This window comes from Streptomyces sp. NPDC050564 (genome assembly GCF_044457265.1).
Taxonomy (GTDB): Bacteria; Actinomycetota; Actinomycetes; order Streptomycetales; family Streptomycetaceae; genus Streptomyces.
Window position 1 is genome coordinate 154905 of the sequence record NZ_JBITGS010000021.1, and the last position, 43967, is coordinate 198871.

The window sequence follows — 43967 nt, forward strand, 5'->3', positions numbered from 1 at the left end:
CCCTCGGACACCGAGTGCCTGAGTTGCGGACGCCGACGCGGATACGTCTACGCCGGTCCCGTGTACGCGGTGGCGGACATCGGCCACGAACTCTGCCCGTGGTGCATCGCTGACGGCAGCGCCGCCGAGCGGTACGAAGCCTTCTTCACGGAGGTGGACGGCCAGGTGCCGTTGGACGTCGTGCGCGTGGTGGCACAGCGCACGCCCGGCTTCTCCGCCTGGCAGCAGGAACGCTGGCTGACCCACTGCGGTGACGCCGCGCTGTTCCTCGGCCGCGCGGGCGTCCCCGAACTGGAGCCCTACCCGGACGCGATGGAGACCCTGCGAGAGGACCTCGGGTCACTCGGCGACACGGAGGCCTTCCTCGCCGCCCTGGACGCCGAGGGCCAGCCGACGGCCTATCTCTTCCGCTGCCGCCACTGTGAACGACACCTCGCCTACGCGGACTTCACCTGACGGAACCGACGCCCCTCGACGTCGGGACCGGCACCCGTGACGTCGCCGCCGTGGCCCGCCGGCGCCTTGCCGGGCGTGGTCACCGGCCGCCCAGCGCGCGCCGCAGGTCCTCCGGTTCGCGGAAGTGGACCGCTTGCATGCCGAGTGCGGCCGCCGCCTCCACGTTCTCCAGGGTGTCGTCCACGAACAGGCACCGTTCGGCGGGGACACCGGCCCGTTCGACGGCGATCTCGAAGATGCGCGGGTCGGGCTTGGCGATGTTGACCCGCGCGCTGCTGACGACATCGTCGGCGAGGTCCGTCAGCCCCAACACCTCCAGGTCCGCCTCCAGTTGGACGGACGCGTTGGAGACGAGGATCAGGCGGACGTGCTGCGCGCGGGCCCCGCGCAGCAGGGCCACGACCGTTTCGTCGGCGTGAAAGGGGGAGTCGACAAGGGCGTTGGCCAGCTCGAAGGCCGTGACCTCGGGGACGAGCCCGGTCAGTTCGCGTGCGACCGACCACGCCCATTCGGTCGGCGTGATCCGGCCGACCAGCAGCGGCAGCACCGTGTCCGGCGCGAAGGCCACTTTCATGACGGTGCCCTCGGCCAGTCCGGCGGCGCGTTCCAGCGCGGTCACGGGGGCCGGGTCGTAGATCCGGATCACGTTGTCGATGTCGCAGAGCACCGCGTCGAAGGTCGGTCTGCCGGATGCCGGGTGCGGGGAGGGCGTCATGGGGAACACCCTGACACCCGCCCGCACTCGGTCTCCGGCCGGGGCTCACCGATCGGGGATCACCGATCGGAGTATCGGCGACGGACCCCCCGGAGGGATTTCGGATCCTTTTGTCGCCTTGGAGGTGTGGCATATGAAGCGGATTGTTCGCGTCCGCTCGATGGCGCGGCGCCGCCGAGGGGCGTACCACGGAAGGACACGTACGCGGGGCCCGGCCCGGGCCCCACCACCCCCAGGAGGAGCCATGACCCAGCCCGGAACCATGACCGCGATGACCAAGGAGATGCAGGACTGCGTCGAGGCGTGCATGTCGTGCCACAGCACGTGCGAGGAGACCATGAGCTCCTGCATGCAGATGGGCGGCCAGGCTCAGATGCAGATCATGCGCGCGCTCATGGACTGCTCCGAGATGACCCGCATGTGCGCGGACATGATGATGCGCAGGTCACCCATGTCGCCCGAGATGTGCGCGCTGTGCGCCAAGGCGTGCGAGATGTGCGCCGAGGCGTGTATGTCCATGCCGGACGATCCCCAGATGATGCGCTGCGCCGAGGCCTGTCGCCGCTGCGTGGAGACCTGTCGCACGATGGCGGGCGCACGGATGTGACGCTGGCCGACCCGGCTCGCCCTGTCGAGCAGTGGGCACGACACAGCCCCCGGAAGAGTTCCGGGGGCTGTGTCGTGTTCCAGGAGGCGGCAGGGGCGTCAGTTGCCTGACACCGTCACCTTCTCGTCGTTCTTCAACTCGCTCACCAGCGTCTTCACCTTGGCCTTGTCCCAGACGAGGTTGCCGCCCGTGGAGCCGGAGATCGGCATGTTCATGGACTTGCCGTCGCCGCTGGTGACGCCCTTCATCGCCCAGAACATCTCGGCCAGGTCCCACAGGCTCATGTCCTTGTCGACGGTGAGACTGTCGAGGCCCGCGCCCATGGTCGGGTAGAGCTTGAAGGGGTTCAGGACGGTCGAGGGCGTCGCGACCTGGTGCGCCAGGGCGGACAGGAACTTCTGCTGGTTCTTCGTGCGCTGGAGGTCCGAGGCCGCGAAGGCGTGCCGGGTGCGGACGAACGCGAGGGCCTGCTCGCCGTTGAGGGTCTGCTTGCCCTTCTTGAAGTCCGCGCCGGAGTACTTGTCCTTGAAGCCCTGGTCGAGGTTCATCTCGACGCCGCCGACCGAGTCGACGATCTTCGCGAAGCCGGCGAAGCCGATCTCCACGTAGTGGTCGATGTGCAGACCGGTGTTGTACTCGATGGTGCGCACGAGAAGCGTCGGGCCGTCCTCCGCGTACGCCGCGTTGAGCTTCACCTGACGGCCCGTGCCCTGGAAGGTCTTGCCGGACGTGGATCCCTGGTACGTGGGGATCGTCACGTTCGAGTCACGCGGCAGTGATATCAGGGTGTCGCCGTTGCCGCCGACGTGCAGGATCATCATCGAGTCCGTGCGCTTGCCCTCGGCGGACCCGGTGTGCAGCTTCTTCTTCTCCTCGGCGGACATGCCGGCGCGGCTGTCGGAACCGACGATCAGGTAGTTCGTGCCTTCGCCCGTCTCGGGGCGGTCGATGACCTTGGAGAGATCCACGTCACGGTGGAGCTTGGAGTCGGCCCAGAAGTAGGTGCCGACGGAGACCACGACCAGCAGTGTGACCAGGGTTATCGCGGTCCACTTGATCCGGCGGCGCCAGTTCGGGCGCGGGCGGTAGTTCTGGTAGTCCGGGTCCGGGTCGTTGTCGTTCGGTACGAAGCCGCCCCGGCCGCCGCCGTAGACCTGGCCGGTGTTGTACCCGCTGTCGTAGCCCTGGCCCTGGCCCTGGCCGTATCCGTCGTCGTACCCCTGCCCGTCGTCGTACGTCGGCTGTTGGGGCACCCCGCGGTACGGCGGCGCGCCCTGGCCCGGACCGGGCGTGGACGGCCCGCGCCGCACCTGCCGCATCACGCGGGCGCTCTCAGGCTGTGCGCCTGCGCTGCCGCGTCCGTAGCGGTTGCCGCCGTTGTTGCGGTTGTCGTCGGACCACGCGTCGGGCCAATCGTTCATGCGGACCAGTGTGCAGGGCCCCACTGTGTGTCTTACAAGAGAGTCAGGAGATCTGGGTCACGCCTGTTGCAGAGCTGATGCAAAGCAGGCCTTGCACGGCCCGGCATATGGTGGACGCCATGACAGACCAGGCCCCCAACCCGGAATCCGATATTCCGGGCAAGCCGACCTCCGCGTCCCGGACCACCCTCAGCCACATCATGACCCACAACGACACCAACCTTCTGGGAACGGTGCACGGTGGAGTGATCATGAAGCTCGTCGACGACGCGGCGGGCGCGGTGGCCGGGCGCCACTCCGGCGGGCCCGCCGTCACCGCCTCCATGGACGAGATGGTCTTCCTGGAACCCGTCCGCGTAGGCGACCTCGTCCATGTGAAGTCTCAGGTCAACTGGACCGGACGTACCTCCATGGAAGTCGGCGTCCGCGTCCTCGCCGAGCGCTGGAACGAGTCCACGCCACCCCAGCAGGTCGGCTCGGCCTATCTCGTCTTCGCCGCCGTCGACGCCGACGGCAAGCCCCGTCGCGTCCCGCCGGTCCTCCCGGAGACCGAGCGCGACAAGCGCCGCTACCAGGAGGCGCAGATCCGCCGCACCCACCGGCTGGCCCGTCGCCGAGCGATCATGGACCTGCGCGAGAAGCGTGCGGCGGAAGGTCTCGACGACTGACCATGCGGAGCGCTCGGGGCCAAGGCTCGGTGCCTTACGGACACATCACCTGATCCCCCGTCGCCGCCCCGAACTCCCCCTGATACGGATCCTCCGCCCGCACCCGCCTGACCTGCTTGAAGTCCGCCCCGGCGGTCACCTTCAGCAGCTGGCCCTGCCCCTTGACCGCGCGCAGCTCCGCGCCGGGCAGCGCGGCCGCGAGGGACTTCGCCGAGCGGTCCCACCGGGGGTCGTAGGAGATGACGGTGCGCGGGACGGTCGCGGCCGACGCGCTGCTGGGCCGGCCCGTCGTACGGAATCCGAGGGCGGACAGTGCGCCGTCGACGCGCTTGCCGAGGCCCGTCGTGGCCGTCCCGTTCTCGACCTGGACCTTGATCTGCTGCGGGGCCACGTCGACGCGCACGGACTTGGGCCGCGCCTTGTGCACCGCGATCGGCTTGTCGTCGCGCAGCGACTGGAACAGCTTCGCCGACTTGGCGGGGTCCCACTTCAGCGTCGAACCGATGCCCTTGACGACGTATGCCATCTGCCCGATCGGCACGGTCGCGAACTCCGACGAGGAGGGCGAGAACTTCCGCATGGCCCGCCCCAGGTCCAGCAGCTCGTCAGTGCCGAACCCCTTGTCCGCGCGGACCGAGCCCAGCACGGCCCGGGTCACGTCGCGGAACTTCATCGGGTTCATCAGCACCCCGGAGGAGGTGGCCCGCCCGACCAGCGCCGCCAGGAAGCGCTGCTGGCGCTGCATCCGGCCGAGGTCGGAGGCCCCGTCGACATGCCGGGCACGTACGTACTGGAGCGCCTGCCCGCCGCCCAGCAGATGCGAGCCCGCCGCCAGATCGAGACCGGTGTACGAGTCCTTCAGGGGCTTTGCGGTGCAGATCTCCACGCCGCCGAGCACGTCCACCGTCTTCATGAAGCTGGTGAAGTCGACCTCCAGATAGTGATCGATCTTGACATGGGTCATGTTCTCGACGGTGCGCACGGTCAGGTTCGGGCCGCCCTCCGCGTACGCCGCGTTGAGCTTGATCGGGTGGGAGCCGTGCTGCGTGCCGGTGGTCTCGTCGGTGTGCGCGGGCGTCTGCGCGTACGAGTCGCGCGGCAGGCTGACGATGCTGGCCCGCTCCCGGTCCTCCGAGATGTGCACGATCATGATCGTGTCGGTGCAGTGGCAGGGCGCTCCGCCCAGCCGGAACTTCCGCCGCTCCGCCTCCGTGATCTTGTCCCGGCCGTCGGTGCCGACCAGCAGCACGTTCATACCGTGGCCGGCCTCGGGGCGGTTCTTCATGTCCTTGAAGGGGTCGACCCGGGCGATGTCCGCGTCCAGGCTGGTGACCACCGCGTGCCCGATGCCCGCCGAGGCGAGGACCACCACGGAGATGGTCGTCACCATCCGCATGGCCCAGCGCGGCTTCTTGCGCCGTACGGGCGGCCGTACGGGGGCCCGCCGCGGGCGGGACGGCTGCTGGTGGCGCTGAGGGCGCGCCGGGGAGCGGGGCGGGCTGGGCAAGGGGACACCTCCGCGTAGGCCGGGCGTGGGGATCCGTGAGCACCGTAGGCCGATACGATCTGCGGCCCGGGCCGTAGGCCGGGCGGCGCGCGCCGGTGTCCCCCGTTCGCGGTAACGTGACGTCCGATGAGCGAGAAGTCTGACGTGCGGCCCCCCGCCGTTTCTGTGATCATGCCCGTCCTCAACGAGGAGCGGCATCTGCGCGGGGCCGTCCAAGCGATCCTGGCGCAGCAGTACGACGGCGAGATGGAGGTGGTGATCGCCGTCGGTCCCTCCACGGACCGTACGGAGGAGATCGCCGCCGAACTCGTACGGGAAGATCCGCGCGTGCACACCGTGCCGAACCCGACCGGGCGCACCCCCGCCGCGCTGAACGCCGCGATCAAGGCGTCCCGGCACCCCGTCGTCGTACGCGTCGACGGGCACGGCATGCTGTCGCCCAACTACATCGCGACCGCCGTACGCCTCCTGGAGGAGACCGGCGCGCAGAACGTCGGCGGCATCATGCACGCCGAAGGCGAGAACGACTGGGAGCACGCGGTCGCGGCCGCCATGACCTCGAAGATCGGGGTCGGCAACGCCGCGTTCCACACGGGCGGCGAGGCCGCGCCCGCCGAGACCGTCTACCTCGGTGTCTTCCGGCGCGAAGCCCTGGAGCAGCAGGGCGGCTACAACGAGGAGTTCATCCGCGCCCAGGACTGGGAGCTGAACTTCCGGATCCGGGAGGCGGGCGGACTCATCTGGTTCTCGCCCGAGCTGCGGGTGTCGTACCGGCCGCGGCCCTCCGTCAAGGCTCTCGCCAAGCAGTACAAGGACTACGGGCGCTGGCGGCACGTCGTCGCCCGCTACCACGAGGGCTCCATCAACCTGCGCTACCTCGCACCCCCGACCGCGGTCTGCGCGATCGCGGCGGGTGTGGTCGTCGGCGCGGCGCTGACGCCCTGGGGATTCCTGATCCCCGGCGGCTACCTCGCGGCCATCGCGCTCGGCTCACTGCCCGCCGGCAAGGGGCTGCCGCTGAAGGCACGCCTCCAGATCCCCATCGCCCTCGCCACTATGCACATGTCGTGGGGCCTCGGCTTCCTCACCAGCCCGAAGGCGCTGGCCAGGAAGGTCATCGCGTCCCGGCGTCCGGCGGTACTCAGCGCCAACTGAACCTCCACGCATAAGAGTGGGGCCCCTCTCGGAGTCGAGAGGGGCCCCACTCTTATGCCAGGGACTCGTCTGTACGGACTACCAGGTGCAGTCCGGCATACGGACTACCAGGTGTAGTCCGGGTCCACGTGCATGCACGCCGACTTGTCCGAGCCGTTGAGGACGTCCGCCGACTTCGGCGTCTTGTCGTCGTCCTCGGGCGCCTTGTACGTGGTGCCGTCCCGCCAGTCGGCGCCGACGACCAGCGTGACCCCGGAGACAGCCGTCGACCTCTTCACCGCGCTCGTCGGAATCCCGAGGGCCTTGGCGACCCGCAGGGCGTCGCCCTCCAGGTCGGCGCTGGGATAGCGGATGACCGTCGTGTCCTCGGCGGTCGCCGTCATCGTGTCGGCCCTCGCCTGTGTGAAGCCCTTGCCGACGACCCACTGGGTCACGGTGCTCGCGCGTCCGCCGACCGGGGCCAGGGTGGACGTGCGAGTGCCGTTCTGCACGGTCACGCCGATCTTGTCGTCCGCGGCGGCCGGGTCGGACGACGTCCTCTCCTTGGCGGCCTTCTTCTTGTCCTTGCCGTCCAACGCGATGTCCTCGCGGACCAGCCGGAAGAGCTTCGCCGCGTCACCCGGCTTGGGCACCACCCGGCCGCTGCTGGTCGACGAGTATTGCCACGGCATCGTCGTCATGGTGATCCGCTTGCTCGGGACCTTCTTCAGCTCCTTGCTCAGGTCGTACAGCTTCGTCACGGACCCGAGGCCCTCGTCGACGGTCAGCGCGCTGGTGGCCGTCTCGGCGAGCTTGCGCAGCTTGTTGGGGCTGCTGAGTGTGGCGTTGTCGCGCAGCTGGCGGACCATCGAGTTCATGTACTGGTGCTGGGCCTTGGTCCGGGCGATGTCGGTGTCGTCCTCGAAGCCGTACCGCGTCCGCAGCCACTGCAGGGCCTGCTTGCCCTTGATGGACGTCGTGCCCTCCTCGAGCTTCAGCCCGGAGCCGTGGCCGGAGGAGGTGTGCGAGTAGATGTTGGCGTCCACGCAGACCGGGACGCCGCCGATGGCGTCGGCCATGGACACCACGCCCGCGAAGTCGACCATGATGAAGTGGTCGATGTGGATGTCGGTGAGCTTCTCCCAGGTGGCGACCGTGCAGCCGGGGCCGCCGCGGCCCAGCGAGTCGTTGGTGATCGTGGGCAAGGTGCTCGCCGCGTAGGTCTTCCCGGTGTCCGGGTCGGTGCACTTGGGTATCTGCAGCAGCGTGTCGCGCGGCATGCTGACCACCGACATGTTGCTGCGGTCCGCCGAGACGTGCAGCAGCATCTGGACGTCCGCGCGCGGCGCGGTGTTGAAGGTGTCCTTGGCTCCGCCGAGCTTCTGGTTCTCCGCGGAGTCGCGGGCGTCCGAACCGATCAGCAGGATGTTCAGCGGCGTCTGACCCGCCGCGTTCGGCTTGGACTCGGCGGCGCGGTCCTTCTCGTCGCCGATGTTCAGGTCCTTCTTTTTGATGTTGGCGTTCAGGTGCTGGTAGTAGAGATAACCGGCACCGGCGGTGCCGAGTATCAGGACCGCCAGGACCGTCGCCGACCAGCGCAGGATGCGGCGTCTGCGACGCGGGCGCCCCCCGCCCCCGTGCCGGCGCCCACCGCCGCCGCCGTGCCGGCCGTGCCCCTGCGGCTTGAGCGGCATCGTGTCGTCGGCCGTACGACGGCCATCGCCGTCGGCCGTCCGAACGGAAGCATCGTCGGTCCGGTGAACCGGATCGCCGTTCTCGTCGTACAGACTGTCGTCCCAGCCCGGTTCACCGGCCCCACCGGCTCGCCGGACGCGTGGTCGTGCTCCCTCCCCACGCACACTGCTTTGCGCCATCTCCCTGCCCCTCCCCACCCTGCGCCTGACAAACGGGTCCGTCGCGCGTCCGAACCGGACGCTTCGCGCGCCCGAACCGGACGCACCTCACGCCCTGTTAGACGTCTGACGGACCCGTTAGGTCATCAGCTGGCGCACACCGTCTTGTCCGCCGTGGACTTGTCGACGTCCGGCGCCTTCGTCGCAGTGCTCATCGACACCCCGGCGCCCTTGAAGTCCTTGCCCAGGGTCAGCACGATCGCGGGCAGACCCTGTGCGTTCTTCTCGCTCTTGCCAGGCTTCATCGCGGAAGCGGACAGCCCCATGAGGTCCGCCAGTTTGCGTGCCTGATCTGCCTGGTCGGGAGAGTACTCCAGGGTCGTCTTGCTGAGTGTTGCGTCAGCGTTTCCGAGCTGGCTGGACTTGGTCACGCCCTCACTATTCTGCAGCCAGTTAAGAGTTTCCTGTGCGGAGCCGGACTCGGCGCCGCCGTTGTAGATGTCGACGCGGATCTCGGAGGCGGCGGAACGGGAGCCCTTGAGCCGGGCGGCCACCGCCGCCTTCTCCTTCTTCTCCTTCTGCTTCACCGCGGTGAAGGAGACGTCGTTCTTGATCGCGTCGAAGACCTCGGGCCCCGTCGTCGGGTTGACGATGACCGTCTTGTGGACCACGCCGTCCGCCGGGTTGTCGAGGACCGGCACGGTGGTGAAGGTGATGTTCTTCGTCGGCACCTTCTTCAGCTCCAGGGCCATGTCCTTGAGGGTGCTGACCTTTCCTATCCCGGTGTCCACCGTCAGCGCCTTGGTGGCGGCCTCGGCCAGCTTGAACAGCTTGGTGGGGCTGGTGAGGGTGTTGCTGGAGCTCATCTTGCGCATCAGGGAGCCCAGGAACTGCTGCTGCACCTTGATGCGGTCGAGGTCGCCCTGGTTGCCGAAACTGTGCCGGGTGCGCACGAAGGCCAGGGCCTGCTCGCCCTCGATGGTGTGCTTGCCCCTCGAGAGCTTGAGGTGCGAGTCGGGGTCGTTGACGTCCTTGGCAAGACAGACGTCGACGCCGCCCACCGCGCTGGTCAGCGTCTTCACCGCGTTGAAGTCGGCCATCATGAAGTGGTCGACCGTGATGCCGGTGACCGCCTTGACGGTGTCCATCGTGCAGCCCGGGTTGCGCCCGGCCTGGCCGAGGCTGGTGTTGAAGCGGACGTTCTCCGTGCCCTTGATGGTGTCGTAGGTGCCGTCGGACCGCTTCGTCCCTTTGCAGTTCGGGACGTTCACGATCAGGTCGCGCGGAATGCTCATCGCGGTCGCGTTCGTCCGGTCCTTGGAGACGTGCAGCAGGATGTTGGTGTCGGCGTGCCCGACGCTGCCCTTGTCGCCGTAGCCCTCGTTGCCCTTGCCGGTGCGCTTGTCCGTACCGATGATCAGGATGTTGAAGGCATCGTCCTTGCTGAAGCCGTTCTTGCCCGAGTTGCCGATGTCCGTCGTGTTGACGTTGCCCTCGAGGTGCTTGAGGTAGGCGTACCCGGCGGCCGAGACGGCGATCAGCACGAAGGCCATGCTGCCGCCGGTCCACAGCAGGATCTTCTTCGCCTTCGACTTCTTCGGCTTCGTACGCCCCCGCCGCCGCCCGGGGACGGGCTCCGGCGGTTCCGTACGGCGGCGACGCGGTCCCGGCACGCCGGTGGTGCCGGGAGCCGGACGGTCCCGGCCCGGCGCCGTGCGGGCACGCGCTCCCGCGGGAGCACCGGAACCCCTTCGCGGCCTGGGCACCCCCGACTGCGGTGCGGAAGGGGTCAGTCGCAGTTCGTATTCACCGGTGTTCGGGTTGAGTACCCACTGGTCTGCGGGGTCGATGTTGTCCGCCCGCCCACGGCCTTGCGCGTCCACGGTTGTCTGAATCCTCCGTCGGGGGCACGCGGCGCCTTTCCCCCCTTTGAAGGCGCTCGGGTCTCGGTCAAGCAGTGCGCGACCCCCAGGACTGACCTCGTGGCCGGGTGCACCGGATCGCTCACACTATCCGCCCAGTTCAGCGTCGAGCGACGGCGGTGACAAATTCCACGTCCCTACAACTGGGCAATCCGCCCTATTTCTCAGAGACTTCTTAGCTCAGCAGTTCCCCACCTTGGTGTGCGCTTTACTCGCAGGCGTCCTCGGCCGCGGTGTTCCCGCGGAAAGTCGGCGCCGGATCAGGGGTGTCGGCGGGTGCGCCGAGCCGCTTTCCGCTCGACTTTCCGTCCTTGGCCGACTCCTCTCCGTAGTTGCGCGAGAGGGACTCAAGGGTGCTCTGGGACGGTGATTCCTTGGGCTGTGGGGTGGAATCCTCCGGAAGGTCCTTCGAGACCGCCACCGGTTCGTCCGAACGCAGCCGCGTGAAAAGGTGTGCCGCCGCGGGCTCCACGAGCTGGTCGCGATTGGGGTTGTGGACGTACGACGTCCGGGGCACCGTCAGGAACTGCACATGTTCCGTGGGGATGTCGCGCATGCCGCGCACCAGGTCGTACAGTCCGCGCAGGCTCGCCAGATCCGGGTCCGTGGTGAGCGACGAGGTGGCCGCGTCGAGCACGGGATAGAGCTTCGTCGGGTTGAGCAGGACGTCGTTGCTCTGCACCTTGTTGACGAGCGCGCCGAGGAACCGTTGCTGGCGGTCCATCCGGTCGGTGTCGCTGCCGTCGCCGATGCTCTTGCGGGCGCGGACGTAGCCGAGGGCCTGCTCACCGTTGAGCGTGACCTTGCCCGCGGGCAGCTTCAGCTTGGCGGCCTTGTCGTCGATGGGTTCCTTCAAGCACACCTCGACGCCGTCCACGGCATCGACCATGTCCTTGAAGCCATGGAAGTCGACGACCATGTGGTGGTCGACGCGGATGTTGGTGAGCTTCTCGACGGTCCGGATCGTGCAGGCCGAACCGCCCGTCTCGAAGGCGGAGTTGAACATCGCGAACGTCGGCAGGGTGCGCGTGCCGTCCGGGCGTCGGCAGCTCGGCACGTTCACCATCAGGTCGCGGGGCAGCGAGACGGCGGTCGCGCTGTGCCGGTCCGCCGCGAGGTGCAGCAGGATCGTGGTGTCGGACCGCTCGGTCCCGGAGTCCCGCCCGTACTTCCGGTTCCCGTCCCCCGAGCGCGAGTCCGATCCGATCAGCAGGATGTTCTGCGCGTCACGCACCAGCGAGGTGGGCCGCTCCTTCTCGTACCGGGCCAGCTCGGCGGCGGCGCGTTCGTCCGACGTGATGTTCCCGTTCAGCTTCTCGTACGCCGCCCAGCCCACCCCCACGACGCCGAGCACCACACCCGTCACACCAATCGCCGCGCAGCGCAGCCAGCGCCGCCGCCGACGTATGAGACCGGCCCCGGTGGGCGACGCTCCCAGCCCCGGCCCTACCGGGCCTCCGGAGGGCGTGCCTGCGGTGTCGGTCACGAGCGGATCCACCCCTCATGGCGTACGGACATGTCGCGCTGCGGTGCTCTTACGACCATGGCTCGGGGCGGGGGAGGGGGGCGGGCGGTGATGGGCCGAATGGGGGATGAGCGCCCCGCCAGGGGCGCGGTGAACGGCGCGATCAGCCACGAATGGCCCGCAGGCGTCGGGCGGCCTTGTCGGGGGTGTGGGGAGCGGGGCGATCGGCCACGAGTCGGCCCGCGGGCGTGGGGCGACCTTGTGGGGGGACGTGGAGAGTGGGGCGATCGGCCACGAGTCGGCCCGCGGGCGTGGAGCGGCCCGTGTCGGGGGTGTGGGGAGCGGACGATCGGCCACGAGTGGGCCCGCAGGCGTCGGACGGCCCTGTGCGGGCGCGCGGAACTGCGCGACCAGCCGCAGACGGCCTGAGGTCAACGGGGCGGCCTCCCCGGAGAACACCCTGGGCTCAACAGGCGGCCTCCCCGGAGAACGGCCTGTGCTCAACAGGCGGCCTCCCCGGAGAATCGTCAGCGAGCGGTAGCCGTCACCCGCTCACTCTCGATCCGCTTGGCGACCGTGTCCTCACCGAGTTGCTCCAGATGGCGGCACAGCACCACGGACCCCCCGGTGGCGAGCGGCGCGTACAACCCGGCGCTGAGCCCCTCCCACGTGTCGTAGGGAAGCGCCGACAGAATCCGCGAGCCCGGCCCGGTCAGGTCGAGCGCCGGCGCCTCCGAACGGGCCATTTCGACAACCTCCGCGCTCGTGTACTCGGCCCCGGCGACGATCAGCGCGGGCTCCTCCGGGTCCACCGGCCCGAACGGTACGAAGCGGTCGCCCTGGGACGGCACCTCGACGGCGTAGTCGGCGTACCCGGCGGGCGGAGTCGGGAAGCGACGCCCGAGCGGTGCGAGCGAGAGGGCGACGCGCTCCCCGGAGCAGGCGAGCCCGGCCTCGAACTGCCCGGGCCCGGCGACGACGTGGTCCGCCGCGCCCGGGTCGCCCCCGACATCCGCGACGACGCCGACCGAGGAACACGCGAGCAGCCACACCGCCGTCTGCCAGTGCGCGGGCAGCAGCAGCGCGACCCGTTCGCCGGGCTCGGCGGACAGTTCGCCCTGGAGCAGATTGGCGGTCTTGGCCACCCAATTGGCGAAGGTGGCCACGGACAATTCGACACGTTCGCCCGTGGCGTCGTCGTAGAAGGTCACCAGGGGGCGCGCGGGGTCCGTGGCGAGCGCGGATCGCAGCAGGTCGGCGGGGGTGCGGTCGGTGGCATTCACGCGCGCAAGCGTACGCGGGGGCGGCGCGTGGGGCGGTCTGCCCGCGCCACCGGTTCGGACGAGCGTGCCAGACGGCCCGTCAAATCCCCGATGGACAGATATATACGGCTATGTCCACGATCAGGGGCATGCATGAATTCCTTGCTTCCTCGGTCGGCGTCACCTGCGCGGCCGCACTCGCCCTTCCGCTGACCCTGCCCGCCCCGGCACAGGCCGGAACATCGGCGGTGACGTCCGAGCCGGGCATCGCCGGCAGCACTCAGTCCCTGCCGCTCGCCCCGCCCGACGACCAACGGGCCCTCGGGCCCGCCGCGCCCGAACAGGATCTCGCCCGACGTGACGTACGGCCGTTCTCGCTGGTCGGCGTCATCTGGGACAACCCGCACAGCGAGCTGCACGGCCGCGTCCAGGTCCGTACCCGCGCGGTCGGGACCGGCCACTGGTCCGACTGGCAGGACGTCGAGACACACAACCACGAGCACGCCCCCGACCCGGACACCGCCGAGGGGGCATCGGGCCGGGTGCACGGCTCCACGGCGCCGTTGTGGGTGGGGAACTCGGACGGCGTCGAGGCGCGCGTCCAGGCGGACCGGGCGAAGGAGGACGAACGGGGGACCACCCCCGGCGACTCACCGCTCCCCAGGGGTCTCCACCTCGAACTCGTCGACCCCGGCGCGGATGCCCCGCGTGAGGGCGTGCAGATGAGCGACGCACGCGAGAGCGCACCGACGGGCAGCGCACACGAGGGCGCGCCCCCGCTGGATCCCACCCCGGTCACGCCCATGGGCAAACTGACTGAGATCGCTTCCATGGCCGTGTCGTCTGCGGTCGCTGCCGCGAGCGGCCTGATCGCGGACGCTTCCGCGGGCGAGCCGGCCAAAGACGCTTCCGTGGACCAGCCGCTCGCGAACGCGCCCGTGGACGACACGGACGGCACGGGCACCCCCGCCGCCGACGGCACGCCCGCCGGCGCCATGTCCGCGAAGGACGCCGCCGCGTCCTCCGCCAACGCCGATCTCGCACCCCTCGGCGCCAGGGAGATCCCCGCGCTCTCCCGGCAGGAGACGGAGCGCGAATTCATCGCCGCGAGCGGGGGCGACGAGCGCGTGAAGCCGTACATCGGCCCACGTCCGCGCATCATCACGCGCAGCGGCTGGGGCGCGGACGAGAGCCTGCGTGAAGGCGACTTCGTCTACACGAAGAAGGTCAAGGCGGCCTTCGTGCACCACACGGTGTCGGGCAACAACTACAGCTGCTCCCAAGCCCCTTCGGTCATCCGCAGTATCTACCGCTACCACGTGGTGAGCAGCGGCTGGCGCGACATCGGCTACAACTTCCTCGTCGACAAGTGCGGAAACATCTACGAAGGTCGCGCCGGGGGCGTGACGAAGCCCGTCGTGGGCGCCCACACTCTCGGTTTCAACAGCGACAGCATGGGGATCGCCGTCCTCGGCAGCTACGCCAAGACGAAGCCGTCCAGCGACGCGGTCACCGCCATCGCACGGCTCACCGCATGGAAGCTCGGCCTCTTCGGAGCGAATCCGCGTGGCAAGACATACCTGAAGTCGGGCGGTGGCAATCTCTATGCAAAAGGAAAGAACGTACGACTGAATGTGATCTCCGGCCATCGGGACGGATTCGCCACCGAGTGCCCAGGAAAGCTCCTGTACGGCAAGCTCGGCTCGGCCCGCCAGGCGGCGGCCCGCTACCAGGGCAGGTAGGAGCGGGTGGATCCGACCGGAGGCTGCAGAGATCACCTGAGGTCGACGGAGGGCCATCGAGGGACACCGCACGGCCATCGAAGGCGCCATCGAACGGTCTGCATACACTGGCCGGCCGATACACAGTTCGGCCGGTCCCGGCAGGAAGCAGAGACGACAGGTGACAGAAGCGATCCTCCTGGTCGGCGGCAGAGGCACCCGGCTGCGCCCCCTCACGGTGCACACTCCCAAGCCCATGGTCCCGGCGGCCGGGGTCCCGTTCCTCACCCACCAGCTGGCGCGAGCGAGGGCGGCGGGCGTCGAGCACATCGTCCTGGCGACCTCCTACCTGGCCGAGGTCTTCGAGCCGTACTTCGGCGACGGCTCCTCGCTGGGCCTCCACATCGAGTACGTCACCGAGGAGGAACCCCTCGGCACCGGCGGCGCCATCCGCAATGTCGCGTCGCGACTCCACTCGGGCCCCGACGACCCGGTACTGATCTTCAACGGTGACATTCTCACCGGCCTGGACATCCGGGCGCTGGTGACGACCCACGAGACGACGGGCGCGGACGTCTCCCTCCACCTCACCCGTGTCGAGGACCCGCGCGCGTACGGCCTGGTCCCCACCGACGCGACCGGCCGCGTAACGGCCTTCCTGGAGAAGCCCCAGACCCCCGAGGAGATCGTCACCGACCAGATCAACGCGGGGGCGTACGTCTTCCGCCGCTCGGTCATCGACACGATCCCCGAGGGCCGCCCGGTCTCGGTGGAACGCGAGACCTTCCCCGAACTGCTCGCCACCGGCGCCCATCTCCAGGGCATGGTGGACTCCACCTACTGGCTGGACCTCGGCACCCCCCAGGCCTTCGTGCGCGGCTCCGCGGATCTCGTCCTCGGCCGTGCCCCCTCCCCGGCCGTCCCCGGCCGCTGCGGCGACCGCCTGATCCTGCCCACCGCCACGGTCGCCCCCGACGCCAAACTCACCGGCGGCACGGTGGTCGGCGAGGGCGCACGCATCGGCGAGGGCGCCCGCATCTCGGGCAGCACGATCCTCGAGGGCGCCGTCGTCGAACCCGGCGCCGTCATCACCGACTCCCTCATCGGCGCCCGCGCCCGCATCGGCGAGCGCTCCATCCTCACCGGCGCGGTCATCGGCGACGGCGCGACGATCGGCCCGGACAACGAACTCCGCGCCGAGGTACGAGTCTGGTGCGACGCCCGCATTCCCGGGGGCGCGATCCGCTTTTCATCGGATCAGTAGGCAGGCCGCACGGTTCGGATCAGTACGCAGGGCTGCACGAGGCTCCGGCCGGGGTTGGGAACTCAGCCCCGGCCGGGGAAGTTTCAGCCCGTCCGGCGCTTGAGGACGAGCGCTTGAGGACGAGCGCGAAGCGCGATACGGGGGTCTGGGGGCGGAGCCCCCAGGTATGGGACGGGCAGGGGCGGAGGGGGCGACAACCGCTCGGACCTCAACCCCCGCACAGGCGCGCGTTCACAGCTGCCCGATATCCCCCCGAGGCATCTTCGGCACCCGCCGCGGCGGCGTCCGCCCGGACAGCAGAATCAACCGAGCCGCGCGATGCCGCTGCCCCGCATACGGCTCCAGCAGCGAAAGCATCACCGAGTCATCCGCATCCCGGTCCCCCGCCAGGGCATACCCCACGATGCCGGGCAGATGAAGATCCCCCACGGTCACCGAATCCGCCGCCCCATGACTCCGCTGCACAACCTCCGCAGAGGTCCAGGGCCCAATCCCGGACACCACCTCGAGCCGAGCCTGAGCCCGCACGGGATCGAACCCCACCGCCTCCTCGAGCCGCGCGGCAACCCGCACGGCCCGGAGAATCGTGGAAGCCCGCTTGTTGTCCACCCCGGCCCGATGCCACTCCCAGGAGGGAATCAACGCCCACGTACGCGGCGCGGGCATGACGTACATCCGCTCCGGCGCGGGCCCGGGCGCGGGCTCCCCGAACTTCCGTACGAGCAACCGCCACGCCCGATACGCCTCATCCGTGGTGACCTTCTGCTCCAGCACCGACGGAATCAGCGACTCCATCACGAGCCCGGTCCGCGTCAGCCGCAATCCCGGCCGCCGATGCCGCGCGAGAGCGACAAGCCGGTGCCGCGGTTCGAAGACGTCGGGATCGTCGGACGCGCCGAGCAGTTCGGGAAGCTGATGGAGGAGCCACTCGGCCCCCGGTCCCCACGCCTCGCCCCGGGCCACACCGCCCCGCAGCACGACCCGGAGGGTCCCGGGTCCGGCGGGCGTACGGCTGGTCCGCCACACGGCTCCGTCCGGCATCGCCCGGAACGTCGGATCGCCGGGCCCGCGCCGCAGCGGCCCGAGCACGAGCCCGAGGTCGAGCGGCCCCGAGGGTGTCCACGTACGAGTGCGCCCGGTAACGGCCGCCTGCCGCGGCACCCCGCCACCGGGCACGACGACATGCCCGCCGCGCACGGTCGTACGCGTCGGCCGAGGAGAGAAACGTCCAGCCATGAATGAGGTCCTAGGGGCGCCAGGGATGCCTTACGAGAGTAGGCGCTCCACTCACCCGACACGCACGAGTCGCCCCACACAAGACAGCGCACCGCCAGATGCCGTACTCACCCCCGCCCGCCCGCAAGTACAAGCCGCTGCACAACGCTGGTCCTGCCCGAAGGGCCAGGCAGGCTCGTCCCGCCCGAGGCGCTCCACAGGGCGCCGTACAACGCTGGTCCTGCCCGAAGGGCCAGGCAGGCTCGTCCCGCCCGAGGCGCTCCACAGGGCGCCGTACAACGCTGATCCTGCCCGAAGGGCCAGGCAGGCTCGTCCCGCCCGAGGCGCTCCACACGGCGCCGTACAACGCTCGTCCCGCCCGAAGTGCTGCCCCAGGCCGAAGCTCCGCAAGGCGCGGTACACGCTCGTCCCGCCCGGAGCGCTCCACAGGGCGCTGCACAACGCCCCCACCTCAGCCGCCCTCCCGCACGGCGCCGCCTCAACGCACCTCGATGAACGCCGCCGCATCCCGCTCCGGCCGAGCTCTCGGCTCCTCGGCCGCGTGTCCCACGGCCACGGCCCCCATCGGATCCCACTCCTCCGGCAGCCCCAGCACCTCCCGTACGACATCGCGGCAGAACATCGTCGACGACACCCACGCGGATCCGAGCCGCTCCCCGGCCAGCGCGACCAGGAAGTTCTGCACACCCGCCCCGGCGGCGACCACGAACATCTCGCGCTCGGCCCCGTCCCGTCGCACGTCGCCGTACGTATGGGACCCGTCCATCACGAGGCACGGCACAACGAGGTACGGCGCCTTGCGCAGCACGTCACCCCGGCGTACCCGCTTGGCGATGGACTCCTCGCTCTTCCCGTCGCCCCGCAGATCGGTGATCCACGCGTCCCGCATGGCGTCGAGCAGCCGTGTCCGGGACTCCTCGGACTCCAGGAGGACGAACCGCCAGGGAGTGGTGTGATGCGGCGCCGGAGCGGTCACCGCCGCGGCGACCGCGCGCCGTACCGCACCGGGGTCGACGGGCTCGTCGGTGAAGGCCCGTACGGTACGCCGCTGGGCCACCGCCTCCCGTACGGCCTCCGACGTGCCGAGGCGGAACATGTCGTCGCGCGCGCCGCGCACCATCGCCCGTGCCCCCGCACCGTCGTCCTCGGCCACCACGTGCGGCAGTCCGCGCACGACGGCGACGGGCAGCCCGGAGGCCTTGCCCTTGACCAGGTCACCTGCGGAGGCGAGCTCGTCGGCGGTGGCGACGACGGTCGCGCTCAGCGGATTGCCGAACGCGTCCGTGCCGCCGCGCAGATCGTCGAGCACGCGTACGCCCGCGGCGCCGATGGCAACGTCGGTGAGCCCGGTGCGCCACGGTCGCCCGAAGGTGTCGGTGACGACGACACCGACGCTCACGCCGAGGGTGTCGCGCAGCCCGTCCCGGATGGCCCGCGCCGACGCGTCGGGGTCCTCGGGGAGCAGGAGAACGGTCCCGGCGGGGGTGTTGGAGGCGTCGACCCCGGCGGCGGCCATCACGAGCCCCTGTCGGTTCTCGACGATCCGCAGGGCCCCGCGCCGCGCCACGACCCGTACGGTCTCGGCGTCGATGGCGGCCTCACGGTCGAGGGCCTCGACGACCCGCCCCTCCGCCTTGGACACGATCTTGGAGGTGACGAGGAGCACGTCCCCGTCGACGAGTCCGGGCTCGACCGCGGCGATCAGCTTCGCGAGGTCGTCCCCCTGACGAACCTCGGGAAGCCCGTCGAGAGCCCAGACCCGGTAACCGGCCGACGGTCCGCCGTTCCCAAGGCTCTCCTTCGGAGGCTGCGCTCTACTCAAGGCGTTCGTACCTCCTCCGCCAGCGTCAGCGCCTCACGCGCCATCTGCGCCGTCGCGTCGAGGTCGGACATCATCAGCGGCACGGCCCGGCACCGGATGCCGGCCGCGTTGACGCGCTCCACGGCGGCCGCGTCCACCGTGTCGACGAGCCAGCCGTCGAGGAGCCCGGAGCCGTAGTGCTCGGCGACCGCCGCGGCCGTGGACTCGACGCCCACCGCGGCCAGCACCTTGTCGGCCATGCCGCTCACGGGCGCGTCCCCGACGATGGGCGAGAGGCCGACCACGGGAACCCCCGCGTCGGCGATGGCCTCCCGGATGCCGGGCACGGCGAGGATCGTGCCGACGGACACGACGGGGTTGGACGGCGGGAAGAGGATGACGTCCGCGTCGGCGATGGCTTCGAGCACCCCGGGCGCGGGCTTGGCCTGCTCGGCGCCGACCGGCACGATGGCCTCGGCCGGCACGGAGGCCCGCAGCCGCACCCAGTACTCCTGGAAGTGGATGGCCTTGCGTTCGCCGTCCACCTCGACGGCGACATGGGTCTCCACGCGGTCGTCGGACATGGGGATGAGGCGCACGCCCGGCTTCCACCGGTCGCACAGGGCCTCGGTGACGGCGCTGAGCGGATAGCCCGCGCCGAGCATTTGCGTCCGCACGATGTGCGTCGCGAAGTCGCGGTCGCCGAGCCCGAACCACTCGGGTCCGATCCCGTACGCCGCGAGCTCCTCCTTGAGGTGGAAGGTCTCGTCGGCCCGGCCCCAGCCCTGTTCCTCGTTGATGCCGCCCCCGAGCGTGTACATCACCGTGTCGAGGTCCGGGCAGACCTTCAGACCGAAGAGATGGATGTCGTCGCCGGTGTTGCCGATGACCGTGATGTCCGCGTCCGGCACGACCCGCTGGAGACCACGCAGGAACCGGGCACCACCGATACCGCCTGCCAGAACCACAATGCGCATGGGGTTCAGTCTTGCAGGCGGGTACGACAAAGCGTCAGGCGGTTACTCCTCGGGCGCTTCTCAGGCGGTGACGGCGGCCGCGGCGCACTGGGCCGCGTGCATCGGCATCTCGGTGAGACCCGGGTAATAGACGTGCAGGCTCACGGCCGGTTCGAGCGAGTCGTTGACGACTTCGTGGACGTACCCCGGCGCGAAGACCCGCTGAGAACCCGCGCCCAACGCGCGCGTGCCGCGTTCGGTCCGCTCGGTCAGCTCGCCGTCGAGGACCGTCAGTACGCCGGACGAGGGGCCGTGGTCGTGCAGCCCGCTGCCCTGTCCGGGCACCCAGGAAAGGAGCCACACCTCATAGCCGGGCCCGGTGCGCAGCCGGTGGTACCAGCGCGAGGTGGCGTCGTACTGCACGAGGTGCTCCCACTGGGAGCGGTCGGCGGCGATGGAGCGGGCGAGGCCGACGAATTCGGCCACCGTGGCGGGGTGCTCGCGCGGCGGCTGGAGGAGGTGCGTCACTTCGAGGATGTCGCCGGCGATCTGGAGGTCGCTGTCGCTGTTCATGGGGTGCGGTGGTTCCTCGGCGGGAGAGTGCTGGGGTGTCGCAGGTCGTTCCGCCCGGGTCGCGAGCGGGAGGAGTCGCCCGGATAGGGGCGGTGGGTGCCTCAGCGGGCGGAGGGCAGCCGGAGCGCGGTATGGCTCAACAGCTGGAACAGCAACAACAGCTACAGCGAGCGCGGGCAGCACCGTGGGACCCGGCGGTGCGGGTCGAGGTGAGTGCCAAGTTCGCGAGCATGCCCACAAGGACATCGGTTCATACCTCGACTGTCAACTTCATGTCCGGTATGTGGGCAATGTTTCACCTCATCCGGTTCATCTGGCAGGCGAAAGGTTTGTGCAGGAGTCGCCCCGGACACATGGCGCACAACCGGGCGCACAAACCTCGCTGCGATCCCGTGATCCAATTGTGATCCGGATCGCTTCGATGTTCGTGTTCGAAACGTTCGGAACGAGATCGAACTTCCGGGCGTCCTTCCCTGTGAGGGGTTGGGCGCCTGACCTGGGCTCCTTGGACTGTCAGGGTTTATGCCGATTTGAACACTTTCCGCATAGCCTTGGTTCCGCAGAGTGAATAAGGGGCCCAATAGCAGATCTCGGCTTGACTGGCCCGGATCGGCACACTTGTAATTTCACTCGTGTCGTTCAGCCGAAATCGGTAACGACAGCATCACGGGGACGCGAAAGACAGACGAGGGGCGCACATGACCGAGCTGGTGCAGCAACTGCTGGTCGACGACGCGGACGAGGAACTCGGCTGGCAGGAGCGCGCGCTGTGCGCCCAGACCGACCCCGAGTCCTTCTTCCCCGAGAAGGGCGGCTCCACCCGCGAGGCCAAGAAGGTCTGCCTCGCCTGTGAGGTCCGCTCCGAGTGCCTCGAATACGCACTCGCCAACGACGAGCGGTTCGGCATCTGGGGCGGTCTGTCCGAGCGTGAGCGGCGAAGGCTGAAGAAGGCTGCCGTCTGAGCGCGACCGCCGCTGTCCGAAGACGGCCGCCGGCCGACCGAACGGCGCACACCCCTCCGTACCGATACGTAACGAACGGCCCGTCGCAGGTGGGTTATCCACAGGCGGCGGGCCGCTGTGTTGCCCAGCCGTTAGTGTGGGCCCTCGTCCGAGACGTCCCGCTGTCCCCGCCGGGCACAGACGTCCACCGCAGTCCATCGAACCGGGGCCCGTACCTCGATGTCCGTGCACAGCCATTCGGCAGCCCATCACCACGCCGCTGCCACCGCGTCGTTCGACCCGGCCCACCCGCCCGAGTTTCCGCGCCACGTGGTGACCGCGGTGCTCGTCTCCCACGACGGCGCCCGCTGGCTGCCCGAGGCGCTCGCCGGGCTGCTCGGCCAGGAGCGCCCCGTGCAGAACGCGCTGGCGGCCGACACCGGCAGCGCGGACGACTCCGCCCAGCTGCTGACCGACGCGCTCGGCGCCGACCACGTGCTGCACCTCGCGCGGCGCACCGGCTTCGGCCACGCCGTCGAGGAGGCCACCCGCAGCGCCGCCGTGCTCACCACGGACGACCTGCCCTACCTGAAGCGCCCCAGCGGCTGGGATCCCGTCACCCGCACCTGGCGCGACGACGCGTACGACATGCCGGACCTCCCGCACGGCGAGCCCGAGCAGTGGCTCTGGCTGCTGCACGACGACAGCGCTCCCGAGCCGGACGCCCTGGCCCAGCTGCTGCGGGTCGTGGAGAACGAGCTGGAGCTCGGCAGGGAAGTCGCCGTCGTGGGCCCCAAGCTCCGCGGCTGGTACGACCGCCGTCAGCTCCTCGAAGTCGGCGTCACCATCGCCAACTCCGGCCGCCGCTGGACGGGTCTGGACCGTCGAGAGCAGGACCAGGGCCAGCACGACCACGTCCACCCCGTGCTGTCCGTGTCCACCGCCGGCATGCTGATCCGCCGCGATGTCTTCGAGCAGCTCGGCGGATTCGACCGCAGACTGCCCCTGATGCGTGACGACGTCGACCTGTGCTGGCGCGCCCAGGCCGCCGGCCACCGCGTCCTCGTCGCCCCCGAAGCGGTCGTACGGCACGCCGAGGCGGCCTCCCGCGAGCGCCGCACCGTCGACTGCGTGGGCCGCACCTCCGCGTCCCCGCACAAGGTCGACAAGGCGGGCGCCGTCTACACCCTCCTCGTCAACGCCCGTACGGCACAGCTGCCTTGGATCCTGATCCGACTGGTCCTCGGCACCCTGCTGCGCACGGTCGCCTATCTCGTCGGCAAGGTCCCCGGACAGGCCGTCGACGAGATCCGCGGTCTCCTGGGCACCCTGCTGCGCCCCGAGCGGATCATCGCGGGGCGGCGCAGGCGCGGCCGGCCACAGGTCGACAAGGGCGAGCTGCGTGCGCTGTTCCCGCCGCCCGGCGCGACCGTGCGGGCCACCGTCGAACAGGTCGCGAGCAACCTGGTGGGCCGCTCCGACCCCGAGGTCGCCGCCGGTGCCGGACGGCACGGCAGCGCGGTCGAGTCCGGACCGGGCGGCGACGACGCCGACTTCCTGGAGATCGAGCAGTTCGCCCGGCTCAAGCGGGTCGCCCGCAACCCCGGTCCGATGCTCTTCCTGGTGCTGCTGTTCGTCTCGCTGCTCGCCTGCCGTGAGCTGCTCGGCGGCGGGGCGCTCGCGGGCGGCGCGCTGCTGCCCGCGCCCGCCGACTCCTCCGAGCTGTGGTCGCACTACCTCGACGGCTGGCATCCGGTGGGCGCGGGCGGCACCCAGTCCGCGCCGCCCTATCTCGCGCTCGTCGCGCTGCTGGCCTCGTCGCTCCTCGGTTCCACCGGACTTGCGGTCACCGTGCTCCTGGTGGCCTCCGTGCCGCTGGCCGGCTTCGCCGCGTACTTCGCCTCACGGCCCCTCGTCGATTCGCGCCTGCTGCGCGCCTGGGCGTCGGTCGCCTACGCCTTCCTGCCCGCCGCCACCGGCGCGCTCGCGGGCGGCCGCATCGGCACCGCCGTCCTCGCGATCCTGCTGCCGCTCCTCGCGCGCGCGGGCATCGCCGCGAGCGGCCTGACCCACTCCTCCGGAGCGCGTGGCAGCTGGCGCGCCACCTGGGCGTACGCCCTGCTGCTCACGTTCATCACGGCGTTCACCCCGATCGTGTGGCCCATCGCGCTGGTCCTGGGGATCGCACTCCTCGCGGTGCGCCGGAGCGAGATCACCGCCTATGGGCTGCGCTTCCTGGCCCAGTTGGGCACCCCGCTGCTGATCCTCGCGCCCTGGTCGCTGACGCTGCTCCCGTTCGGCTTCTTCAAGGAAGCCGGTCTGGAGTACGGCGACAGCGCGGCCTCCGCGCTCGATCTGCTCGGCGCCAGCCCGGGCGGCCCCGGGACCGTCAGCGGGCTGATGCTGTTCGGCATCGTGCTGGCCGCGCTGGCCGCCCTGATGCGCACGCAGCGCCAGGCGGGGATCTGGACGGCCTGGGCGGTCGCCCTGGTGGCACTCGTCTTCGCCGTCCTGTCGAACAGCTCGACGTGGGCCGGCCCCGCCACCCTCGTCTACGGCCTCGGACTGCTCGCCGCCGCAGCGATGGGTGCCGACGGGGCACGCGCGCGCGTGACCGAGCAGAGCTTCGGCTGGCGCCAGCCGGTGGCCGCGCTCATCGCCTTCGCCTGCGCGGCAGGGCCGCTGCTCGTCGCCGCCGGATGGATGATCCGGGGCGCCGACGGGCCGGTGGAGCGCCGGGACCCGGTGCAGGTGCCCGCGTTCGTCGCCGAGGAGAGCGGTACCCGCGACCAGGCCCGCACCCTCGTCCTCGACAGCCGCTCGGCCGCCACGGTCGGCTACACCCTCGTGCGCGGCTCCGGCGCCCGCCTCGGCGACGCCGAGCTCGCGGCGGCGGACGGCGCGAACCAGAAGCTCGACAAGGTCGTGGCCAACCTCGTGGCCGGCTCGGGCGCCGACCAGGCCGACGAACTCGGCGGCTTCGCCGTGCGCTATGTCCTCGTCCGCAAGGGCGCACCGCGCGAGGTGAGCCGCGTCCTGGACGCCACGCCGGGCCTCACCCGGCTCAGCCAGCAGGACGGCAGCGCCCTGTGGCGCGTGGACCAGCAGGTCTCGCGCGCCGCGATCGTCCCGAAGTCCGGCGACTCGCTGTCCATCGCCGCCGGACCCGTCGAGGTGCACACCACCATCCCCACCGGAGCCGAAGGCCGCGTCCTGCGCCTCGCCGACACGGCCAACGAGGGATGGACGGCGACCCTGGACGGAAAGCCGCTCACCGGCACCACGGTCGACGGCTGGGCGCAGGGCTTCGAACTGCCCAGCAGCGGCGGCAAGTTGGATGTCACCTTCGAGGCTCCGATGAGCCACACGGCCTGGCTGTGGGCGCAGGGCGCGCTGGCCGTCGTCCTCGTGGTGCTCGCCCTGCCCGGGCGGCGCCGGGACGTCGACGACGACCTCCCCGAGGAGCAGGTCGTGCCCGCGCAGGACGTCACGGGCGAGGGCCGCCGCGCCCGCCGTCTGCGTGCCCAGGCCGAGGCCGAGCAGGCCGAGCAGACCGCCGAGGACGCTGACACCCTTCCTCCTCCGGAGGAGGAGGTCCCGGCCGTCCCCGCCGCCGTGCCGCAGCAGCAGGCGTACGGCGAGTGGGACACATCGAGTTACGCGGGAGCCGAATACGGCACCTATGGCGGCGAGCAGTACCAGGGTGGGCAGCAGTACCCGGCGGGCACCTACGAGCAGCCGTACCAGGCGGACCCCTACCAGGGCGGCCAGTACGACCCGTACGCGTACGGGGGCACGACCTCGTACGACCAGACGTACGGCCAGGGCTACGACGCGACCGGCCAGGGCTACGACCCGGCGCAGCCCCAGATGCCCGCGCAGCCGCCGCACGGCACCGACAGTGAGCGCCCCGACGGGAGCCAGCAGTGAACCGCACCACCCTGTCCCTGATCGCCGGCGCGACCGCGCTCGCCGCCGTCACCGGATTCGCCACGCTCTCCGCGCCGTCCGCCTCAGGCGGGCGCACCGCCAAGGCGGCCGCACAGCTGCCCGTGGAGCGCACCAGCCTGCTCTGCCCGCAGCCGAGCACCTCCGACATCGCGGACACCGCGTACACGTCGTTCACGCCCGTCTCGAAGGGCACGAGCGCCCACGGCAAGGCCGAACTCCAGGCGGCGACCGAGGAGTCGGGGGACGGGGCCGGCGGTCAAAAGAGCGGCAAGAAGGCCGCCAAGCCCGTCGTGGAACCCAAGGAGCCCGGCAAGCCGGCCACCGGTGACAGCTCGGGCGCCGAGGAGCCCGCACTCGTCGGCACTGCGGAGGGCAAGTTCGCGCCCGGCTGGACCGTCCAGGAGACCACCGAGGTCGCCGCGGGCACCGGCCGCGGTCTGCTCGGCACCAACTGCACCGCCCCGGACACCGAGTTCTGGTTCCCGGGCGCCAGCACCGCCGCCGAGCGCACCGACTACGTGCACCTGACCAACCCCGACGACTCCGCCGCCGTGGTCGACATCGAGCTGTACGGCAAGGACGGCACCCTGAAGTCGACGGTGGGCGACGGGATCACGGTCCAGCCGCACTCCAGCGAGCCGATCCTGCTGAACACGCTCACGGACGACCCGCAGACCAACCTCACCGTGCACGTGACGGTCCGCAGCGGCCGCGTCGGAGCCGCCGTGCAGGCACTGGACGACAAGCTCGGTGGCGACTGGCTGGCCGCGTCCACCGACGCCTCGGGCAGCCTCGTCCTGCCGGGCATCCCGAAGGACGCCACGTCCGTGCGTCTGGTCGCCTTCGTGCCCGGCGACGCCGACGCCGACCTGAAGGTACGCCTCGCCTCGCCCTCCGGGCTGATCACTCCCGCGGGGAACGAGACGCTGCACGTGAAGTCCGGCATGACGTCGGCGATCGACCTCGGCGACGTCACCCGGGGCGAAGCGGGCTCCCTGGTGCTCACGCCCACCGGCACGTCGGTGCCGGTCGTCGCCGCCCTGCGCGTCGTACGCGGCAAGGGCGACAAGCAGGAGACCGCGTTCATCCCCGCCACCAGCCCGGTCGGCGCGCGCGCGACGGTCGCCGACAACAGCTCCAAGGGCTCCACGCTCGCCCTGACCGCCCCCGGACGCACCGCCCAGGTCAAGGTCACCGCGTCCGCGGGCAGCGAGGGCGGTACGGCCGTGACGAAGACGTTCACGATCAAGGGCGGGACGACGCAGAACGTGGAGGCACCGGTCCCGAGCGGCCTCAAGGGGACGTACGCGCTCACCGTCGAGCCGGTCTCCGGAGGCCCTGTCTACGCCTCCCGGATGCTCGCGGCCACCGAAGAGGGCGTGCCCGGCTTCACGATCCAGACGCTCCCGGACGACCGGGGAACGGTCGCGGTGCCGAAGGCGGAGCAGGATCTCTCGGTGCTGTTGAAGTAGTGAGGCACCGGTAGTGATCCGCCAGGCCCTCGACGTGGACCCTCTGGTAGCGATCTACCTGGTGCCCGACGTGGACCCTCTGGTGGTGATCCGCCAGGCCCTCGACGCGGACCCTCTGGTAGTGATCGGCCAGGTCCTCCACGTGGACCCCTGGTGATGATCCACCGAGTCCTCCGCGAGGCTGGTGATGATCCACCGGGCCCTCCACGAGGACCCGGCGGTTCAGTCCTCGCCGTACCGCGGATCCACCGTTTCCGGTGTCAGCCCCAGCAGCTCCGCGACCTGCTCCACGACGACCTCGTGCACCAGGGCGGCGCGCTCGTCGCGCCCCTTGGTGCGGATCTCGACCGGGCGACGGTAGACGACCACGCGCGCGGGGCGACCCTCCCGCGGGGGGATCGTGCCGCCCAGGGGTACCGGCTCGTCGCTCCAGCTCTCACTCGAGCCCTCAAGGCGGGGCACTTCGAGTACCAGGAAGTCGATGTCGGCGAGCTGCGGCCAGCGCCGCTCCAGCCGCTCCACGGAGTCCTGGACCAGGTCCGCGAACACCTCGGCGCGGCTCGCGGAGAGCGGCACCTGGGGTGGCGCGACGGGGCCGCGCATGCCCCTGCCATGGCGGTCACGACGGCGGGGCCCGGGTGCGGCGGCGCGGGGCTGTACGGGGTTGTCCATCACTGACGAAGAGTAGTCCCCGTGAGGGCAGGGTGCCCGGCCCCCACGCGGCCGCCCGCACCGACGGCGTCCGGCGCGGTGATCACGCGGACGGCACCCGGCGCGGTGATCATGTCAGCAGCGCGAAGACCCGGTGATCACGTCGGCGGTACGAAGTCCGTTGATCAAGCGCGATGTCGCTCGATGACCATTCCAGCCAAGGTTGGGCTCGTTTCCGTATGCCTCCAAGACCGCCGCTCACATGGCAATTGACGTGGTTTGCACCAAGTGGTGACCGGATTCAGGTCCGTTCGGGATCGGGGAATGTGATGTCGCCCCAGGTCAGGGCGGGATGTTCGGAGCTCTGTGTGGGCGGTCTCACAGCACGACACGGTGGGGTGACCTGGGGGAGAGTCGTCGCGGCCCGCTCAAGAGTGCGGTACCGTCCAACGTCGTGAGCCCTGTACGTCGCTGTTCGCGCACCGCTTGCGGCCGTCCCGCCGTCGCGACGCTGACGTACGTCTACGCCGACTCGACCGCGGTCCTCGGCCCGCTCGCCACCTACGCCGAACCCCACTGCTACGACCTGTGTGCGGAGCACTCCGAGCGCCTCACCGCGCCGCGCGGCTGGGAGGTCGTCCGGCTGGCCGATGCCTCGGCTCCCTCCCGCCCCAGCGGCGACGATCTGGAAGCGCTTGCCAACGCGGTGCGCGAGGCGGCACGACCGCAGCAACGCGCCGCCGAGGCCGGTGGCGGCGGCAGCACTCGCTCGGCGGACCCGATGGAGGTCGCGCGCCGCGGCCATCTGCGCGTGCTGCGCTCGCCGGACAACTGACCGCCCCGCACTCGTCCGCACGCCGTTTCCCCGAGCCCCCGCTCGCCGTTGCGGAGCGCGAGTTTCGCGCACGCCGATTCCCTTCGGTGCCGCACGCCCATTGACGTGAAGTTGTTGCGGACACGACCATTCCGTTTGCCGTGAGAAATCGCTTTCCGCATCACGGAAACCGGGGAGGCGCCCGTGTACATCCAGGAACTGAAGCCCGTCGCCGACTCGCTCGGTCTGTCCGCCCTCGTCGCTGCCCTGCCCCTCGTCATCGTGCTGGTCCTGCTCGGCGGCGTCCGCATGAAGGCGCACCGGGCCGGGTTCATCGGCCTGCTGGCAGCCGCCCTGGTCGCCTGGCTCGCGTACGGCATGCCGGTCGGTCAGACGCTCTCCAGCGCCGCCCAGGGCGCCGTCTTCGGCCTCTTCCCCATCCTGTGGATCGTCGTCAACGCGCTCTGGGTGTACCGGATGACGGTCCGCACCCGGCACTTCGACATCCTGCGCCGCTCGTTCGGGCGGCTGTCCGACGATCCGCGCATCCAGGCGCTCGTGGTCGCGTTCTGCTTCGGCGCGCTCCTCGAAGCCCTGGCGGGCTTCGGGGCGCCCGTCGCGATCTGCTCCGTGATGCTGGTCGCGCTCGGCTTCGACCCGGTGCGCGCGGCGGTCGTCGCGCTCGTCGCCAACACCGCACCCGTCGCCTTCGGCGCCATGGGCACACCGGTCGTCACGCTCGCCCAAGTCACGGGCCTGCCACTGGATTCCGTCGCCTCCGTGGTGGGCCGTCAGACCCCGCTGCTGGCCCTCGTCGTGCCCCTTGTGCTGGTCGGCCTGGTCGACGGCCGGCGCGGGCTGCGCGAGACGTGGGTGCCCGCCCTGGTGTGCGGAGTCGCCTTCGCCGCCGCCCAGTTCGCCGCCTCGAACTACGTTTCCGCGCAACTCGCCGACATCGGTGCCTCCTTGGCGGGCGCGGCTGCCCTGGTCGCCGTACCGCAAGCGCGCAGGCCCGCCGCCGAGCCCGTACGCGCCGCGGTCCTGACCGGCGTACGCAGCCAGGACCTGGACGAGGAGGACCCGCGGCCCGAAGTCGTGCGCGCCTACGCCCCGTACGCCCTGATCGTCGCCATCTTCTCGATCGGGCAGATACCGGCGGCGAAGGACTGGTCGGCCAAGGCGACGCGCGTTTTCGACTGGCCGTTCCTGAACGTCGTGAACCCGGACGGCGGGCCGGTCGGCGGCAATGTCTTCACGCTGCCCCTGGTGTCGACCGGCGGCACCCTCGTGCTCCTCGCCGGGCTGTGCACGGCCGCCCTCCTCGGGGTGCACGCGCGCGTGGCGGTCGAGGAATGGGCGGCGACCGTACACGAGTTGAGATACGCGATCCTCACCGTGACGTCGGTGCTGGCCCTGGCCTACGTCATGAACCTCTCCGGGCAGGCCGCCACCATCGGCCACTTCGTGGCGGCGGCCGGCGCGGGGCTCGCCTTCCTGTCACCCGTTCTGGGCTGGTTCGGCGTGGCCGTCTCCGGCTCCGACACCTCGGCGAACGCCCTTTTCGGTGCCCTCCAGGTGAGCGCGGCCAGGCAGTCGGGACTGTCTCCCGAACTGCTCGCCGCCGCCAACAGCTCGGGTGGTGTGCTCGGCAAGATGGTCTCGCCGCAGAACCTGACCATCGCGTGCGCGGCCGTCGGGCTCGCGGGCCGCGAGGGCGACCTGCTGCGCAAGGTGCTGCCCTGGAGCGCCGGACTGCTGCTGATCATGTGTCTGATCGTGGTGGGGCAGAGTTCGCCGGTCCTGGAGTGGATGGTGCCCTGACGGACCGGCGCGGTCCTGACGGGCGGCGTTTCCCCCAGGTGACGGATGTGCGTCCGCTCAGCGGCCCGACAGCGGACTGTCGGTCGGGACGGGTAGTTTGGGGCGACCGAAGTGGACATCTGGAGGGTTGGCCGTGACTGCTGATCTGTCGCAGCTCGTGAAGGCGTACGACGTACGCGGTGTGGTCCCGGACCAGTGGGACGAGTCGTTGGCCGAGCTGTTCGGGGCGGCCTTCGTCCAGGTGACCGGAGCGGAAGCCATCGTGATCGGGCACGACATGCGGCCCTCGTCGCCCGGGCTGTCACGCGCCTTCGCACGCGGCGCGGCGGCGCGCGGTGTGCACGTGACCGAAATCGGCCTGTGCTCCACGGACCAGCTCTACTACGCGTCGGGCGAGTTCGACCTGCCGGGCGCGATGTTCACGGCCTCGCACAACCCCGCCCAGTACAACGGCATCAAGATGTGCCGGGCGGGCGCGGCCCCGGTCGGCCAGGACACCGGCCTCTCGGAGATCCGCGAACTCGTCGAGTCCTGGCTCGACTCGGGCGCCCCGGAGGCCTCGGACGTGACGCCGGGCACGATCACGCAGCGTGACACGTTGGAGGATTACGCGGCGTACCTCCGCGGTCTCGTCGACCTGACCTCGATCCGCCCCCTCAAGGTCGTCGTCGACGCGGGCAACGGTATGGGCGGGCACACGGTCCCCACGGTCTTCGCCGGCCTGCCCCTGGACCTCGTCCCCATGTACTTCGAACTGGACGGCACGTTCCCCAACCACGAGGCCAACCCGCTCGACCCGGCGAACCTCGTGGACCTCCAGAAGCGCGTGCGCGAGGAGGGCGCCGACATCGGCATCGCCTTCGACGGCGACGCGGACCGCTGCTTCGTCGTGGACGAGCACGGCGACCCGGTCTCGCCGTCGGCGATCACCGCGCTGGTGGCCTCCCGCGAGCTCGCCAAGCACGGCGGCGGCACGGTCATCCACAACCTGATCACGTCCTGGTCGGTCCCGGAGGTCGTCCGTGAGCAGGGCGGCACGCCGGTCCGCACCCGTGTGGGCCACTCCTTCATCAAGGCCGAGATGGCCCGTACCGGTGCGATCTTCGGCGGCGAGCACTCCGCGCACTACTACTTCCGCGACTTCTGGAACGCCGATACGGGCATGCTGGCCGCCCTCCACGTCCTCGCCGCCCTCGGCGGCCAGGACGGCCCGCTCTCCCGGCTCGTAGCCGCGTACGACCGCTACGTGGGCTCCGGCGAGATCAACTCCACGGTCGGCGACCAGGCCGCCCGCCTCGCCGCCGTCAAGAGCGCGTACGGGGACCGCGAGGGCGTCGGATTCGACGAACTCGACGGCCTCACCGTCACGGCCGGGGACTGGTGGTTCAACGTCCGCCCGTCCAACACCGAGCCGCTCCTCCGGCTGAACGCGGAGGCACGCGACGAGGCGACGATGGCGAAGATCCGGGACGAGGTGCTGGAGATCATCAGGGGCTGAGGGATCGCAGCCGTCCAAGCCGTGGGCCTGCGTGCCCCGAGGGGCGGCACGCAGGGGTACAGGGGCACCCCGTACGGCGCCGGGATCGCCGCCCCGCACCCTACGCAGGCACCGACCCGGGTACCTGTGAGTGTCGGCAACCGGGGACGGCAACCGCACTCCGCACAAGCCAGCGCCGCGCCCCGGCGGTACTCTGACCAGGCCGCATCCACCCGTTCGAAAGGACACCACATGCCGCTCGAAGCCGGCCTCCTGGAGATCCTCGCCTGCCCGGCCTGCCACGCCCCGCTCAAGGAGCAGGAGAGCGAGCTGATCTGCACGGGAGCGGACTGCGGCCTCGCCTACCCCGTCCGGGACGGCATCCCCGTACTGCTTGTCGACGAGGCCCGCCGCCCCGCGTAAGCGAGACAAGGCGGCGCGCCAACGCGACGCATCGACGTGGCGCACAACGCGCCGCACCATGGCGACACACCGGCGATCGGAGGCTGCCGACCCCATGCTCGACGAATCGCTGCTCGACGACCCCGAAGCGCTGGCCAGAGCCGACCGGCGGGCGCTGCTCCGCGGCGCCGCCGAAGCCGGCGCCCGCGTGCGTACCGCGGTCCGGCACGCCGCAGAGGCCGGGATCGCGGACCTGAAGCCGGACGGCCGCCCACGCGCCGTCCTGATCGCGGGCCCCGGCACGGCTGCCACCGGCGTCGCCGAACTGCTTGGCGCGCTCGCCGGAGCGAGCTGCCCTCTCACCCGGCTCACACCCACTGGTGTCGCCCCCGCCGCGGGCGCCCTGCGCTGGGAGCTGCCCGGCTGGGCGGGCCCGGTCGACCTCCTTCTGGTCGCCACACCGGACGGCACCGAACCAGGGCTCGAACTCCTGGTCGAGCAGGCCTACCGGCGCGGCTGCACCGTCGCCGCCGTGGCCCCGGCCCGCTCGCCGCTGACCGAGTCGGTGGACGGCGCGCACGGCCTCTTCGTACCGATGGCGACAGCCCCGTACGAGCAGGACGAACCCCTGGCCGCGTCCGCGCCCGGCGTCCTGTGGGCGCTGCTCACCCCGCTGCTCTCCCTCCTCGACCGCACCGGCCTCGTCTCGGCCCCGCCCGAGGTCCTGCAGAAGGTCGCCGACCGCCTCGACCAGATCGCGGAGCGCTGTGGTCCGGCCATCGCGACCTACAGCAACCCGGCCAAGACGCTCGCCGCCGAGCTGGCCGAGACCCTCCCGGTGATCTGGACGGAGGGCACCTCCGCGGGCCCCGCGGGCCGCCGTTTCACCGCGGCGCTTGCCGAGCTCGCGGGCCGGCCCGCGCTCACCGCCGAACTCCCGGAGGCGCTCGCCTCGCACAGCGTGCTGCTCGCCGGCGCACTCGCCGCCGGCGCCGACCCCGACGACTTCTTCCGCGACCGCGTCGAGGAGGCACAGGCCCTGCACGCGCGCGTGGTGCTGCTCCGGGACCGCCCGATCGGCGGAATCAGCGCGGCGCCCGCCGCCCGCGAACTCGCCCTCAGCCACGACACCTCGATCAGCGAGCTCGAACCGGAGGAGGGCGACGAGCTGGAGACCCTGGCCGAGCTGATCGCCATCACGGATTTCGCCGCCATTTACCTGGCGCTCGCTTCGGGGGCCTGACCTTGACTCCGACACCCTGACCTTCGTACGCGGAGAACACGAACAAGCGCCACCGTGACCTTCGGGCACGGAGGCGGGACCCGCGTCGCCCGCGTCGTACCCAGAAGGAACCGCAGAGACCGCATGGACCGCCTCGACAACACCATCCGCCCCTACGCCTGGGGTTCGACGACCGCCATCCCGCAGCTGCTCGGTGTGGAGCCGACCGGTGAGCCGCAGGCGGAGATGTGGATGGGCGCCCACCCGGGCGCACCCTCGCGCACCGCGCGCGGTCCGCTCAACGAGGTCATCGGCGAGGACCCCGAGCAGGAACTCGGCCGCGGAGCCGTCGCCAAATTCGGCCCCCGCCTGCCGTTCCTCCTGAAGGTCCTCGCCGCCGGCGCCCCCCTCTCCCTCCAGGTGCACCCGAACCTGGAGCAGGCCAAGGAGGGTTACGAGGACGAGGAGCGCCGTGGCGTCCCGATCGACGCCCCGCACCGCAACTACAAGGACGCCAACCACAAGCCCGAACTCATCTGCGCCCTCACGGAGTTCGACGGCCTGTGCGGCTTCCGTACCCCCGACGAGGCCGCCGAGCTCCTCGCGGGTCTCGACGTCGACTCCCTCAAGCCGTATGTCGACCTGCTGCACGCGCACCCGGAGGACGCGGCGCTGCGCGAGGTGCTGACGGCGGTGCTGAGCGCGGACCCCGAGGACATGGCCCGCACGGTCACCGAGGCCACGGCCGCCTGCGCCCGGCTCGGCGGCGCGTACGCCCCCTACGCCGACCTCGCCCACCACTTCCCGGGCGACCCCGGCGTCATCGCCGCCATGCTGCTCAACTACGTCCAACTGCAGCCCGGCGAGGCCCTGTTCCTAGGCGCGGGCGTTCCGCACGCGTACTTGAACGGCCTGGGCGTCGAGATCATGGCCAACAGCGACAACGTCCTGCGCTGCGGTCTGACCCCCAAGCACGTCGACGTCCCCGAACTCCTGCGCGTCGTCCGCTTCGAGGCGGGCGACCCCGGCGTACTGCGCCCGGAGGCCTCCCCGGACGGCGAGGAGGTCTACGCGACTCCCATCGACGAGTTCCGCCTCTCCCGCTTCGTCCTGGCGGAGGGCGCCGCCCCGCGGGACCTCACCCGTGCGACCCCGCAGATCCTGCTCTGCACGGCGGGTTCGGTGCGCGCGGACGGCATCACGCTGGCCCCCGGGCAGTCGGTCTTCGTACCGGCCGGCGAAAAGGCCGAAGCGTCCGGGAATGGCACGATCTTTCGCGCGACCGTGGTGGCCTGACGGGGTAACTGTGGTGGCCTGAGGCGCCGCTGTCGCACAGGGCTGCAAGAATGGCCCGTCGCAAAGGGCTGGCAAAGGCCCGGCGACGGACAGAGGCGAAGGCGAAGGGACACCCCGGACACATGAGCGCGTCAGGCGGCACCAAGGCGATCGTGGCGGCACTCGGCGCCAACCTCGCGATCGCGGCATCGAAGTTCGTCGCGTTCGCCTTCAGCGGCTCGTCCTCGATGCTCGCCGAGGGCGTCCACTCGCTCGCCGACTCCGGCAACCAGGCCCTGCTCCTGATCGGCGGCAAGAAGGCCCAGCGCGAGGCGACCCCGCAGCACCCCTTCGGCTATGGCCGCGAACGCTACATCTACGCCTTCCTCGTCTCGATCGTCCTCTTCTCGGTCGGCGGCATGTTCGCCGTCTACGAGGGCTACGAGAAGATCAAGCACCCGCACGACATCGAGCACTGGTACTGGCCGGTGGGCGTCCTGGTGTTCGCGATCATCGCCGAGGGCTTCTCCTTCCGCACGGCCATCAAGGAGTCCAACGCGCTGCGCGGCACGCACTCCTGGTCGCAGTTCATCCGCCGTGCCAAGGCCCCCGAACTGCCGGTCGTCCTCCTGGAGGACTTCGGCGCGCTCATCGGTCTGGTCCTCGCGCTCGGCGGCGTCGGCCTGGCCCTGCTCACCGGCGACGGCATCTGGGACGGCATCGGCACGGTCTGCATCGGTGTGCTGCTCATCCTGATCGCCCTGGTCCTGGCGGCGGAGACCAAGTCCCTCCTCCTCGGAGAGGCAGCGGGCACCGACGAAGTCAAGAAGATCGAGGACGCCATCGTCGACGGCGACACCGTCACCGGCATCATCCACATGCGCACCCTCCACCTCGGCCCGGAGGAGCTCCTGATCGCCGCGAAGATCGCCGTCCAGCACGACGACACGGCCGCCGAGGTCGCCTCCGCGATCGACGCCGCCGAGTTCCGTATCCGCGCCGCCGTCCCGATCGCCCGCGTGATCTACCTGGAGCCGGACATCTACAGCGAGGCGAAGGCGGCCAAGGGCCCGGACCCCGAGGCAACGCCCGGGGGACCGGCACAGTCGCACTGATTTCTTCCTGTACGTGACGGGGGCCCGCCTGGAGTCGTCCAGGCGGGCCCCGCCGTCATACGTCCGTGAGATCTGCACGGCCAATACGTCTGTCAGGTCTGCCCGGCCCGATACGTCCGTCAGGCCTGCCCGGCCCGATACGTCTGTCAGACCTGCACGGCCCACGGCGGCATCGGAGGCACCGCCCGACTCCGCCGCCGTACGACGAGGGCGGCGATCCCGAAGCCGACTCCGGCAAGTACGACGGGTACCCCGAGCATCCCGGTCATCGCGAGGGCGATGGGCACCGCGCGTTCCTCGGTCACCCGTCCCTGCACCGCGCTGACGGGCACGGTCCCGCCGTGGTCGTCGCGGAAGTAGCGGGAGTCCCTTGCGTTCAGGCGGTGATCGCCGAGCAGGAACAGCCGTCCTTCAGGCACCTTGACGTCGTACGGGTCGTACTGCCTTTGCATTTCGTCGACCACGCCGTCCTGCACATACGGCTCGTCGAGCGGCTTCCCGTTGACGGTGATCCGCTCGTCCGTCCCCTTGCCGCCGCAGCAGGCCACGCGGTCGCCGCCGACCCCGATGACGCGCTGAATGACACTGACCCCCGGTCCGTAGCGCTCCGGCGCGGAGTACAGCACCACGTCACCGCGCCGCACCTCCTCCCCGCCGACGCGCTCGAAGACGAGCCGCTCACCGACGGTGTACGTGGGCGTCATGCTCCCGCCCCGCACCGTGGCCGTCGTATACGCACCTCGCGCGTACATGAGCGACCCGATCAGCATCACCAGCCCCAACGGCCCCAGCACCCACGCCGTGACCGCCAGTCCTCGCCCCCTCCGCATCCCCATCCCCTCCCCGCACGGCACTCCCGCGCGCGCCGAGGCTAGCGCTTCGCTGTGAACGGACGACGGCGGGCCCCGAGCCTTCCGGCTACGGGACCCGCCATGGCCGGTACGGCTACTGGATCTCGCCCAGCACGCCGAGGACCGCGCGCTCGTCCGGCGCCGCCGTCAGCCGCTCCCGGAACCCGGGATCCACCAACTTGCGCGACAACAGCGCCAGAATCCGCAGATGTTCGTCGCCCGCGGCCGCCTCCGGTACGGAGATCATGAAGACCAGCTTGGCCTTGGTCCCGTCGAGCGCACCCCACTCGATGCCCTCGGCGGACCGCGCGAACCCGACGATCGGCGCGGTCACCGCATCCGTCTTGGCATGCGGAATCGCGATCTCTTCCCCGAGTCCCGTCGTCCCCTGCTCCTCCCGCCGCAGGGCGGTCCGCACCAACTCCTCCACATCGGCCACCTTCCCGGTGGCGGCCAGCAGCCCGGCCATCTCCCGAATCGCGGACTCCTTGTCCCGGGATTCGAGCTGAACCCTGACGGTCCGCTCGGTGAGGTAGCCGGAGAGGACTTCGGGCTCGGCGCCGTCCGAAGCGGTGCCGGACATCATCTGTACGGCGGTGGCGGTGGCGGTCGTAGCGGTGGCCGTGTCGAGACCGGCGCCCACGCCGGCGAGCGCGGGCTCCGGAGCGCGCCGAGGCGTGGGCACCAGCGCCTCCCCGCGCCGATTGCGCTCACCGAGGTCGACCAGGGTGACGGTCGTCAGCGCCGTCACCGCCGTGCCGATGAGCACGGCGACGAAGAACATCGGTACGCCGCTCACGGCACCCAGCACCGCCACGATCGGCCCGCCGTGCGGGACCGCGTCCTTGACCCCGGCGAGCCCGGCGACCGCTCCGGCGACCGCGCCGCCGAGCATGTTCGCGGGGATGACCTGCGCGGGCCGCGCGGCCGCGAACGGAATCGCACCTTCGGAGATGCCGAAGCAGCCCATGAACAGCGAGGCCAGTCCGGTCTCGCGCTCCTGCTCGGTGTAGAGCCGCTTCCGGATCAGCGTCGCAAGGCCCTGACCGAGCGGCATGACGGGAATCGCGGCGGCGCACATGCCCATGACGGTCTGATTGCCCGTCGCGATGAGTCCGGCACCGAAGAGGAAGGCCGTCTTGTTGACCGGCCCGCCCATGTCGAACGCGATCATGAGGCCGAGAATCGCGCCGAGCAGCACCGCGCTCGTCCCCGTCATCCCGCTCAGCCAGCTGGTCAGATGCTCGAAGACCCAGGAGATGGGTTTGCCGACGACGTAGATGAAGAAGAGGCCGAGCGCCGTCGTTGCCACGATCGGGATCACGATGATGGGCATGATCGGCTGCACGAACTTCGGGACCCTGACCTTCTTGATCCACAGCACCAGACAACCGGCCAGGAACCCGGTCACGATCGCCCCGATGAAGCCCGCGCCCGCCTTGGAGTCGTACAGCGAACCGGTGTTGGCGATCCAGCCGCCGATCATGCCGGGAACCAGCGCCGGCCGGTCCCCGATCGCGTATGCGATGTAGCCGGACAGGATCGGAACCATGAGCGTGAAGCCGATGACACCGATGTTGTTGACGTCCATCCAGAAGGAGTTCTTCGGGATGACCAGACCGCCGGACGGGTCCGTGTGCCCGCCGAGCGAGAGGGATATCGCGATCAGCAGCCCGCCGACGACGACGAACGGGATCATGTAGCTGACCCCGTTCATCAGCGCCTTGTACGCCAGGCTCCGCTCCTTGCCGCCGCCGCTCGTCGCCTCGGCGGTACTGCCCGCCCTGTGCACCGGCGCCGATCGCACCCGCTCTATCAGCCGCTCCGGATGGTGTATCCCCTCGGCGACCCCGGCGGTGATGACCCGCTTCCCCGCGAACCGGCTCAGGTCCACGTCCTTGTCGGCAGCGACGATGACGCCTTCCGCAGCTTTGACATCGTTGTCACTCAGTACGTTTTCGGCTCCGATGGATCCCTGGGTCTCCACCTTCATCTCGATACCGAGGCGCTCCGCAGCCTGCGAGAGCTTCTCGGCCGCCATGTACGTGTGGGCAATGCCGGTCGGGCATGCGGTCACCGCGAGCAGTTTCAACCGCTTCTGCTCGCCACCGCCGTTGCCCGTGGGGGGAGGGCCGGCCGGACTGGTCACGTGGATCTCCTAACGCCTTTGACGCCTTCGTCACGCGGAGCGCCGTCCCGGACGCTCCGCAAGATCGCTCGCATGGCCGCGATCTCCCGCATCCTGCAACACCCAAGCCCAGGATCAAAGGCTCCGGACGTCCCCGAATGCCCTGGTCCGACAGCCCCTGTCGGCCCTGCCGAGGACCGGCTGTCATCGATCCCGAGGACGTTCCGTTATCGGCCTGATGCCTGTGCACGGGACGCCGTGGTGTCCGGAGGCGGACTGGGGAGGGCCGGGTCCACCGGTGTAGCTTGGTGACTGAGCCAGACGTCGCTGCTGATGGCGGTCGGGCGGTCCCACCGCGGACCGGCCGAGGGAGAGAGGGCCTCCGACGGACTGCGCTGCGCGCACCAGGCACTCCGTGTGCCGTGCTGGGCACGTCCGTGCCTCGCTCGGGCATGCGTATGCCAGCCGCCGCGCAGACCAGCCGTATCCACCTCGCCCCAATCCCGAGGAGCAGCTCGCAATGACGACTGTCGACAACCGACAGGACTTCAAGGTCGCCGACCTCTCCCTGGCCGCCTTCGGCCGCAAGGAGATCACCCTCGCCGAGCACGAGATGCCCGGCCTGATGTCGATCCGCAAGGAGTACGCCGAGGCGCAGCCCCTCGCGGGCGCCCGCGTCACCGGCTCCCTGCACATGACGGTGCAGACCGCCGTCCTCATCGAGACCCTGGTCGCCCTGGGCGCCGAGGTCCGCTGGGCCTCCTGCAACATCTTCTCCACCCAGGACCACGCCGCCGCCGCCATCGCGGTCGGCCCGAACGGCACGCCCGAGAACCCTCAGGGCGTTCCGGTCTTCGCTTGGAAGGGCGAGACCCTGGAGGAGTACTGGTGGTGCACGGAGCAGGCGCTGAGCTGGCCGAACAGCCCCACCGGCGGCCCGAACATGATCCTGGACGACGGCGGTGACGCCACCCTCCTCGTCCACAAGGGCGTCGAGTACGAGAAGGACGGCAAGGTTCCCTCGGTCGACACCGCCGAGTCCGACGAGCACCGCGTCATCCTCGAACTCCTGCACCGCACCATCAGCGACGGCTCGCAGAAGTGGACCCAGCTCGCCTCGGAGATCCGCGGCGTGACCGAGGAGACCACCACGGGCGTACACCGCCTGTACGAGATGCACCGCGACGGCACCCTGCTGTTCCCGGCGATCAACGTGAACGACGCCGTCACCAAGTCGAAGTTCGACAACAAGTACGGCTGCCGCCACTCCCTGATCGACGGCATCAACCGCGCCACCGACACGCTCATCGGCGGCAAGACCGCCGTCGTCTGCGGCTACGGCGACGTGGGCAAGGGCTGCGCGGAGTCCCTGCGTGGACAGGGCGCCCGCGTGATCATCACCGAGATCGACCCGATCTGCGCCCTCCAGGCGGCGATGGACGGCTACCAGGTCACGACCCTCGACGAGGTCATCGACAAGGCCGACATCTTCGTCACCACGACCGGCAACAAGGACATCATCATGGCCTCCGACATGGCCAAGATGAAGCACCAGGCGATCGTCGGCAACATCGGTCACTTCGACAACGAGATCGACATGGCCGGCCTCGCGAAGATCCCCGGCATCGTCAAGGACGAGGTCAAGCCGCAGGTCCACACCTGGAAGTTCGCGGACGGCAAGGTCATCATCGTGCTGTCCGAGGGCCGCCTGCTGAACCTGGGCAACGCCACCGGTCACCCCTCGTTCGTGATGTCCAACTCGTTCGCGGACCAGACGCTGGCCCAGATCGAGCTGTTCACCAAGCCCGAGGAGTACCCGACCGATGTCTACGTGCTGCCCAAGCACCTGGACGAGAAGGTCGCCCGCCTCCACCTCGACGCGCTCGGCGTGAAGCTGACGACACTCCGCCCCGAGCAGGCCGCGTACATCGGTGTCGAGGTCGAGGGCCCGTACAAGTCGGACCACTACCGCTACTGAGCACCCCGCACAGCACCCGGCCGAGCAGCGGTACCACCGCTCGGCGTACGGATGTCAGCAGGCCCTCGCCCCCGTGGCGGGGGCCTGTCCCCGATGAGGACCTGAACGACCATGCCACGCGGCCGATATTCGCTCCATGATCCGCACGATCACACCCCCCTCGCTGAAGAGCACTTCCACTGCGCGCCCGGCCCCTCCGGCTGGCGCTACGTCTCCCAACTCACCACCCCCTCCGGCGACCAAGCCGGTTCCGTCGACCTCGCCCTCGACGACCTCGGCCGCCCCATCCGACTCGAACTGCACGCGGCGGGCTGGCAGGTCCGCGGCGCCGCCCTCGACGGCGTGACCTGGGTCCGCACCGACCCCTCGGGCGCACAGGCCACCGAAGGCAATGTCCCCGCTCACGCCTTCACCGGCACGTCCCCCGCGTTCCTCATCGCCACCGCCCGTCTCCTTCGCCTCGCCCCCTTCGCCTCCGCGACCCGCGTACGCCTCGTCGCCTTCACGGACCCGGTCCTCGCCCCGCGCACCCTCGACCAGTCCTGGGCCTTGATCTCGAGAGAAACACACGCCACTGACAACGGCCCTCTGACCGTGGACGAATACCAGGTCACAGCGCTGGACACGGGTGAGCAGCACGCCGTGCACGTATCGGGAGACGTGGTGCTCGCGGCACCCGGCATCGAACTGGAACACCTCGAATCACCGCCGTCGGTGTTCACCTGACCACGACGTCCCGACGTACATCCGCCGGCCATGCCCTGGCGGACCACGTGCCGGCGCTCGGCGACGCCTCTCGCGGCCCCTCCGAGCCGGGAGAGACGTCCGGTCACGCGGGCGGCACGAAGCCCGTCGGGGGGCGATCGACGTGGTCGGCCTGCTGCACGGCGGGCTGGGGAGCTTGCGGCGCCTGTTGCGACGCCGCCCCGGGAGTCGCTGACGGTCCATGCGGAGCCGACGGGTAGGAGTGTGCGCCTGCGCCCGGGGTCTGTGCCGCTGGTCCTGCCCCGCTCGGGTACCCACCCGAGCCCCGCTGCGGGGGGTAGCCACCCGGGGCCGGGTGAGTGATCCCGGCCTCTCTGTTCCCGAACGCCCGCCGAGCCTCCCGCGCCTGCCGCTCCTGCATCACCGCCGCCAGGTACGCGGCCGCCGGAATCCCCTGTGGCGCCGGAGCCCCCGTACGAGCAGCGAGATCCATGGCCAGCCGTTCCGCCATCGCCCCGCCGACCTGAGGATCCAGCTGGTGCATCCGGGTCAGGTACTGGCGAATGGCCAACCACAGCCCATCCGGCACCGCGGAAAGATCAAGCGCGGAGAACCGACCTGCCAGCCAGGGCGGCGGCGGAGGTACGAAGGGCATGCGGCCGACCGGAATCCTTTCCCGTACGACGAGAGTCCCCGCGAACACGTCACCGAGTCGCCGCCCCCGCGCCGACACCAGCGAGGCGATGCACGCGACGATTCCGAACGTCATCAGAATCTCGACCACCCCGACGGCACCGCGCACGAGCGCATGCCGGAACCGGATCGGCCCTCCGTCGTCCCGCACCACCCGCAGCCCGAAGGCCAGCTTCCCGAGCGAGCGACCGTGGCTGAGCGTCTCCACCGCGATCGGCCCGCCCACGAGCACGAGAACGAAGCTCGCGATCGAGATCGCGAGTTGCGCCGCATCATCCAGGGCGGCCGTCGAAGCCACCAGACCGATGGTCACGATGACGTAGACGGCCACGGCCACGACCAGGTCGAGCAGCACGGCCAGCGCCCGGCTCGGCAGCTTCGCGGGGCGCAGCTCCAGCGCTACCGCCTCGCCCGTCACTAGCTCACTCACGCTCGCCGTCCTTCCCCTGACCTGCCCCGAGAACGGCCAGTCTGCCAAGCTGAGGGCACATCGCGCCGCAGTACGACAAGCTGACACCCACGACGAGCAGCCGAGGAGCAGCCAACCCGATGGACCTCGACGTCTTCGTGTCCGCCCACCGCGCCGAGTGGGACAGGCTCGACGCCCTGCTGCGCCGCCAGCGCCGCCTCACCGGAGCCGAGGCCGACGAACTCGTCGCCCTGTACCAACGCACCGCCACCCACCTGTCTCTGATCCAGTCCAGCGCCCCGGATCCCCAGCTCACAGGCCACCTCAGCCAACTCGTGGCACGCGCGCGCAGCGTGGTGACAGGCACCCGCCGTGCCTCGTGGCGCGATGTCACCGGCTTCCTGACGCGCGGCTTCCCGGCCGCGGTCTACCGCTCGCGCCACTGGTGGGTGCCCACGGCGCTCGTCTCCACTGTCATCGCGGCCCTTCTTGGGTGGTGGATCGGTACGCACCCCGCGGTCCAGTCCTCGATCGCCGCCCCCAGCGAACTGCGTGACCTCACCCGCCCCGGTGGCGAGTACGAGACCTACTACTCCAGCCACCCCGCCGCCTCCTTCGCGGCCCAGGTGTGGACGAACAACGCCCAGGCCGCCGCGATGTGCCTGGTCCTCGGCGTCTTCCTAGGCATCCCCGTCCTCTGGATCCTCTTCCAGAACATGCTCAACCTGGGTGTCGGCATCGGCCTGATGTCCTCGGCCGGCCGCCTCGATACCTTCCTGGGGCTGGTCCTCCCACACGGCCTGCTGGAACTGACCGCCGTCTTCGTCGCCGCGGGCACAGGTCTGCGACTGGGCTGGACCGTGATTGACCCTGGCCCGCGCTCCCGCCGTACCGCGCTCGCAGAAGAGGGTCGAGCCGCCCTTGGGATGGCGGTCGGCCTGGCACTGATCCTCTTCGTCTCGGGCGCCATCGAAGGCTTCGTCACGCCGTCCGGCCTCCCCACTTGGGCCCGCATAGGCATCGGAATCGCGGCTGAACTGGCCTTTCTTGCGTACGTCTACGTCCTGGGTGGTCGTGCGGCACGTGCCGGCGACACGGGTGACGTGTACGAGTCCGAGCGCAGCGCCGTCCTCCCGATGGCCGCCTGATGTGCGGGCACACCCGCTGACCTGCTAGTCTCCTCCTCGCCCCACAAGAGCCGTTGACACGGAGCGAGTGGGGAGGTAGATTCGAACAGTTGCCTAGAACTGGACATGTCCGGTGGCAGCAGTTAGTCTCTGTCTGCTTCCGGAAACAATCGATTTCCGGGAAGCCATTCCCGATGATTCAGAAATGGATGCCGGTCAGTCCGGTCCAAGACTTCTGATAAAGTCGGAACCGCCGGAAAGGGAAACGCGAAAGCGGGGAACCTGGAAAGCACCGAGGAAATCGGATCGGAAAAAGATCTGATAGAGTCGGAAACGCAAGACCGAAGGGAAGCGCCCGGAGGAAAGCCTGAGAG

35 protein-coding genes (1 of these 35 only partly in view) are annotated in these 43967 nt (G+C 70.3%); 20 read left to right on the top strand and 15 right to left on the bottom strand.

The features are described from left to right. Positions 1-456, top strand: partial view of a CbrC family protein gene (locus ACIBK0_RS30830; protein WP_399087120.1) — the 3' portion only. The gene continues 75 nt to the left of window position 1, outside the view; the window shows 456 of its 531 coding nt (coding positions 76-531); its start codon lies beyond the left edge, outside the window; it ends in the stop codon at positions 454-456. Positions 457-535: 79 nt separating this feature from the next. On the opposite strand, the gene ACIBK0_RS30835 is transcribed toward ACIBK0_RS30830, so the two are convergent. After that, positions 536-1171, bottom strand: coding sequence for an HAD family hydrolase (locus ACIBK0_RS30835; RefSeq protein ID WP_399087122.1), 636 nt, complete (start codon positions 1169-1171; stop codon positions 536-538). Between the two features lie 244 nt (positions 1172-1415). Here ACIBK0_RS30835 and ACIBK0_RS30840 point away from each other — a divergent pair, with 244 nt between their 5' ends. Beyond that, positions 1416-1778 carry a four-helix bundle copper-binding protein gene (locus ACIBK0_RS30840; protein ID WP_399087124.1) on the top strand — a complete coding sequence of 121 codons (363 nt, stop codon included), beginning with the start codon at positions 1416-1418 and terminating at the stop codon, positions 1776-1778. Between the two features lie 98 nt (positions 1779-1876). Here ACIBK0_RS30840 and ACIBK0_RS30845 read toward each other — a convergent pair whose 3' ends face one another. Continuing rightward, entirely contained in the window at positions 1877-3199 is a 1323-nt protein-coding gene (locus tag ACIBK0_RS30845) for an LCP family protein (RefSeq protein ID WP_399087126.1), read from the bottom strand. A 119-nt stretch (positions 3200-3318) separates the two neighbouring features. Here ACIBK0_RS30845 and ACIBK0_RS30850 point away from each other — a divergent pair, with 119 nt between their 5' ends. Then, positions 3319-3867, top strand: a complete 549-nt coding sequence (locus ACIBK0_RS30850; protein WP_399087128.1) for an acyl-CoA thioesterase — start codon at positions 3319-3321, stop codon at positions 3865-3867. Between the two features lie 34 nt (positions 3868-3901). Here ACIBK0_RS30850 and ACIBK0_RS30855 read toward each other — a convergent pair whose 3' ends face one another. Continuing rightward, positions 3902-5263 carry an LCP family protein gene (locus ACIBK0_RS30855; protein WP_399087196.1) on the bottom strand — a complete coding sequence of 454 codons (1362 nt, stop codon included), beginning with the start codon at positions 5261-5263 and terminating at the stop codon, positions 3902-3904. 237 nt (positions 5264-5500) lie between these two features. Here ACIBK0_RS30855 and ACIBK0_RS30860 point away from each other — a divergent pair, with 237 nt between their 5' ends. Then, positions 5501-6529 (top strand): glycosyltransferase family 2 protein, encoded by a 1029-nt coding sequence (locus ACIBK0_RS30860; protein WP_399087130.1) that lies wholly within the window; start codon positions 5501-5503, stop codon positions 6527-6529. 104 nt (positions 6530-6633) lie between these two features. Here the strand turns inward: ACIBK0_RS30860 and ACIBK0_RS30865 are convergent, their stop codons facing one another. From ACIBK0_RS30865 to ACIBK0_RS30880, 4 genes are all read right to left on the bottom strand, one after another. Continuing rightward, a complete protein-coding gene (locus ACIBK0_RS30865) occupies positions 6634-8382 on the bottom strand; it encodes an LCP family protein (RefSeq protein WP_399087132.1) in 1749 nt (582 codons plus the stop codon). Between the two features lie 125 nt (positions 8383-8507). Continuing rightward, a complete protein-coding gene (locus ACIBK0_RS30870; RefSeq protein WP_399087134.1) occupies positions 8508-10244 on the bottom strand; it encodes an LCP family protein in 1737 nt (578 codons plus the stop codon). Positions 10245-10491: 247 nt separating this feature from the next. Further along, complete coding sequence (locus tag ACIBK0_RS30875; RefSeq protein ID WP_399087136.1) at positions 10492-11769, bottom strand: LCP family protein; 1278 nt, start codon at positions 11767-11769, stop codon at positions 10492-10494. Positions 11770-12275: 506 nt separating this feature from the next. After that, positions 12276-13031, bottom strand: coding sequence for a TIGR03089 family protein (locus ACIBK0_RS30880; protein ID WP_399087138.1), 756 nt, complete (start codon positions 13029-13031; stop codon positions 12276-12278). 128 nt (positions 13032-13159) lie between these two features. Between ACIBK0_RS30880 and ACIBK0_RS30885 the strand changes: the two genes are divergently transcribed. Together ACIBK0_RS30885 and ACIBK0_RS30890 are read left to right on the top strand one after the other, a co-directional pair. Further along, positions 13160-14752, top strand: a complete 1593-nt coding sequence (locus ACIBK0_RS30885; RefSeq protein WP_399087140.1) for a peptidoglycan recognition protein — start codon at positions 13160-13162, stop codon at positions 14750-14752. 160 nt (positions 14753-14912) lie between these two features. Beyond that, positions 14913-15995, top strand: coding sequence for a sugar phosphate nucleotidyltransferase (locus ACIBK0_RS30890; protein WP_399087142.1), 1083 nt, complete (start codon positions 14913-14915; stop codon positions 15993-15995). Between the two features lie 231 nt (positions 15996-16226). Here the strand turns inward: ACIBK0_RS30890 and ACIBK0_RS30895 are convergent, their stop codons facing one another. From ACIBK0_RS30895 to ACIBK0_RS30910, 4 genes are all read right to left on the bottom strand, one after another. Continuing rightward, the gene (locus tag ACIBK0_RS30895) at positions 16227-17231 is read right to left on the bottom strand and encodes a DNA-3-methyladenine glycosylase family protein (RefSeq protein WP_399087144.1); all 1005 of its coding nucleotides are present in this window, start codon (positions 17229-17231) and stop codon (positions 16227-16229) included. 478 nt (positions 17232-17709) lie between these two features. Next, a complete protein-coding gene (locus tag ACIBK0_RS30900) occupies positions 17710-19053 on the bottom strand; it encodes a coenzyme F420-0:L-glutamate ligase (protein ID WP_399087146.1) in 1344 nt (447 codons plus the stop codon). Further along, positions 19050-20009, bottom strand: a complete 960-nt coding sequence (gene cofD, locus ACIBK0_RS30905; protein WP_399087148.1) for a 2-phospho-L-lactate transferase — start codon at positions 20007-20009, stop codon at positions 19050-19052. The genes ACIBK0_RS30900 and cofD overlap by 4 nt, the downstream gene beginning before the upstream one ends. A gap of 60 nt (positions 20010-20069) precedes the next feature. Beyond that, a complete protein-coding gene (locus ACIBK0_RS30910) occupies positions 20070-20561 on the bottom strand; it encodes a cysteine dioxygenase (RefSeq protein WP_399087150.1) in 492 nt (163 codons plus the stop codon). 698 nt (positions 20562-21259) lie between these two features. On the opposite strand from ACIBK0_RS30910, the gene ACIBK0_RS30915 reads away from it, so the two are divergent. From ACIBK0_RS30915 to ACIBK0_RS30930, 4 genes are all read left to right on the top strand, one after another. Continuing rightward, positions 21260-21523: a WhiB family transcriptional regulator gene (locus ACIBK0_RS30915; protein WP_003975777.1), complete on the top strand. Its 264-nt coding sequence runs from the start codon at positions 21260-21262 to the stop codon at positions 21521-21523. A 219-nt stretch (positions 21524-21742) separates the two neighbouring features. Next, positions 21743-25432 carry a glycosyltransferase gene (locus tag ACIBK0_RS30920; protein ID WP_399087152.1) on the top strand — a complete coding sequence of 1230 codons (3690 nt, stop codon included), beginning with the start codon at positions 21743-21745 and terminating at the stop codon, positions 25430-25432. Then, the gene (locus ACIBK0_RS30925; protein ID WP_399087154.1) at positions 25429-26925 is read left to right on the top strand and encodes a DUF5719 family protein; all 1497 of its coding nucleotides are present in this window, start codon (positions 25429-25431) and stop codon (positions 26923-26925) included. Before ACIBK0_RS30920 ends, ACIBK0_RS30925 begins: the two co-directional genes overlap by 4 nt. Positions 26926-26938: 13 nt before the next feature. Continuing rightward, positions 26939-27082, top strand: a complete 144-nt coding sequence (locus ACIBK0_RS30930; protein ID WP_399087156.1) for a hypothetical protein — start codon at positions 26939-26941, stop codon at positions 27080-27082. 65 nt (positions 27083-27147) lie between these two features. Here the strand turns inward: ACIBK0_RS30930 and ACIBK0_RS30935 are convergent, their stop codons facing one another. Further along, positions 27148-27597 (bottom strand): metallopeptidase family protein, encoded by a 450-nt coding sequence (locus ACIBK0_RS30935; protein WP_399087198.1) that lies wholly within the window; start codon positions 27595-27597, stop codon positions 27148-27150. Between the two features lie 331 nt (positions 27598-27928). Between ACIBK0_RS30935 and ACIBK0_RS30940 the strand changes: the two genes are divergently transcribed. The 7 genes from ACIBK0_RS30940 (at position 27929) to ACIBK0_RS30970 (ending at position 35702) form a co-directional block, all read left to right on the top strand. Then, positions 27929-28411 carry a DUF3499 domain-containing protein gene (locus ACIBK0_RS30940; protein WP_399087158.1) on the top strand — a complete coding sequence of 161 codons (483 nt, stop codon included), beginning with the start codon at positions 27929-27931 and terminating at the stop codon, positions 28409-28411. Positions 28412-28594: 183 nt separating this feature from the next. After that, positions 28595-30211, top strand: coding sequence for an L-lactate permease (locus tag ACIBK0_RS30945; RefSeq protein ID WP_399087160.1), 1617 nt, complete (start codon positions 28595-28597; stop codon positions 30209-30211). Positions 30212-30344: 133 nt separating this feature from the next. Next, a complete protein-coding gene (locus ACIBK0_RS30950; RefSeq protein ID WP_399087162.1) occupies positions 30345-31709 on the top strand; it encodes a phosphomannomutase/phosphoglucomutase in 1365 nt (454 codons plus the stop codon). A 231-nt stretch (positions 31710-31940) separates the two neighbouring features. Then, positions 31941-32111 carry a Trm112 family protein gene (locus tag ACIBK0_RS30955; RefSeq protein WP_103553626.1) on the top strand — a complete coding sequence of 57 codons (171 nt, stop codon included), beginning with the start codon at positions 31941-31943 and terminating at the stop codon, positions 32109-32111. Positions 32112-32205: 94 nt separating this feature from the next. Then, the gene (locus ACIBK0_RS30960) at positions 32206-33333 is read left to right on the top strand and encodes an SIS domain-containing protein (RefSeq protein WP_399087165.1); all 1128 of its coding nucleotides are present in this window, start codon (positions 32206-32208) and stop codon (positions 33331-33333) included. A 123-nt stretch (positions 33334-33456) separates the two neighbouring features. Continuing rightward, entirely contained in the window at positions 33457-34608 is a 1152-nt protein-coding gene (manA, locus tag ACIBK0_RS30965) for a mannose-6-phosphate isomerase, class I (RefSeq protein ID WP_399087167.1), read from the top strand. Positions 34609-34730: 122 nt separating this feature from the next. Next, complete coding sequence (locus ACIBK0_RS30970; protein ID WP_399087169.1) at positions 34731-35702, top strand: cation diffusion facilitator family transporter; 972 nt, start codon at positions 34731-34733, stop codon at positions 35700-35702. Positions 35703-35848: 146 nt separating this feature from the next. On the opposite strand, the gene lepB is transcribed toward ACIBK0_RS30970, so the two are convergent. Continuing rightward, entirely contained in the window at positions 35849-36532 is a 684-nt protein-coding gene (gene lepB, locus ACIBK0_RS30975; protein WP_399087171.1) for a signal peptidase I, read from the bottom strand. A 115-nt stretch (positions 36533-36647) separates the two neighbouring features. Further along, on the bottom strand, positions 36648-38702 hold the full coding sequence (locus ACIBK0_RS30980; protein WP_399087173.1) for a fructose-specific PTS transporter subunit EIIC: 2055 nt from the start codon (positions 38700-38702) through the stop codon (positions 36648-36650). 499 nt (positions 38703-39201) lie between these two features. Between ACIBK0_RS30980 and ahcY the strand changes: the two genes are divergently transcribed. Both ahcY and ACIBK0_RS30990 read left to right on the top strand, forming a co-directional pair. Continuing rightward, positions 39202-40659, top strand: coding sequence for an adenosylhomocysteinase (gene ahcY / locus ACIBK0_RS30985; protein ID WP_399087175.1), 1458 nt, complete (start codon positions 39202-39204; stop codon positions 40657-40659). 111 nt (positions 40660-40770) lie between these two features. Further along, on the top strand, positions 40771-41385 hold the full coding sequence (locus ACIBK0_RS30990; protein WP_399087177.1) for a hypothetical protein: 615 nt from the start codon (positions 40771-40773) through the stop codon (positions 41383-41385). Between the two features lie 103 nt (positions 41386-41488). Here ACIBK0_RS30990 and ACIBK0_RS30995 read toward each other — a convergent pair whose 3' ends face one another. Continuing rightward, entirely contained in the window at positions 41489-42487 is a 999-nt protein-coding gene (locus ACIBK0_RS30995; RefSeq protein WP_399087178.1) for an RDD family protein, read from the bottom strand. Between the two features lie 119 nt (positions 42488-42606). Here ACIBK0_RS30995 and ACIBK0_RS31000 point away from each other — a divergent pair, with 119 nt between their 5' ends. Continuing rightward, entirely contained in the window at positions 42607-43614 is a 1008-nt protein-coding gene (locus ACIBK0_RS31000) for a stage II sporulation protein M (RefSeq protein WP_399087180.1), read from the top strand. Positions 43615-43967: the final 353 nt, after the last annotated feature.

Coding starts and splice junctions, on each gene's coding strand:
- ACIBK0_RS30960 (WP_399087165.1), top strand. CDS start 32,206: ATGCTCGACGAATCGCTGCTCGACGACCCCGAAGCGCTGGCCAGAGCC.
- ACIBK0_RS30840 (WP_399087124.1), top strand. CDS start 1,416: ATGACCCAGCCCGGAACCATGACCGCGATGACCAAGGAGATGCAGGAC.
- lepB (WP_399087171.1), bottom strand. CDS start 36,532: ATGCGGAGGGGGCGAGGACTGGCGGTCACGGCGTGGGTGCTGGGGCCG.
- ACIBK0_RS30835 (WP_399087122.1), bottom strand. CDS start 1,171: ATGACGCCCTCCCCGCACCCGGCATCCGGCAGACCGACCTTCGACGCG.
- ACIBK0_RS30885 (WP_399087140.1), top strand. CDS start 13,160: ATGCATGAATTCCTTGCTTCCTCGGTCGGCGTCACCTGCGCGGCCGCA.
- ACIBK0_RS30915 (WP_003975777.1), top strand. CDS start 21,260: ATGACCGAGCTGGTGCAGCAACTGCTGGTCGACGACGCGGACGAGGAA.
- manA (WP_399087167.1), top strand. CDS start 33,457: ATGGACCGCCTCGACAACACCATCCGCCCCTACGCCTGGGGTTCGACG.
- ACIBK0_RS30910 (WP_399087150.1), bottom strand. CDS start 20,561: ATGAACAGCGACAGCGACCTCCAGATCGCCGGCGACATCCTCGAAGTG.
- ACIBK0_RS30865 (WP_399087132.1), bottom strand. CDS start 8,382: ATGGCGCAAAGCAGTGTGCGTGGGGAGGGAGCACGACCACGCGTCCGG.
- cofD (WP_399087148.1), bottom strand. CDS start 20,009: ATGCGCATTGTGGTTCTGGCAGGCGGTATCGGTGGTGCCCGGTTCCTG.
- ACIBK0_RS30935 (WP_399087198.1), bottom strand. CDS start 27,597: ATGGACAACCCCGTACAGCCCCGCGCCGCCGCACCCGGGCCCCGCCGT.
- ACIBK0_RS30955 (WP_103553626.1), top strand. CDS start 31,941: ATGCCGCTCGAAGCCGGCCTCCTGGAGATCCTCGCCTGCCCGGCCTGC.
- ACIBK0_RS30895 (WP_399087144.1), bottom strand. CDS start 17,231: ATGGCTGGACGTTTCTCTCCTCGGCCGACGCGTACGACCGTGCGCGGC.
- ACIBK0_RS30860 (WP_399087130.1), top strand. CDS start 5,501: ATGAGCGAGAAGTCTGACGTGCGGCCCCCCGCCGTTTCTGTGATCATG.
- ACIBK0_RS30970 (WP_399087169.1), top strand. CDS start 34,731: ATGAGCGCGTCAGGCGGCACCAAGGCGATCGTGGCGGCACTCGGCGCC.
- ACIBK0_RS31000 (WP_399087180.1), top strand. CDS start 42,607: ATGGACCTCGACGTCTTCGTGTCCGCCCACCGCGCCGAGTGGGACAGG.
- ACIBK0_RS30940 (WP_399087158.1), top strand. CDS start 27,929: ATGTTCGGAGCTCTGTGTGGGCGGTCTCACAGCACGACACGGTGGGGT.
- ACIBK0_RS30845 (WP_399087126.1), bottom strand. CDS start 3,199: ATGAACGATTGGCCCGACGCGTGGTCCGACGACAACCGCAACAACGGC.
- ahcY (WP_399087175.1), top strand. CDS start 39,202: ATGACGACTGTCGACAACCGACAGGACTTCAAGGTCGCCGACCTCTCC.
- ACIBK0_RS30990 (WP_399087177.1), top strand. CDS start 40,771: ATGCCACGCGGCCGATATTCGCTCCATGATCCGCACGATCACACCCCC.
- ACIBK0_RS30855 (WP_399087196.1), bottom strand. CDS start 5,263: ATGCGGATGGTGACGACCATCTCCGTGGTGGTCCTCGCCTCGGCGGGC.
- ACIBK0_RS30920 (WP_399087152.1), top strand. CDS start 21,743: ATGTCCGTGCACAGCCATTCGGCAGCCCATCACCACGCCGCTGCCACC.
- ACIBK0_RS30850 (WP_399087128.1), top strand. CDS start 3,319: ATGACAGACCAGGCCCCCAACCCGGAATCCGATATTCCGGGCAAGCCG.